The organism is Reinekea thalattae (assembly GCF_008041945.1).
Taxonomy (GTDB): Bacteria; Pseudomonadota; Gammaproteobacteria; order Pseudomonadales; family Natronospirillaceae; genus Reinekea; species Reinekea thalattae.
Window position 1 is genome coordinate 1,845,484 of the sequence record NZ_VKAD01000001.1, and the last position, 57,143, is coordinate 1,902,626.

At 46.4% G+C, this 57,143-nt stretch carries 62 protein-coding genes (3 of these 62 cut by a window edge); 36 read left to right on the forward strand and 26 right to left on the reverse strand.

What is annotated here, in order from left to right:
* Positions 1-37: the 3' end of a phosphonate metabolism protein/1,5-bisphosphokinase (PRPP-forming) PhnN gene (gene phnN / locus FME95_RS08370; protein ID WP_147713932.1), read on the forward strand. The gene continues 554 nt to the left of window position 1, outside the view; 37 of the gene's 591 nt are visible here — the last part of the coding sequence; its start codon lies beyond the left edge, outside the window; the stop codon is at positions 35-37.
* Here phnN and FME95_RS08375 read toward each other — a convergent pair.
* Positions 1-664: the 5' portion of a DUF1045 domain-containing protein gene (locus tag FME95_RS08375; protein WP_147713933.1), read on the reverse strand. The gene continues 38 nt to the left of window position 1, outside the view; the window shows 664 of its 702 coding nt (coding positions 1-664); it begins with the start codon at positions 662-664; its stop codon lies beyond the left edge, outside the window. The genes phnN and FME95_RS08375 overlap by 75 nt on opposite strands.
* 29 nt (positions 665-693) lie before the next feature.
* Between FME95_RS08375 and FME95_RS08380 the strand changes: the two genes are divergently transcribed.
* Positions 694-1,833, forward strand: coding sequence for an alpha-D-ribose 1-methylphosphonate 5-triphosphate diphosphatase (locus FME95_RS08380; protein WP_147713934.1), 1,140 nt, complete (start codon positions 694-696; stop codon positions 1,831-1,833).
* A gap of 111 nt (positions 1,834-1,944) precedes the next feature.
* Positions 1,945-3,231: an MFS transporter gene (locus tag FME95_RS08385; RefSeq protein WP_147713935.1), complete on the forward strand. Its 1,287-nt coding sequence runs from the start codon at positions 1,945-1,947 to the stop codon at positions 3,229-3,231.
* Between the two features lie 343 nt (positions 3,232-3,574).
* Here the strand turns inward: FME95_RS08385 and FME95_RS08390 are convergent, their stop codons facing one another.
* From FME95_RS08390 to FME95_RS08425, 8 genes are all read right to left on the reverse strand, one after another.
* Complete coding sequence (locus FME95_RS08390) at positions 3,575-4,846, reverse strand: B12-binding domain-containing radical SAM protein (protein ID WP_147713936.1); 1,272 nt, start codon at positions 4,844-4,846, stop codon at positions 3,575-3,577.
* A gap of 465 nt (positions 4,847-5,311) precedes the next feature.
* Positions 5,312-8,044: an ankyrin repeat domain-containing protein gene (locus FME95_RS08395; protein WP_147713937.1), complete on the reverse strand. Its 2,733-nt coding sequence runs from the start codon at positions 8,042-8,044 to the stop codon at positions 5,312-5,314.
* Between the two features lie 144 nt (positions 8,045-8,188).
* Positions 8,189-8,548 carry a tetratricopeptide repeat protein gene (locus tag FME95_RS08400; RefSeq protein WP_147713938.1) on the reverse strand — a complete coding sequence of 120 codons (360 nt, stop codon included), beginning with the start codon at positions 8,546-8,548 and terminating at the stop codon, positions 8,189-8,191.
* A gap of 267 nt (positions 8,549-8,815) precedes the next feature.
* Positions 8,816-10,648 (reverse strand): glutamine--fructose-6-phosphate transaminase (isomerizing), encoded by a 1,833-nt coding sequence (glmS, locus tag FME95_RS08405; protein WP_147713939.1) that lies wholly within the window; start codon positions 10,646-10,648, stop codon positions 8,816-8,818.
* Positions 10,649-10,738: 90 nt separating this feature from the next.
* Positions 10,739-11,509 (reverse strand): DeoR/GlpR family DNA-binding transcription regulator, encoded by a 771-nt coding sequence (locus FME95_RS08410; protein ID WP_147713940.1) that lies wholly within the window; start codon positions 11,507-11,509, stop codon positions 10,739-10,741.
* Positions 11,510-11,798: 289 nt separating this feature from the next.
* The gene (gene glmU, locus FME95_RS08415) at positions 11,799-13,163 is read right to left on the reverse strand and encodes a bifunctional UDP-N-acetylglucosamine diphosphorylase/glucosamine-1-phosphate N-acetyltransferase GlmU (protein WP_147713941.1); all 1,365 of its coding nucleotides are present in this window, start codon (positions 13,161-13,163) and stop codon (positions 11,799-11,801) included.
* 185 nt (positions 13,164-13,348) lie between these two features.
* The gene (locus FME95_RS08420; RefSeq protein ID WP_147713942.1) at positions 13,349-14,299 is read right to left on the reverse strand and encodes an AEC family transporter; all 951 of its coding nucleotides are present in this window, start codon (positions 14,297-14,299) and stop codon (positions 13,349-13,351) included.
* Positions 14,300-14,623: 324 nt separating this feature from the next.
* On the reverse strand, positions 14,624-15,001 hold the full coding sequence (locus FME95_RS08425; protein WP_147713943.1) for a DUF3461 family protein: 378 nt from the start codon (positions 14,999-15,001) through the stop codon (positions 14,624-14,626).
* Positions 15,002-15,289: 288 nt separating this feature from the next.
* On the opposite strand from FME95_RS08425, the gene FME95_RS08430 reads away from it, so the two are divergent.
* The 8 genes from FME95_RS08430 to FME95_RS08465 all read left to right on the forward strand — a co-directional run bounded on the left by FME95_RS08430 (position 15,290) and on the right by FME95_RS08465 (position 22,130).
* The gene (locus tag FME95_RS08430) at positions 15,290-15,574 is read left to right on the forward strand and encodes a hypothetical protein (RefSeq protein ID WP_147713944.1); all 285 of its coding nucleotides are present in this window, start codon (positions 15,290-15,292) and stop codon (positions 15,572-15,574) included.
* A 174-nt stretch (positions 15,575-15,748) separates the two neighbouring features.
* Positions 15,749-18,544 carry a monovalent cation/H+ antiporter subunit A gene (locus FME95_RS08435; RefSeq protein ID WP_147713945.1) on the forward strand — a complete coding sequence of 932 codons (2,796 nt, stop codon included), beginning with the start codon at positions 15,749-15,751 and terminating at the stop codon, positions 18,542-18,544.
* A complete protein-coding gene (locus tag FME95_RS08440) occupies positions 18,544-18,906 on the forward strand; it encodes a Na+/H+ antiporter subunit C (protein WP_147713946.1) in 363 nt (120 codons plus the stop codon). The genes FME95_RS08435 and FME95_RS08440 overlap by 1 nt, the downstream gene beginning before the upstream one ends.
* Positions 18,903-20,432: a monovalent cation/H+ antiporter subunit D gene (locus FME95_RS08445; protein ID WP_147713947.1), complete on the forward strand. Its 1,530-nt coding sequence runs from the start codon at positions 18,903-18,905 to the stop codon at positions 20,430-20,432. The genes FME95_RS08440 and FME95_RS08445 overlap by 4 nt, the downstream gene beginning before the upstream one ends.
* A complete protein-coding gene (locus FME95_RS08450) occupies positions 20,419-20,922 on the forward strand; it encodes a Na+/H+ antiporter subunit E (RefSeq protein WP_147713948.1) in 504 nt (167 codons plus the stop codon). The genes FME95_RS08445 and FME95_RS08450 overlap by 14 nt, the downstream gene beginning before the upstream one ends.
* Positions 20,916-21,185, forward strand: a complete 270-nt coding sequence (locus tag FME95_RS08455) for a K+/H+ antiporter subunit F (RefSeq protein WP_147713949.1) — start codon at positions 20,916-20,918, stop codon at positions 21,183-21,185. Before FME95_RS08450 ends, FME95_RS08455 begins: the two co-directional genes overlap by 7 nt.
* Before the next feature lie 27 nt (positions 21,186-21,212).
* Positions 21,213-21,566: a Na+/H+ antiporter subunit G gene (locus FME95_RS08460; RefSeq protein ID WP_147713950.1), complete on the forward strand. Its 354-nt coding sequence runs from the start codon at positions 21,213-21,215 to the stop codon at positions 21,564-21,566.
* Positions 21,567-21,572: 6 nt separating this feature from the next.
* A complete protein-coding gene (locus FME95_RS08465) occupies positions 21,573-22,130 on the forward strand; it encodes an AAA family ATPase (protein ID WP_187265480.1) in 558 nt (185 codons plus the stop codon).
* Between the two features lie 14 nt (positions 22,131-22,144).
* On the opposite strand, the gene trpA is transcribed toward FME95_RS08465, so the two are convergent.
* Positions 22,145-22,912, reverse strand: coding sequence for a tryptophan synthase subunit alpha (gene trpA / locus FME95_RS08470; protein ID WP_147713952.1), 768 nt, complete (start codon positions 22,910-22,912; stop codon positions 22,145-22,147).
* Positions 22,909-24,174, reverse strand: a complete 1,266-nt coding sequence (gene trpB / locus FME95_RS08475) for a tryptophan synthase subunit beta (protein WP_147713953.1) — start codon at positions 24,172-24,174, stop codon at positions 22,909-22,911. The genes trpA and trpB overlap by 4 nt, the downstream gene beginning before the upstream one ends.
* Positions 24,175-24,281: 107 nt before the next feature.
* Between trpB and FME95_RS08480 the strand changes: the two genes are divergently transcribed.
* From FME95_RS08480 to zntR, 4 genes are read left to right on the forward strand one after another with little or no spacing between them, the layout of a single operon-like run.
* Entirely contained in the window at positions 24,282-24,749 is a 468-nt protein-coding gene (locus FME95_RS08480; protein WP_147713954.1) for a TetR/AcrR family transcriptional regulator, read from the forward strand.
* Positions 24,750-24,788: 39 nt separating this feature from the next.
* A complete protein-coding gene (locus FME95_RS08485; RefSeq protein ID WP_147713955.1) occupies positions 24,789-25,553 on the forward strand; it encodes a hypothetical protein in 765 nt (254 codons plus the stop codon).
* 47 nt (positions 25,554-25,600) lie between these two features.
* Positions 25,601-26,335, forward strand: coding sequence for an NUDIX hydrolase (locus tag FME95_RS08490; RefSeq protein ID WP_147713956.1), 735 nt, complete (start codon positions 25,601-25,603; stop codon positions 26,333-26,335).
* Positions 26,336-26,367: 32 nt separating this feature from the next.
* Positions 26,368-26,775 carry a Zn(2+)-responsive transcriptional regulator gene (gene zntR, locus FME95_RS08495; RefSeq protein ID WP_147713957.1) on the forward strand — a complete coding sequence of 136 codons (408 nt, stop codon included), beginning with the start codon at positions 26,368-26,370 and terminating at the stop codon, positions 26,773-26,775.
* Positions 26,776-26,839: 64 nt separating this feature from the next.
* Here zntR and FME95_RS08500 read toward each other — a convergent pair whose 3' ends face one another.
* Positions 26,840-28,120, reverse strand: a complete 1,281-nt coding sequence (locus FME95_RS08500; RefSeq protein WP_147713958.1) for a ribonuclease J — start codon at positions 28,118-28,120, stop codon at positions 26,840-26,842.
* 270 nt (positions 28,121-28,390) lie between these two features.
* Between FME95_RS08500 and FME95_RS08505 the strand changes: the two genes are divergently transcribed.
* From FME95_RS08505 to FME95_RS08540, 8 genes are all read left to right on the forward strand, one after another.
* The gene (locus FME95_RS08505) at positions 28,391-29,779 is read left to right on the forward strand and encodes an AlkA N-terminal domain-containing protein (protein WP_147713959.1); all 1,389 of its coding nucleotides are present in this window, start codon (positions 28,391-28,393) and stop codon (positions 29,777-29,779) included.
* A 23-nt stretch (positions 29,780-29,802) separates the two neighbouring features.
* Entirely contained in the window at positions 29,803-30,279 is a 477-nt protein-coding gene (locus tag FME95_RS08510) for a methylated-DNA--[protein]-cysteine S-methyltransferase (RefSeq protein WP_147713960.1), read from the forward strand.
* A 43-nt stretch (positions 30,280-30,322) separates the two neighbouring features.
* On the forward strand, positions 30,323-30,715 hold the full coding sequence (locus tag FME95_RS08515) for a hypothetical protein (protein ID WP_147713961.1): 393 nt from the start codon (positions 30,323-30,325) through the stop codon (positions 30,713-30,715).
* A gap of 194 nt (positions 30,716-30,909) precedes the next feature.
* Complete coding sequence (locus FME95_RS08520) at positions 30,910-32,145, forward strand: MDR family MFS transporter (protein WP_222709927.1); 1,236 nt, start codon at positions 30,910-30,912, stop codon at positions 32,143-32,145.
* 107 nt (positions 32,146-32,252) lie between these two features.
* Positions 32,253-32,471 (forward strand): DUF6500 family protein, encoded by a 219-nt coding sequence (locus FME95_RS08525; RefSeq protein WP_147713963.1) that lies wholly within the window; start codon positions 32,253-32,255, stop codon positions 32,469-32,471.
* Positions 32,472-32,583: 112 nt separating this feature from the next.
* A complete protein-coding gene (locus FME95_RS08530) occupies positions 32,584-32,826 on the forward strand; it encodes a YecH family metal-binding protein (protein ID WP_147713964.1) in 243 nt (80 codons plus the stop codon).
* Positions 32,827-32,920: 94 nt separating this feature from the next.
* Positions 32,921-33,742, forward strand: coding sequence for a ferritin-like domain-containing protein (locus FME95_RS08535; RefSeq protein ID WP_147713965.1), 822 nt, complete (start codon positions 32,921-32,923; stop codon positions 33,740-33,742).
* A 238-nt stretch (positions 33,743-33,980) separates the two neighbouring features.
* The gene (locus FME95_RS08540; protein ID WP_147713966.1) at positions 33,981-34,568 is read left to right on the forward strand and encodes a hypothetical protein; all 588 of its coding nucleotides are present in this window, start codon (positions 33,981-33,983) and stop codon (positions 34,566-34,568) included.
* A 93-nt stretch (positions 34,569-34,661) separates the two neighbouring features.
* On the opposite strand, the gene FME95_RS08545 is transcribed toward FME95_RS08540, so the two are convergent.
* The 3 genes from FME95_RS08545 to FME95_RS08555 all read right to left on the reverse strand — a co-directional run bounded on the left by FME95_RS08545 (position 34,662) and on the right by FME95_RS08555 (position 37,128).
* Positions 34,662-35,300, reverse strand: a complete 639-nt coding sequence (locus FME95_RS08545) for a LysE family translocator (RefSeq protein WP_147713967.1) — start codon at positions 35,298-35,300, stop codon at positions 34,662-34,664.
* A gap of 135 nt (positions 35,301-35,435) precedes the next feature.
* Positions 35,436-35,846 carry a VOC family protein gene (locus FME95_RS08550; protein ID WP_342783519.1) on the reverse strand — a complete coding sequence of 137 codons (411 nt, stop codon included), beginning with the start codon at positions 35,844-35,846 and terminating at the stop codon, positions 35,436-35,438.
* Positions 35,847-35,901: 55 nt separating this feature from the next.
* Complete coding sequence (locus tag FME95_RS08555) at positions 35,902-37,128, reverse strand: multidrug effflux MFS transporter (protein WP_147713968.1); 1,227 nt, start codon at positions 37,126-37,128, stop codon at positions 35,902-35,904.
* Positions 37,129-37,305: 177 nt separating this feature from the next.
* On the opposite strand from FME95_RS08555, the gene FME95_RS08560 reads away from it, so the two are divergent.
* Positions 37,306-37,908, forward strand: coding sequence for a MarC family protein (locus tag FME95_RS08560; RefSeq protein ID WP_147713969.1), 603 nt, complete (start codon positions 37,306-37,308; stop codon positions 37,906-37,908).
* A gap of 47 nt (positions 37,909-37,955) precedes the next feature.
* Here FME95_RS08560 and FME95_RS08565 read toward each other — a convergent pair whose 3' ends face one another.
* The 7 genes from FME95_RS08565 to pyrE all read right to left on the reverse strand — a co-directional run bounded on the left by FME95_RS08565 (position 37,956) and on the right by pyrE (position 43,326).
* On the reverse strand, positions 37,956-38,468 hold the full coding sequence (locus FME95_RS08565) for a dihydrofolate reductase (protein WP_147713970.1): 513 nt from the start codon (positions 38,466-38,468) through the stop codon (positions 37,956-37,958).
* Between the two features lie 54 nt (positions 38,469-38,522).
* On the reverse strand, positions 38,523-39,194 hold the full coding sequence (locus FME95_RS08570; RefSeq protein WP_147713971.1) for a DUF484 family protein: 672 nt from the start codon (positions 39,192-39,194) through the stop codon (positions 38,523-38,525).
* Positions 39,191-40,060 carry a diaminopimelate epimerase gene (gene dapF / locus FME95_RS08575; protein ID WP_147713972.1) on the reverse strand — a complete coding sequence of 290 codons (870 nt, stop codon included), beginning with the start codon at positions 40,058-40,060 and terminating at the stop codon, positions 39,191-39,193. The genes FME95_RS08570 and dapF overlap by 4 nt, the downstream gene beginning before the upstream one ends.
* Positions 40,061-40,067: 7 nt before the next feature.
* The gene (gene lysA, locus FME95_RS08580) at positions 40,068-41,318 is read right to left on the reverse strand and encodes a diaminopimelate decarboxylase (RefSeq protein ID WP_147713973.1); all 1,251 of its coding nucleotides are present in this window, start codon (positions 41,316-41,318) and stop codon (positions 40,068-40,070) included.
* Positions 41,319-41,409: 91 nt separating this feature from the next.
* Positions 41,410-41,550, reverse strand: a complete 141-nt coding sequence (locus tag FME95_RS13635) for a hypothetical protein (RefSeq protein WP_187265481.1) — start codon at positions 41,548-41,550, stop codon at positions 41,410-41,412.
* A 208-nt stretch (positions 41,551-41,758) separates the two neighbouring features.
* The gene (locus FME95_RS08585; protein ID WP_147713974.1) at positions 41,759-42,448 is read right to left on the reverse strand and encodes a TVP38/TMEM64 family protein; all 690 of its coding nucleotides are present in this window, start codon (positions 42,446-42,448) and stop codon (positions 41,759-41,761) included.
* Between the two features lie 191 nt (positions 42,449-42,639).
* Positions 42,640-43,326 (reverse strand): orotate phosphoribosyltransferase, encoded by a 687-nt coding sequence (pyrE, locus tag FME95_RS08590; protein ID WP_147713975.1) that lies wholly within the window; start codon positions 43,324-43,326, stop codon positions 42,640-42,642.
* Between the two features lie 235 nt (positions 43,327-43,561).
* Between pyrE and FME95_RS08595 the strand changes: the two genes are divergently transcribed.
* A complete protein-coding gene (locus FME95_RS08595) occupies positions 43,562-44,323 on the forward strand; it encodes an exodeoxyribonuclease III (protein ID WP_147713976.1) in 762 nt (253 codons plus the stop codon).
* 125 nt (positions 44,324-44,448) lie between these two features.
* A complete protein-coding gene (locus tag FME95_RS08600; RefSeq protein ID WP_147713977.1) occupies positions 44,449-44,949 on the forward strand; it encodes a hypothetical protein in 501 nt (166 codons plus the stop codon).
* 54 nt (positions 44,950-45,003) lie between these two features.
* Here the strand turns inward: FME95_RS08600 and FME95_RS08605 are convergent, their stop codons facing one another.
* Positions 45,004-46,503: a YifB family Mg chelatase-like AAA ATPase gene (locus FME95_RS08605; protein ID WP_147713978.1), complete on the reverse strand. Its 1,500-nt coding sequence runs from the start codon at positions 46,501-46,503 to the stop codon at positions 45,004-45,006.
* Between the two features lie 78 nt (positions 46,504-46,581).
* Between FME95_RS08605 and FME95_RS08610 the strand changes: the two genes are divergently transcribed.
* The 9 genes from FME95_RS08610 to FME95_RS08650 all read left to right on the forward strand — a co-directional run bounded on the left by FME95_RS08610 (position 46,582) and on the right by FME95_RS08650 (position 53,304).
* The gene (locus FME95_RS08610; protein ID WP_147713979.1) at positions 46,582-47,145 is read left to right on the forward strand and encodes a hypothetical protein; all 564 of its coding nucleotides are present in this window, start codon (positions 46,582-46,584) and stop codon (positions 47,143-47,145) included.
* A gap of 246 nt (positions 47,146-47,391) precedes the next feature.
* The gene (locus tag FME95_RS08615; protein ID WP_147713980.1) at positions 47,392-47,577 is read left to right on the forward strand and encodes a hypothetical protein; all 186 of its coding nucleotides are present in this window, start codon (positions 47,392-47,394) and stop codon (positions 47,575-47,577) included.
* Entirely contained in the window at positions 47,577-48,083 is a 507-nt protein-coding gene (sodN, locus tag FME95_RS08620) for a superoxide dismutase, Ni (RefSeq protein ID WP_246109341.1), read from the forward strand. The genes FME95_RS08615 and sodN overlap by 1 nt, the downstream gene beginning before the upstream one ends.
* Complete coding sequence (gene sodX, locus FME95_RS08625; RefSeq protein WP_281289405.1) at positions 48,076-48,375, forward strand: nickel-type superoxide dismutase maturation protease; 300 nt, start codon at positions 48,076-48,078, stop codon at positions 48,373-48,375. The genes sodN and sodX overlap by 8 nt, the downstream gene beginning before the upstream one ends.
* A gap of 106 nt (positions 48,376-48,481) precedes the next feature.
* Positions 48,482-48,772 carry a GIY-YIG nuclease family protein gene (locus FME95_RS08630; RefSeq protein ID WP_147713982.1) on the forward strand — a complete coding sequence of 97 codons (291 nt, stop codon included), beginning with the start codon at positions 48,482-48,484 and terminating at the stop codon, positions 48,770-48,772.
* On the forward strand, positions 48,744-48,926 hold the full coding sequence (locus tag FME95_RS08635) for a hypothetical protein (protein WP_147713983.1): 183 nt from the start codon (positions 48,744-48,746) through the stop codon (positions 48,924-48,926). Before FME95_RS08630 ends, FME95_RS08635 begins: the two co-directional genes overlap by 29 nt.
* Positions 48,927-49,076: 150 nt before the next feature.
* Positions 49,077-49,913, forward strand: coding sequence for a prolipoprotein diacylglyceryl transferase (lgt, locus tag FME95_RS08640; RefSeq protein WP_147713984.1), 837 nt, complete (start codon positions 49,077-49,079; stop codon positions 49,911-49,913).
* Positions 49,914-49,927: 14 nt separating this feature from the next.
* Positions 49,928-50,779 carry a thymidylate synthase gene (locus tag FME95_RS08645; protein WP_147713985.1) on the forward strand — a complete coding sequence of 284 codons (852 nt, stop codon included), beginning with the start codon at positions 49,928-49,930 and terminating at the stop codon, positions 50,777-50,779.
* A 134-nt stretch (positions 50,780-50,913) separates the two neighbouring features.
* A complete protein-coding gene (locus FME95_RS08650; protein WP_147713986.1) occupies positions 50,914-53,304 on the forward strand; it encodes a Lon protease family protein in 2,391 nt (796 codons plus the stop codon).
* Positions 53,305-53,416: 112 nt separating this feature from the next.
* On the opposite strand, the gene FME95_RS08655 is transcribed toward FME95_RS08650, so the two are convergent.
* The 3 genes from FME95_RS08655 to FME95_RS08665 are packed head-to-tail and all read right to left on the reverse strand — an operon-like array spanning position 53,417 to position 55,675.
* Complete coding sequence (locus FME95_RS08655; RefSeq protein ID WP_147713987.1) at positions 53,417-54,244, reverse strand: MetQ/NlpA family ABC transporter substrate-binding protein; 828 nt, start codon at positions 54,242-54,244, stop codon at positions 53,417-53,419.
* Positions 54,241-54,942, reverse strand: coding sequence for a methionine ABC transporter permease (locus FME95_RS08660; protein WP_147713988.1), 702 nt, complete (start codon positions 54,940-54,942; stop codon positions 54,241-54,243). The genes FME95_RS08655 and FME95_RS08660 overlap by 4 nt, the downstream gene beginning before the upstream one ends.
* A complete protein-coding gene (locus tag FME95_RS08665) occupies positions 54,935-55,675 on the reverse strand; it encodes an ATP-binding cassette domain-containing protein (protein WP_147713989.1) in 741 nt (246 codons plus the stop codon). Before FME95_RS08665 ends, FME95_RS08660 begins: the two co-directional genes overlap by 8 nt.
* A 361-nt stretch (positions 55,676-56,036) precedes the next feature.
* Here FME95_RS08665 and mnmG point away from each other — a divergent pair, with 361 nt between their 5' ends.
* A protein-coding gene (mnmG, locus tag FME95_RS08670; RefSeq protein ID WP_147713990.1) for a tRNA uridine-5-carboxymethylaminomethyl(34) synthesis enzyme MnmG crosses the window boundary here: on the forward strand, positions 56,037-57,143 show its 5' portion. It continues 780 nt past the right edge of the window; the window shows 1,107 of its 1,887 coding nt (coding positions 1-1,107); its start codon is at positions 56,037-56,039; its stop codon lies beyond the right edge, outside the window.

The window sequence follows — 57,143 nt, forward strand, 5'->3', positions numbered from 1 at the left end:
GGCCTTGCTCGCTTTCACCACAAAGGCAGAGGTCTAATATGGTTGTCGGTTGGGTAAGTAAGTCATGACTGTGCTGTTGCAACAACGCCAACTGCTCGGCTCGTTCGGCATCTGGCAATGCGCCGGTGAGCGTCAGGTGGAATTTAAATTGATCAAACACATAGGGATAACCCCATTGTGTCAGCAGTTCATCTTGTCGCGCGCTCAAACCTGCCGAGCGACGCCGTTGCAATTCTTGTTCACTGGCAGGCTTGCGCCAATCATCCAGTTGTCGCACGCAATCTTCCGCCAACTTTTGCAATTCGCTGCTCGACTGACTCAGGGTAAAACACAGAAAGCTAGCTGTACTGTTCAATTGAATAGCTCTCAGCTCAAAAGCCGGCAATTCAAAAGCACGATGCGACAAACAAAAGTCTCGCAAACGTTGTCGCAAACTTTCAAGACTCATGCCTTCGGCCAACTGCATTGGCGGTTTAACAGTGCCATGAAAACCATATTTTACCGGTGTCGCGACTCGCTCAGCGTGAGCTTCGCTGACCCAATTTGGGTAAGCCACTTCGCGCCCAGTTTCGACATCCCAACCCAACCAAGCGGCACCCAATTGTGCCAATGGCGATTCAGCCTGAGGCAAAAAGTACACAGCATAACGTTTAAATTCTTTCATTTTTCGACCCTTTCAGGAAACCTAAAACGATGACCATAACGACATTTACCAATGCCAAAATCATAACAGGTGATGAGGTTATCAACGGCACAATACAGTTTGATGATCACGGCATTAGCGACATTCAATCCGGCAACAGCCAAATTCCAGCCGCGATAGATTGCCAAGGCGATTACATCGCACCAGGTTTAGTAGAATTACACACCGACAACCTAGAACGCCACTTACAACCGCGCCCCAGCGTGCATTACCCTCACAATGCTGCGGTGATGGCACACGACCGAGAGCTAGCCAGCACTGGTATTACCACCGTTTTCGATGCGTTACGCATTGGCTCGATGACACCCAAAGAAAGCCAATACCAACGCTACGCACGTGAATGCGCGCACGAAATTTTGCACAACCAAGCGCAAGGTAATTTAAAAATTAGCCACTACTTACACATCCGTTCTGAGGTGTGCTCGGAAACGCTTTTGGATGAAATTGCCGAATTTAGTACCGAAGATCGCATCGGCATCGTCAGCCTTATGGACCACACGCCGGGCCAACGTCAGTTCCGCGACATCACACAAATGGAAGCTTACTTGCAAGGCAAATACGGCATGAACCGTGAGCAGATGGACGCCCATTTTGACAGCCTGTATGAACTGCAAAATCGGCTCGGCAAAACGCACGAACAAGCCACCATAGAATTCGCCCGCGCCATGAACGCAACACTGGCTAGCCACGACGATACCACAACAGAAGACGTGCTCAGCTCGAAAAAAAATCGAGTCTCACTGGCCGAATTTCCAACCACAGTAGAAGCCGCTGCTGCCTGTAGAGAACACAATATTCCGGTGATGATGGGCGCGCCCAATTTAGTACGCGGCAGCTCACACTCGGGCAATGTTTCGGCAATGGAATTGGTGCGCATGAACCTGATGGACATTATCAGCTCCGATTACATTCCCAGCGCCTTACTGTACAGCGCCGTCAAAGTCGGCATGGAACTAAACGACTTACCACAAGGCATCGCTACGGCCACACGGGCACCGGCACTCGCCGCAGGCCTTACCGACCGAGGCGAGCTTAAACCTGGTTTGCGCGCTGACTTAATCCGCTTTTCATTAGCCGCCGACACGCCGTTATTACAAAGTGTTTGGTGCAAAGGCCAGCGAGTGTCTTGAGAACCATCTTAATAGAAACGTCTTGATAAACATCTTAATAAAAACGAGCTGAATGCTAAATAAAGTTGACTTGAGTGTTCATCAAAAAACCACAGAGTGAAAGTTTGCGCTATGAAGTCATTGTTTAGCCAAGTCGCTTATTGCATCGATCGAGCATACTGCTCGGTCGGGTTAGATGTTCATCAATACGCGCAACGCAAACCTGAACGAGCACAAAAAATTGCCATCTGGCTGTTAGCGATTGGCCAAACGCTGGGTTATGCCGGGCTCTATTATATTTTTTCTGCTTTGTTGTTTAGCTGGGATGCCTCACTCGGCTGGGGCAAAGAAAAGCTAACTCTGGCGTTCATGGCTGCCGCCTTTGCCGGGGCTGCTGTGTCGCCATTTGCCGGACGCATTGTCGACATGGGCGGTAGCCGTTGGTTACTCAGCGGCGGCATGGCGTTAGGCGCGCTGGCACTGATTTTATTAAGCACAACTCAACACTACGCTGGCTTTATTGTCTGCTGGTTATTGCTTGGTGTTTCACACGAGTTGGCGCTTTACGGGCCTTGTTTTGCTTTTGTCACTCGCACCACAGGCTTACAGGCCAGTCGCAACATTACCCTCATTACACTGATGGCAGGCTTTGCATCGACACTCGCATTACCTGCCGGTGCCTTTTTAGCTGAAAGTATCGGTTGGCGCAGCACCTGTTTAGTATTCGCGGCAGTCGTTGCCTTCATCGGCGCACCTGCGCTCTACGCGGGAGCAACGATGATCGAATGCTGCCCGAGTAAAATAGATTTACCGGAAGCCAAGAAACAAAATAAACAAGCCTTTGCTTTAATCCGCAAACGGCCTGCTTTCTGGTTGCTTTGTCTCGCCTTTCCACTAATCGGCTTTACCACCAACCTGTTACTCATTCACATCATTCCTATCCTGATCGAATCTGGCATGGCGTTATCGCAAGCGGTGTTAGTCACGGTATTCTTTGGGCCGATGCAAGTCGTTGGCCGACTCACCATTATGCTGCTCGCCGGGCGATTAAATTCGCTCGCCCTGACTATTGTTTCTTGTGCAGGTATTTTTATTGCCGTGCTACTGCTAAAAACAGTCGGCACAATCGCCTTAGCAGGCTACGCCTTTGCCATTTTATTTGGTGCCTGTAACGGCATTCTGAGTATTTTAAAACCACTGGTCACCGCCAATGTACTCGGCAAAACCGCTATTGGGATGGTCACCGGCAGCATGGCCGTACCCTATTTAATTATGGTAGCACTATCACCACAGATCGGCTCTTTTCTATGGCGAATTGACGGCTACGACTTAGCCCTTAACGTCGCAGCTGGTGTTTCTGCCACCGCTCTGATCACACTCTTAAGTTTGGTGTTTTTGTTGAGAAGAAGTCGGGATTGATAAGGTTTAGTTTAATTAATTCTGCGATGTAACCTCATTTTTATCTATTCCAATATGTGCAAATAAATTAAATTGGTAGCTAACTCGACTAACCAACATGCAGCCGAACTCAAAATATCACAATAAGCTCGGCAACGACTTTCAATATGGATTCGCTAACATCGAATTTCTTGCCTTAAACCGGTCATTAGTCTCAGTTCCGTTTGCAATACTCAGCTTCAACTTGGATCCCTCTTTTATTAACTCGGCTACATTCTTCTCGATATTTAGCTGTTCTTCTATCTTACTATACGACAGGTTAGAGTATTCTTTACGATGCTTATCTAAACGGCGCAAATATAATTCATGCAATACCATCCATATCGCGATTTGAAAGAGAGAGAGATATATTCCGCATCTCATGGTACTCACGTTCATTAAAGGAACTCGACGATACAACATGTGGAATTAACGAATCATCGATAACCTTCTCAACCAGCAGCCACTTCTTAGATTCATTCTTTAGCTTTGTTCCCTCTAACAGCATCAGCGGGTATGCCACTACATCCTTCACACATTGATCTTTAAGGAAACGAATGCTCTCATTAAATGAATCAACTGTTTGCAAAGGCAATCCATAGATTAAGCTGACCAGAAATGGTATTTCATATGTTTTAAGCAATTCAATTTTCTGAGAAATGACTTTCAAATTATTAGGCCGGTCGATTACCTTAAATTCACTTGGAACAACAGTCTGCAATCCAAATTCAAGACTGACATTAAGCTGTCGACAAAGCTTTAGGAATTCCTCTGTTATAAACTCAAATCGAACCTGTAGATTCAGCTCTGAGCTCAGACGTATTCCGATGCAGTATTTAAGAATTTCTAAGTGGTTATCTGAGGGATTATTGAAGATCGGATCCAGGACATTAATTTTCTTAACATCTTTAGCTTTAAACTGATCCAATTCAGATTTGATCCTTTCCAAATCAAATGAGCGTACAGAGACACCTGAAAGATCTCGATGCTGACAAAAATTGCACTTAAAATTGCACCCTCGCTTGGTTTCCCAGTGAACCATCTGTTGACCTTGTTTAAGTGGGATGGCCGAGTATAGATTACCATTCGCTAAATATGGAGAAGGCAGTATCGCGAAATCTGAGGGGCGATCCTGGTCATGGTAGATTTTTCGGCCTGCTATGTTGGAGTCAAATATTGCTTCGAGGAGTGTAAACTCAGCATTTCCAACGATATAGGCGTCTCCGGTCGGGTATTTGTCGAAACAAGTACCCCCATGAACTTCATAGCCACCCAATATGAACTTTCCTTCAAAACCTTGAGTTCGAAATAATTGCATAAGCGGCTCAACTAGGTGGCTTGACCAAACATAGCAGGCCAGAGCAATATGACTCAACTGACAAACATCACATTGACCACGGATAAAACTGACGACATCTTTGGGTGTCAATTCTTTAGGCTGACTCATACTGATTGGAATATGGTCAATTAAAAATGTACTGCCGAATTCAGGGTGTGCATGGCAAGCAGCAAGCAGGCTACCAGCAGCTAGGCCAGTACCCGATTTTCCTCGTTGAGAGAAATCGAAGGTTATTAGAAGGACATTCTGCTCAATCATGCTGCATCTCCTTCCAAGCAATAAAGATTAGAGGCAACGAGATCACATACTCTATTCAGGTCCTTTCGCCAGAGTGCGATAACTATCATCGTTGACTTTTCGACACTGACTTTAATCAGGAGACGTTTTTTTCTAGAAAGCCGGACTAACCGCCAACCTGGTGCTGCTTTCAACTTTTTATATCGTGTATTTGGTAGTTGCTGACCAAACACTTGGATCTTATGAATCTCACTTGCATCGAAGGATGCCTTTCGATACGACCAGACCTGACAAGCAGTGGTACTCTCAATACTCTTAAACTTAAACATGTTAGACCTCTCGTTCTGTGTTTGAGTTAGCGCTGATTGGTTATAGCGCAAACAAATACTCACAAAACCGATGCCTATTTCTTAGGAAAAGTAGCTGTCACCCCCTAAATTAGAAGGTGTAGCTCGATATGAAGCCTTCAAGGGAAACATCACTTGATTAGTCAGGGGTGGCTTCTTTGACTAATTCTGGGAACCGATCCGTCAGGAGCCAGGTAATTTCTTGAAATTCCTTATAGTCCCCAATTTGTCGGCCATTTTTGGCCATAGCTTTTCTATGCTCTTTATGAGTAGACGAGTAAAAAATGGCCCAATCAATTGGTGTACCACCTCTGTCATCTTTCGCAGATACTAGCTCTGGATAGTTATTAGCTAGATATTCGACCGCTGGGTAATTTCCAGCTCGAACAGCAGTGTGTAATACATTGGCTTCATTCGAAGACAATAATTTAATTACTCGGGGGAATTGTTGATGTTTGGTGAGCTGTTCAAAGCAGGTTTGGGATCGACTTGCAACTGACGAGTGAAGCGCAGTACGTCCCTTAAAATCCTGATAGTCCAACTCAGCCCCAGCTAGAATTAGCTTTGCAACAATTTGATCAAATCCATTGTTAGCTGCAAGCATAAGTGGAGTTTGGCGTTTGAAGTCAGCTTTGTTACTCAAAGATGGTATGAGTTCAATGAGCAATTCCATTAGTAAATGGTAGTTTTTTTCTACTACATCAAAAGAGAAGCCTACTAAACTCGCGATTTCTTTCATTCTTGGCAGATCGGAAGCTATCTTAATTAACAAAACTAATATAGATTCGTTACGACCACCAGAAACAGACTTTACCGCGAGGTCTGAGAAATGCTTGTTGATCCATTCACATATTTCCTCACGTGCTAATTGCTTACTAGGCTCCATTACAAAGCGAATCACTTCTTTTGGTAACTCAGAAATAATCTCAGCTTTAGGATAACCTATGTAAGGTGTGTAAAGGGTCTTACCGAAGTACTCGAACAACCCTGGCACATAGTTTTCAATGACCGGAGATAGGTCGTTCGAATCTTCAAATACCAATCCACCAATAAATCTTGAAAATATAGACTCCAATGAATTCAAGTTAAATGTCTTCATCGGTACGGCTAATTCAAGTGAGAGAAGATCTCTTGCGATTCCTCCTTGATGTTCGCCAAAACAGTAATTTTCTGATACTTCAAGAGCCTTCCTGAATAACTTCCTGGCACCATCAAAGTCATTCCTATACAACTTATGCTTAGCAGAAAAATCTAGGTAAAATGGCTCAAAAACGTGTCGCTCGGGGTGCTTTTCGAAATGCTGTAAGAGCTCAGAAACTCTAGCCTCAGTATCCTTTTGATAAAAACTAAAACCGTCGTTATTGAGAATGGCAGAAAGCTCCAGTATAAATATCTCTAACTTATTCAGGGATGTCGTTTTTACCTCCTTCATTCGCCGAACTAATGCCATCCGATTTCTGTAGCTATCTCGTAGAAAAGCAGTTCGATATAGAACATCAAAATCGTTCACTTTCTTCAAATCTTTACCTCGAATGACATTTGGGCTAGATACTGAAATTTTTTCAGCTTGCGAAGTTATTGATATATCCCGTTTCTTGAGACTCACCTTTCTCTTCAAGTAGTACATTTGGTCTTGCGGTGAGATCGGAAACACATCATTGATGTCATTCGTCCCGATTAGCGATCTGAAAGTAATGTTTAAATGTTCTGCAAGGTGACCTTCAATATCAGAAATAACCTCACTTTGTACTCCTGAAAATACATCATCCTTCAGGAAAAAAGGCACGGAGTTCGCAAAAATTCGGGTTTCTTTTTCTGGTTCCGTCGTTCGCTTTAACGACTGAATAGTCAAATTGAAAGACAGTTCCAGGATCTTTATAAGTTGCAACGTCTTGTTTTTTGCAGGATCTGCCGATTTAAACGTGTAGGAATTACCTGAGATTAATTTGCACAGATTCTTATAGCCAGCCTCACAGGCCCTTGCGACCTTTAGCCTTTTTACAACAGTACTAATCGATGGCTGAGAATAGCGATTTATCATCAAAGCTACAAAGTGCAACATGAGGTCTTCATTCAAGTCAGATGGTGAAGCGTTAAGTAAGTTATCAATAACATCACGATCTAGCGGCACTTCATGTTTTAGGAGGCCTGGCGTCAGTCCTTTTTTGCTTATAAAACCCCTTGCTACTTCGAATTGAGCAACTGCAGGTAGGCTAGTATCAACACTAAACGTACCGTTAAATGTAAGCTCAAGATCTGTAAAATACTCGTCTATCTTCGATCTAAACGGTGTGGTTTTGCCATCCTTCCAGTTTCGAAGTGTCTTAACTAGAGACTCTTCGTCCTTGCCACGCTTTGTCAGCCCCATTTGTTGTGCTGTTTTATCTAGTGAGACGCCCATCAAATCGAGGAACCAGTCAACAACCATTTGCACTGGCATTTTAAGCTCATGACTCTCTCCGAGCTGCTCGGAGAAAGGTAGAAACCAGAAATATCCTCCTGGCATACCTTTGTCTATAGGTGAATCCGACTGCCAGAAGGCGAGATGTCGCCCCAGTTGAGGCATGATCAAACAGCTTGCGATGTGATAAACAACCTGGGCATCAGTGATGCCATAGGTCCATGTTTTTAAACGAATATTGTCAATAACGGAGCCCGACGACATCAGGTTTTGCATGATGTCGATAGCTTCGGTTTCTTCTATGGCCAGCTCTTCAAAGATCTCTTGAATCAAGTCGGCTACTTTCTGCTGGTGTTCCATAAACACACCAGTACGGGCTAACAGTGATTTCTTCTTCTTGGGACTGTATTGCAAACCCAAAGCAGAATGCACGCTGAGTATTATTTTTTCAAATGAGGGGAATGAAGCCATAAGTGATCCTTTTGCTAATTTAGAGGCTATTAGCTCATTCCTTGAGGCTAAATATCAGAGAAAAGTTGGTGCCACCTCTTATTTTTAAAATTAAGTTTGGCGTTTTTGTTGAGAAGATATCGGGGTTGATAAGATTTAGTTTAACTAATTTTGAGATGCAGACTCATTTAAGCTGCGAAGCGTTTTATCTGTCTGTAAAAGAGCTTTTGCTTTAAATGCGGCTTCCGTTTCTGGGTACTTATCAACAACGTAATTGAGCACACCTAAGGCATAAGCTGACTCTCCTAACTTCATATAATTATCAGCTTTTAACAACATTAAATTGGCAGTATCTTCATCGGAGTAATTATATTTAATTAAAGAATACTCAATTTTCCGTAATGACTCCTCATAGTTTCCTTCGTCATTGGCATTATAAGAATTGCTTGCAGAAGCCGGGGCTAAAGAGCACCCAGACATTATTAAAATTACTGCAGCCAATAATGCGATAGTATATTTATTCATAATTTCCTCTTTAGAAACGCCATAATCACCGACTAAAAGTGAGCAATGATTTATAGTCTGGTAATAACTAAACCTATTCTTTGTTAACGCTGTGTTAACCTGACTCCACCGTCAAGCTACACTATTTTTAATTAAGTTTCTAGAAAGCTAGCAGGCTTACGACGACGGCCTCAATTATCTTTTCATAATAAATTACCGCTACCGATTCTTAATCGGTAGCGGAAAACTAGCTTTAGCTATTTATTTAGCCCTGTCACTTAATCTTACTTACTCAACCGTAACAGCTTTTGCGAGGTTACGAGGCTGGTCGACGTCGGTGCCTTTAATCAGCGCGACGTGGTAAGCCAACAGTTGCATCGGCACGGTGTAGAAAATCGGTGCGGTGATTTCGTTAACGTGCGGCATGGAAATAATTTTCATATTTTCAGAGGCTTCGAAGCCTGCTTTTTCGTCGGCGAAGACATACAGTTGACCGCCGCGTGCGCGCACTTCTTCGACATTAGATTTTAGTTTTTCTAACAGGTCGTTGTTTGGTGCAATAACGACGACTGGCATTTCTGCGTCGATCAAGGCAAGCGGGCCGTGCTTTAATTCTCCGGCGGCATACGCTTCGGCGTGAATGTATGAAATTTCTTTCAGTTTTAGCGCCGCTTCCATGGCGATTGGGTAGTATTCGCCACGACCTAAAAACAGCGTGTGGTGTTTGTCGGCAAAGTCTTCGGCCAGTGTTTCAATTTCGTTGTCGTACGCGAGGGCACTTTCAATGTGTACTGGCAGTGCGTGTAACTCTTTAACGATTTCTGCTTCACGTTTGGCGTCGATACGGCCTTGGTGTTTACCGATTGCGGTAACCAGCATCAGCATGGCCGCCAATTGAGTAGTAAAGGCTTTGGTAGAAGCCACGCCAATTTCGGTGCCGGCGCGGGTCATAAAGGCGATGTCCGATTCGCGCACCAAAGAAGAACCGGATACGTTACAGATAGTCATTACTGCCATGTAACCTTTCTCTTTTGCGATGCGCAGTGCGGCTAAGGTGTCGGCAGTTTCACCCGACTGTGACAGCGTAATCAGTAAGCTGTTTGGGCGCGTAACAAATTCGCGGTAGCGGAATTCGGAAGCGATTTCGACATCGCAACTGACGCCAGCAATCGATTCAAACCAGTAACGTGCTGCCATGCCAGAATTATAAGAAGTACCGCAAGCAATAATTTGTACGTGCTCAACCTTGGTTAAAATTTCGACCGCGTTAACGCCAATGCTTTCGGTAATGACTGAGTCTTTTGTGACTCGACCTTCGATAACATTCTTCATTGACTCTGGCTGTTCAAAAATTTCTTTTTGCATAAAGTGACGATACTGGCCTTTGGTGCCTGCGTCTTGCTCAGCGGTTGACTCAACTACTTCACGCTCAACGGGCTTACCGTTTACGTCGATCACTTTAACATCGCGACGGGTAATTTCGGCAACGTCACCTTCTTCTAAATAACTAAAGCGACGAGTAACAGAAAGCAGCGCTAGTTGGTCGGACGCTAAAAAGTTTTCACCCACGCCGTAACCAATCACTATCGGGCTACCTGAACGGGCAACAACAATTCGCTCAGGGTCGTTGCGATCTAAAATTACCGTGCCGTATGCGCCTTCTAATTGCGCGGCAGTTTTGTGCAGTGCTTCGATAAGCGTTTCTGACGTTCGGTATTCCCACTCAACCAAATGCGCGATAACTTCAGTATCGGTTTCTGAGCTGAACACATAACCACGCTCTTTTAATATTTCGCGCAAGCTTTCGTAGTTTTCGATAATGCCGTTATGCACGACAGAAATATCGCCAGAAATATGTGGGTGAGCGTTTGCCTCAGAAGGTTCACCATGCGTAGCCCAACGAGTGTGCGCAATACCAGTGCCGCCAGTGACGCCTTGCTGCTCAACGGCGTCGGCCAATTCTTGCACCTTGCCTAAGCGGCGCACACGAGTCAGATTTTTTTCGCTGTCGACCACGGCAACACCAGCAGAGTCGTAACCGCGATATTCTAAACGGCGTAAACCTTCGACTAAAATTTCGGCGACATCACGTTGAGCTACGGCTCCAACTATTCCACACATAATTTGTTCCTCTTTTTAATATCGTTAAATTCTGTTTTTAATTTAATTGTTAAAATATTTTTTAAATTTTATTTCGCAAGTCGCTGCAATCTATTTGCTCTCAGCGAGAATAACCGTCACACCCTTGGCGCGAATCTGCTCGACAATCGCCGGATCTAATTGGCTGTCGGTCACTAAGGTCGATATCTGCTGCCAAGCCAATTCTAAGTTATGAATTTTTCGGCCAATCTTGTTTGATTCGGCAAGCACGATCACCTCACGTGCGACATCGGCCATGACACGACTTAAGCCCACCAACTCGTTAAAGGTGGTGGTGCCACGTTCAACATCGATGCCATCGGCACCAATAAAGAGTTGGTCGAAGTCGTATTGGCGCAACGCCTGTTCCGCGATTTGACCTTGGAAGGCTTCAGAGTGTGGGTCCCATGTGCCGCCGGGCATCAACAAGGTTGGCTCGTTTTCTAATTCACGCAGGCTTGCGGCTATGGCGAGAGAATTGGTCATCACCACCAGCCCCTGCTTTTTAGCAAATTCAGGCAGCATCGCCGCGGTAGTACTGCCGCTGTCGATAATAATTCGGTTGTGGTCACGAATAAGCTGAGCCGCGGCTACGGCGATCGATTTTTTACGAACCGAAAGTTCTTCATCTGCCGTTTCGTTGATTAATTCTTTAGGTAACGGTACCGCACCGCCATAACGGCGCAGCAAAAGGCCACTGGCTTCTAAACTGGCTAAGTCTTTACGCACGGTCACTTCAGAGGTTTGCAGCTGCTTAGCAAGCTCATCAACCTTAACCTCACCCTGTAAGGCAAGCTGGTCGAGAATTAGTCGTCGGCGCTGCTGAGTGTTTCGTTTGGACATTTTAAAACCAATTAACTTTCGAATCGAAACTTATTCTAGTTTTATCGTTCCGTTTGGCAAGTTATTTTTTAGCTTTTTGCACCTTTCTATACAAAAGTGCGTCCTTGTTGGCGCTTTTTAATTGCCGCTTACTTAATTACCATCCACCGCATTTAGCGCTAAAAACGCAAAAAGCCCCGTACGGCATAACCGACGGGGCTTTTAAACTGCTGAGCTGTTTCAGCTTCTAGTCTGTTTGAATTTCTAGTCTTCTAATGTTCTTCTAATAACCTTTTAAGAGCAAAGAGCACTAGGTGTCCTTCTTGGTTGGCCGCTGCCAATTTTCAATACTGGTTTGCTTAACACGGGTCACCGCCAACACGCCTTCAGGCACATCGCGAGTGATGGTTGCACCTGCGCCAACGGTGGCGTTTTTACCAACAGTGACTGGCGCGACTAACTGGCTATCGCTGCCAATAAAGGCGCCGTCTTCAATATGGGTGTGGTGTTTGTTGGCGCCATCGTAGTTACAAGTAATAGCACCGGCACCGATGTTCACCTTTTCACCAACGGTGGCATCACCAACGTAAGAAAGGTGATTCACTTTACTGCCTTTGCCAATAAAGGCTTTTTTGATTTCGACAAAGTTACCGATTTTAGAGTTGTCGGCAAGCTCGGCACCGGGACGTAAACGCGCAAATGGGCCAACCGTCACCTGTTCACCTAAGCTGGCATTTTCGATCACACTGTTAGCTTCAATCACACTGCCAGCACCAATGCTCGCATCACTGATAATGCAGTTGGCACCAATAGTAACGTTGTCGCCTAACTGCACATTGCCATTAAAAACACAGTTTATGTCGATGATGCAGTCTTGCCCTGCAGTTAAATTACCGCGCACATCCAAGCGAGCAGGGTCACGCAGAGTGACGCCATCGGTCATTAAACCATTAGCAATTTGCTGCTGGTGCCAACGCTCTAATTGCGCCAGCTGTAGGCGATTGTTAACGCCGAGGGTTTCGTGCTCTTGCATCGGGTGCACGGTATTAACCTTAACGTCGTTAGCAACCGCCATGGCGATTAAATCGGTTAGGTAATATTCACCCTGAGCGTTGTTGTTTTTCAGCTTTGGTAACCATTGATGTAATGCCTGGGCTGGCACCGCCATGATGCCGCTGTTGACTTCGGTAATGGCAAGCTCGGCTTCACTGGCGTCTTTCTGTTCGACGATAGCCTGCACTTCGCCTTGCTCGTTTCGCACGATGCGGCCATAGCCGGTTGGGTCTTCAGTAATGACCGTTAATAAACCCATACTACTTTCACCAACTTTCGCCACCAATGCTTTGAGGGTATCTGGTTGGGTTAAGGGTACATCGCCATACAAAATAAGCACCGCGCCATCTGCTGGCAAGTTTGGTAATGCTTGAGCCACGGCGTGGCCGGTACCGAGCTGCTCCGCTTGTAAACAAAATTTGATCGAGGCATCTGCAAAATAGGCTTTTACCTGTTCTGCACCGTGACCGACAACAAGGTTGATGTCATCACTAAAGTGGCGTGCAGTGTCGACTACATGAGCCGCCAGCGGTTTACCAGCCAAGGTGTGTAAGACTTTCGGTAAAGCCGATTTCATGCGTGAGCCTTGGCCTGCAGCCAACACAACGATGCTAACGTCCATAAGGTTCCTATTGCTTCAATTCTGTACTGGGGCGAACCCAATAGATAAAGGTGAATGTTATAAAAGTAGATATTATAAAGGCGAATGTTATAAAGACGAAGGTTATAAAGATAGTGCTGGCCGCCATTCTAGGCGGCCACGATGAAATGGCAAGTCAGTCAGTCGAGGCGCTTCTGAATTAGGTGTTAAATCCACTGCCATGCTTTCATTAATGAAAGTCCGATGCTGGTAGAGATCAGGCTGAAGACAGTAGTAATGGCGATAATATTGGCGGCTAAGCTGGCGTTGCCGCCCATCGCGCGCACCATCATATAGCTGGCAGCAGCGGTCGGTGTCGCCATCATTAAATACATCACGCCCAGTTCCATACCTCTAAAGCCAAACCAGTACGCTAAAGCCGCAGCGCCATAAGGCAATACCACTAACTTTAACAGTGTCGCCCAAGCGGAAACCTTGCCAGCCGAAACCAAACCGGCCCAAGAAAGCGTCGCGCCAATGCTCAGCAACGCAATCGGCAGTGTCATTTGCGCCATGTACTTGGCGGCACCTAAGGCAAATTGCGGTACTGGAATGCCAGACACACGCCAAACGCCAGCAAGAATAATGGCGATGATCAGTGGGTTTTTTACCAATGCCAGAGTAGAAGAAAGAATAGGGTTGCCACTTGATTGCTGGCCAGACCATTGATTCAGCGTGATCACCGCTAAAATGTTATACAGCAGAGACAACACCGCCAAATAGATAGCCGCCAAGGTAGCACCGTCGTCGCCAAAAGCACTGATGCAAAAGGCGATACCGACAATGCCCATATTGCCGCGAAACGCACCCTGCACAAAAACACCGCGCTCTTCTCGAAAATTAATAATCCAACGGCTAAACAGTGTCAGCAGAACAAACGAGGCCAACGTAAAGCCGACACCATAGACGATAATTGTCCAATCGATATGCTCGGTGGTATCGGCGCTCACTATATTGATAAATAACAGCGACGGCAGGCCAACGTTAAACACTAGCTTAGAAGCCGATTGGTTAAACGCTTCGTTGATCCAGCCTAAGCGTTTGAAGTAAACACCTAATACAACAACCAAAGCAATGGGTAGGGTGATTTGGAGCGAGAACAAAATATTGGCGAGCACTGACGACCTCTATAATAACGGCGGTTACCAATAACGAAATGACCAGTAACGGGATTACCGAATTCGATGAGCCTTTGGAACTGTTAGTTTCGTAATTTAATGTCGTAGTAACACGTCGATGCAAAGCACCGAAAATGGCCTAACGAACAGGAGCGCCAGCTTATCAGATATTCTGCAAATACGTGTGGCAGAAATATTGATCATAGACAAGCGAGTCAACTTTTACCAAATACATCAACCCGCTGCTGCACTACTTATTTAGCTATTTAGTTTTAGTGCAACAACAGATAGTACAACAGTAGGCGTTGCTCATTCTCAACTGGCTTAGAGCTTTTTAAGATCTTCTTCAATTTCGGCAATTTTATTGGCCACTACTTTTTCTAAGTGACGCAGCTCTGTGAGGATCTTTTTCTTCACATCGGCTTCGACGGCTTCTGCACCAACCACCTTATCGAGTTCTTCAACGATAAAACGAAGCGAGGGTGCAATCTCGGTGGTATTTGAATAGGTGTTCGTGCCGCCGTCGACAACAACGCGCTTCTTTTGTCGTGGGTATTTAAATTTTTCACTGCGGGCAAAGAGCTCTCCTTTACCGCGTGCGTAATAGACTTTTAAGACATCGGCATCACCTTCGGTGCGCACTGTGTATTTTTCTATCAAGTCTATGTTGTTAATACCGATAGCATTTAGGTGTGGGTACATGGGTGGTAATCCTTTTCAGCAGTGAGTCAATTCTTATTGAACACAGATTAACCAACCCAAGCTAGCTTGCAAAGAGCCAAGTCGCAGGGTTGAAAACCTGAGGGCTACAGGTGAAATAGGTAATTTTATACTTTAGGCCTATTTTCATTGGCATAATCCATGTAAGAATGAATATCAAAGGATGATGCATTGTGCAATCAAGTTAGGGCAGAAGATGCTGTGCTGAGCAATAAATGAGATCGTTCAGCCAGGCTCTGGAGTCACAATTGCCAATTAGGAGAAAATGCAGTGGGCGTCCACGTTCGATTAGTCCAGATAGAAATGTATTTGCCACAAGCAACATCAAGCTCAGAATTACAAAAAGCTTTGGGCGCGCTGAAGCGACACTGCAAAAGCCAGCATCAGTTAGCGTTAGCAATGGAGCCTTTTCGAGAACAAGAACGCGGCGGGTTTTCGCTGGTTGTTACCGGCATTGATAAACCAACTGTCGAACATGAAAGTGATCAGCTAATGAGCTGGTTAGAATCTAACATTGCAGGCCAAGTATTAGCCTCCAATGTCACTTGGTTGTGAAATCAATCAACCAATAACCTTTAAAATCTCATGGGTGAAAGTAGAAACATTCTTGTTTTATACTTTTTAGCCTAAGATTGAATGGGTGTTTACTGGCCAACTATTGCCAGTAACGTTCGCCAAATAGAATGAGCAACGAACACCAACAACGTTAACATAGGAGTATTACACCTCATGGCGCTTTTTTGGGTCCCTCTGCTAACTGCTCTAGGTAGTTTAGCAGCACCGTCGACACTGGCTTTAAACCGAAGCCTCCGCCTTGCCATCAGTGCTTTATTTCCTGCCGCAGCGCTTGCCATTATTTTATCTTACACCGAGCAAGTTTTTGCCCAGGAATCGATCCGTTTTGCAATGGACTGGATTCCTGCTCTGGGCTTAGAGCTTTCGTTCCGTCTTGATGGTTTAGCCTATTTATTCTCGTTACTGATTCTGGCGATCGGCCTGTTGGTGATGCTGTACGCTCGCTACTATTTATCTGAACACGAAGCCTTTGGCCGTTTTTACGCCTACCTAATGTTATTTATGACCGCCATGCTTGGCATTGTGCTTTCTAATAACGTATTGCAAATGTGGTTCTTCTGGGAACTCACCAGCCTAACTTCCTTTTTGTTGATCAGTTTTTGGGGCCACCGCTCCGATGCTCGCAAAGGCGCACGTATGGCATTGACCATTACCGGCGCTGGCGGCTTGGCGTTATTAGGTGGCTTAATGTTGATTGGTCAACTAGTTGGCTCGTTTGACTTAGATGTCATCCTTGCCAGCCGCGAATTGATCCAAGGTTCTGATCAATACTTAGTGATTTTAATCTTGGTGCTTATTGGTGCTTTTACCAAATCGGCCCAGTTCCCGTTTTTCTTTTGGTTGCCACACGCCATGGCTGCACCAACACCTGTCAGCGCTTACTTGCACTCAGCAACCATGGTCAAGGCGGGCATCTTTTTAATGGCGCGGATGTTCCCTGTTTTAGCCGGTACCGAAGCCTGGTTCCTCATTGTCAGCATTACCGGTTTACTAACGTTGTTGATCGGTGCTTACATGGCACTGTTTAAACACGACCTTAAGGGTTTACTGGCCTACTCAACGGTCAGCCATTTGGGTTTAATTACTTTATTGCTCGGCTTAGGTACCAAGCTGGGCGCGGTCGCGGCCATTTTCCACATCATTAACCATGCGACCTTTAAAGCATCGTTATTTATGGCGGCCGGTATTATCGACCATGAAACGGGCACTCGTGATATGCGCAAACTCAGCGGCCTGTGGAAGTACATGCCGCAAACCGCAGCGCTGGCAATGATCGCCTCTTCGGCGATGGCCGGTATTCCGTTATTTAACGGTTTCTTATCGAAAGAGATGTTCTTTGCTGAAACACTGAACCAAAGCACGCTCGGCTCGATCTCGTGGATGATTCCTGTTTTTGCCACCATTGGCGCAGCCTTCTCAGTGGCCTATTCATTGCGCTTTATTCACGATGTTTTCTTTAATGGCGACGCCTCCGACTTACCTAAAAAGCCGCATGAACCACCTCGTTACATGCGTGTGCCGGTCGAAATTTTAGCCGCGCTGTGTCTTATCATTGGTATCTTCCCTGCCGCTGTTGTCGGCGATTTACTGAAAGCCGCCTCCGCCTCGGTGCTCGGCGACAAGCTGCCGTACTATCACCTACACATTTGGCATGGCTTTAATCTGCCGCTAATGATGAGTGCAATCGCTTTAGTGGGCGGTGTCGCACTCTATATGAATCGCCAATTATTGTTCCGAGTACAGGCCAACTTTACCGAACGCAACGAAAGCATTGTGTTCGATAACGGCATTAAAAAAGTACGCAATGCCGCTCGTTGGTTTATGCAGCGCTTTGATAACGGTGCCACTCAACGCTCTGTATTCTGGCTGCTATTTTTTGCCTTAGTCGTCTCATTGCCACCGCTGATGCAGTTAAACTCAACCGCTGGTGCACGACCACAATTGCCGGTAGATACCGTGATGGTCGCTGGTGCTGTGTTGCTGTGTATCGCTTCAATCGCAACGGTGATTTGGCATTATTTACGGCTGCTATCGCTGTTGTTGTTATCGGTTGTTGGCATGATCGTATCGCTCGCCTTTGTTTTATTTTCAGCGCCAGACTTAGCACTGACTCAGCTTTCGGTCGAGGTTGTCACCATCGTTCTATTGCTGTTAGCGCTGTACTTTTTACCACAGCGCTCGCGCAACTATGCTCCGCCAAGCTTGATGGTGCGCGACCTATCCGTCGCGGTATTAATTGGCGGTGTGGTTGGCACACTCACCTACGCCATGCTGACTCGTCCGCTCGACACTATTTCAAGCTTTTATACCGAGAACGCCAAAGCCTTAGGCGGCGGTACTAACATCGTCAACGTGATCTTGGTCGACTTCCGTGGCTTTGATACCTTCGGTGAAATCACAGTATTGGCCATTGCAGCACTGGGTATTTATAAACTGATTGCTCGCATGCGCATATTTTTACCTTCTGCCAACCCAGAAGGTATTCCTTGGGCAAAAGACAAACATCCCTTTATGTTCGAGGTAATTTCACAAGCGCTGTTACCGCTGGCGTTATTGATTTCCTGTTATATTTTCTTACGCGGCCACAACTTACCTGGCGGCGGCTTTATTGCAGGCCTGATTACTTCTATTGCCATTATTCAGCAGTACATTGCGCACGGTAACGACTGGTTAGTACCACGCATTAAGCTGAATTACTTAACGCTAATAAGTAGCGGTTTATTGATTGCCTTTATCACCGGTGTTGGTGGTTTTATTTGGCAGCAACCTTTCTTGAAAAGCTGGCACGATTACATCGACTTCCCACTGGTTGGCAAACTCGAAATTGCCAGCGCCATGGGCTTTGATTTAGGCGTGTACCTGACCGTGATTGGTTCTTCTATGATGATTCTCGCTAACTTAGGCGGCTTAACAACGGTTGATCGTTTACGACCGAAGGAGCATAAATAATGGAACTGCTGTTCGCATTTTGCATTGGCACATTAACCAGCTGTGGCGTTTACCTAACGCTTCGCGCAACCACCTTTAGCTTTGTGCTTGGCTTAACGTTACTTTCTTATGCGGTGAATCTATTTTTATTCGCCAGTGGCGGCCTAATGATCAACGCTGCACCGATTTTAAAAACAGGTGAGCTAATTACCGATCCATTGCCGCAAGCCTTGGTGTTAACCGCCATTGTTATTGGCTTTGCGATGACCGCCTTTATTGTAATTTTAGCCATGCGCGCACGCGCCGACTTGGGTAATGATCATCTCGATGGCAACCCACCAGACCTACCAGAAGTAAAACGTGGAGGCGATAGCCGATCATGAACCACCTGCCCATCTTACCGATTTTAATACCGGCGCTTGCTGGCATATTAATGTTGTTCCCAACACCGGCGAGCAGCATAAAATATCAGCGTTGGCTCGCTTACCTAAGCTTTGCTGCTATGGCTTACGTGTGCTGGCAAATAGTGGTCAGCGCTCAGTACGAAACCACGCTTTATGTGCTCGGTGGCTGGCAGCCGCCTTTTGGTATTATGCTGCTGCTCGATCACCTTTCGGCGATCATGATTACACTCACCACCTTGCTGGCGTTTTGCGCCTGCTTGTACGGCACCGCAGAAGAGCAAACCACTGGCCGCTTCTTTTATCCGCTGTTTATGTTCCAGCTTATGGGTATAAACGGTGCTTTCTTAACCGGTGATATCTTCAACCTGTTTGTATTTTTTGAAATTTTATTAATCGCCTCCTATGCGCTGTTGGTGCACGGTGGCGGTAAAGAAAAAACCGGTGCTGCGGTACATTACATTGCGCTGAACCTATTAGGCTCCGCTTTTTTCCTTATCGCATTAGGCACACTTTACGGCACGCTCGGCACGCTCAACATGGCTGACATGGCCGAAAAAGTGGCCTTGCTATCGCCACAACAGCAGGCCATCGCTAAAGCGGGTGGCTTATTACTGTTAGTTGTCTTCGGTCTTAAATCGGCCATGCTGCCATTGCACTTTTGGTTGCCTAAAACCTATTCGGCCGCAGCCGCTCCAATTGCTGCGCTGTTTGCGATTATGACCAAGGTTGGCCTGTACTCTATTTTCCGAGTCTTCGGTGGTATCTTTGGTAACGATGCTGGCGCTCTTGCAAACATTGCTACGCCGTGGATTTGGCCTCTTGGTATTGCCACTATTATCATCGGCTCCATCGGAGTTTTAGCGGCACCGTCACTGCGCCTAATGATTGCGAATGTAATCATTGTTTCAGTCGGTACGCTGTTACTCAGCTTTGTTATCAACGATGGCAAAGGCTTGAGTGCAGGGCTGTACTACCTAATCCATTCCACTCTAGTTGGCGGCGCACTGTTCTTAATTGCTGACCTAATCCGCATACAGCGCGGCGGCGCACAAGATCGTTTTGTGATAGCTCGATCACTGGCGCAGCCGGGCTTAATTGGTAGCTTCTTCTTTATTGCTGCCATTGCCGCTGTTGGTTTACCGCCGCTGTCTGGCTTTGTCGGTAAAGCATTAATCTTAAAGTCGGTCATTGCAGCCAACCAACAGCTTTGGGTTTGGAGTGTCATTCTATTAGGCAGTCTGGTTGCTCTAATCGCTTTTTCGCGTGCAGGCACCATGCTGTTTTGGCATGTCTCCGGTGCCAAAGCAGACGACAGTAAAAAGGCAAAACCGGCACAGGTCATTGCTATCAGTCTGCTATTGCTCGCCACACCAATACTAACCATTTTTGCGCATCCGGTGACGCTGTATACCGAACAAGCCGCTGGCGATATTCATAACAGCATGTATCAAGTTCAGGATGTTATCCATAACTCAGAAAAGGTTTCTCACGATGGACACCACTAATCAACGTAAGCCTAAAATTCGGTTTTTTACCTTTACGCTGCTTTTTGTTGTGTGGATTCTGCTTACCAATTCCTTAACCATTGGCAACATTTTATTGGCGCTGTTTTTATCAGCGTCGATCGTTTGGTTGGTACGGGATATTCGTAGTAACACCATTCGCCTACACAAGCCGTTATCGATCCCTAAATACGTTTTAATACTTTTTTGGGACATCGTTAGCTCTAATTTTATTGTCGCCAAACAAGTCTTAGGGCCGATTAAAAAACTAAAGCCGGGCTTTGTTGCCGTGCCATTGGATATGCGCGAGCCTATTCCAATTACGCTGCTAGCCAGTACCGTTTCGCTAACACCCGGCACTGTCAGTACTGAAGTTTCGGAAGATTTTTCCATACTTTATGTTCATGCACTTAACGTCAGCGATGAACAGGCACTCATTAACGAGATTAAACAGCGTTACGAAAAACCGCTGAAGGAGATTTTTGGATGCTAAATATAGTTGGTATTTTTGTCAGCAGCCTGATCGGTATTTCTTTGTTACTTAACATGTGGCGCTTTATGAAAGGCCCTAACATGCTAGACCGAGTAATAGCGCTAGACACTATGTACATCAACGCCATTGCCTTGATTATTTTGCTCGGTATTTTTCTTGATACCACGCTCTACTACGAAGGCGCGTTGCTTATCGCGATGCTTGGCTTTGTCAGTACTTCGGCGATTTGTAAATTTGTTCTACGTGGCGACATCATCGAATAACCACGTACTCATTGATTAGGAGATGAGATGACTATTAACGAAATTATAACCGCCGTATTACTGCTCATTGGCGGTCTGTTTTTATTTATTGGCTCAATTGGTTTGGTTCGATTACCGGACTTTTTCACCCGTCTACACGCACCGACAAAAGCCTCAACATTAGGCATCGGCGCGGTACTCATTGCCTCATTGGTTTATTTTTCTAGCCAAGAAAGCGGCATTAATATTAAAGAATTGTTGATCACCTTATTTATTGTTTTGAGTGCGCCGATAACCGCTCACATGCTTTCTAAAGCTGCGCTGCATGTGCGCCTGCCAATGCAAGACAACACCTTAAATAAAGACATGGTCGAAAAAATTCGCAATAGAGAATCGTCTTAAACTATCGTGAACGCCTGCTTATTTTTTTACGGTAAATCCGGCTCGGGTAAATCCTTTGCCGGAGACCTTCTCGCCGAATTACTCGGTTGGCAGCTTTACCATGCCGACCAAGACATCACTCCAGAAATGCAAACCGCATTAGCAAACCAGCAACCCTTTACCAATGCGATGCGTGATCAGTTTTTTTATAATGTTGGCGAAAAAATCCAGCAGCTTAACAGCCAACATCATCGCCTCATCGTCACCCAAGGCGCTTACAAACAAAAGCACCGTGATTACCTTAAATCGAAACTGCCGCAACTATATTTAGTGCAAGTAAATTGCCCCGATGAACAAATTATGCAGCGGATAGAGCAACGAAAAAGCGGCATCAGCCTGGCTAGCGCAAAGGCGTTATTGGCTGACTTTGAAGCTTCAGTGCAAGGGGATTACGTACTGGAAAACGGTGGCTCACGCCAACAACTCATTGCGAGTATGGTGCACATGGCAGAACAAATGCCGGAGTTATTTTCAACAGAAGAACTGGCCACTCTTACTCAAGCAGCAAAAGTGGCACAAGGATAACTACGCGTTACCGCTTAGCCTGCTAGACCAGAATCTTGCAACAACTGGTGCATTTTTTCTGCGGCCTTATCACTGCCCTGATCGCGTTGCCATTCAATGTATTTTGAACAAAACGCAGCGATTTCTGCGGTACCAGTTAAGGCTTTTAAATCTTCTGCCGCACGTACGCCAAAACCAATCGCTAGTGGTAAGTCGGTGTGTGTACGAATACGGGCAACGTAATTCTCAAACTCTTCACCCCATTGCGTTTGCTTACCGGTGACACCCATACGAGAAACAACGTAAATAAAACCACGCGCATTAGCGGCTATTTTTGCCACACGCTCATCGCTGATATTAGGAGTCACCATTAAAATCGGCGCAATGCCTAAGGCATCAAGTTTCGGCAACCAAGGCTCAATTTGCTCAACGGGCATATCAGGAATAATCATGGCTTTAATGCCAGCAGCGGCGGCATCTTCAAATAATTTTTCCAAACCGTATCGATACAGCGGATTAAGATAGCTCATTAAAATAAAGCTAGCTTGCGGATGCGCTTTAGTCACCTTTGCTGCTAATTCTAATGTCGCTTTCACCGAGCCACCCATTTTGAGTGCATCGTAACAGGCATTCACCAGCGTATGACCATCGGCAACGGGGTCACTAAAGGGTACCTGCAATTCGATTAGATTAACGCCTGCTTCAACCAAGCCTGCAATGGCTTTTTCGTTTTCATCCAAGCTCGGAAAGCCAACCACGGCGTGCGACATAACCTGTAATTTTTGGTGCTGCTGCGGAATCATGATTTTTCTCCCTTGCTTGCGTTCTCTAACTCTTGTGCACGTGCGGCTTCTCGCTGTAAAAATTCAGTCCACTCAGGCTGCGGGAAGGCATGTGCAATGTTGAAAATATCTTTATCACCTCGACCACTCAGGTTAATCACCATGTGTTGGTCTGGGCTCATCTGCTTGGCTCGTTTAAAGCCACCTGCTAGGGCGTGTGACGACTCCAATGCTGGAATAATACCTTCGGTTTTCATCAGCAGCTTAAACGCATCAACCACTTCTTGGTCGTTTGCGCTGTCGGCAATAACACGTCCGGTTTGCGACAGGTGCGATAAAATTGGCGATACGCCGACGTAATCAAGACCAGCAGCAATCGAATGAGTATCACCTAACTGACCATCATCGTCCTGTAAGAAAAGTGTTTTATAGCCTTGGGCAATGCCGTCTTCGCCAGTATCAGGTAGCAAACGTACCGAATGCTCGCCCGGTAAGAAGCTACGACCACCGGCTTCAACACCAATTAACTTAACCGCATCGTCTTCTAAAAAGTTAGCAAAGGCGCCCATTGCGTTAGAACCACCGCCAACACAGGCGACGACTTCATCGGGTAAACGACCGATTTTTTCCAGTGCCTGCTGCTTCATTTCTTGTGAAATAACGCTTTGGAAGTAGGTGACTAATTCCGGGAAGGGCGCAGGACCACAGGCGGTACCCAATACATAGTGGGTGGTTTCAACCGTGGCAGCCCAATCGCGTAATGCTTCGTCTAAGGCTTCTTTAAGCGTCCGCGCGCCGGTTTCAACACCAACCACCTCGGCACCCAATTGACGCATCCAAAAAACATTCGAATATTGACGCTCGATATCGTCTGCACCCATATAGATAGTTGCCTGCAAACCTAATCGTGCCGCCATAATGGCCGTTGCTAAACCGTGCTGACCCGCGCCAGTTTCAGCAATAACACGCTTTTTGCCCATACGTTGAACCAACAGGCCCTGACCTAATACGTTGTTAACCTTGTGCGCGCCAGAATGGTTAAGGTCTTCACGCTTAAGCCAAATTTGTGCGCCACCCAGCTCTTTAGAAAGACGACGCAGCGGCGTTAATGGCGTCGGCCGACCACTGAATTCTTGGCATAAGGAGAGATATTCTTGCCAAAAGGAAGGATCGTCGCGCAGTTGATTAAACATGGTTTCCAGTTCTTGTAACGCGGGCAGTAGAATCTCCGGCACATAACGGCCGCCAAACTCACCAAAATAACCTTGATCGCTGCGTATCATCGTGTTTTCCCTTTAGGCAGTTAACTTTTTGACCGTAAGTTTTAACGTGACTTTAACTAAACGGTTTAGTAAAGTTTGAAGCAATAGCGCACGAGATTCAATAGCCAATGGCCCAAATTTCTAAAAAAATTCAAATTGCCGAAACTGCTTTACCTCTGTTTTTAAATGACGGTTTTAAAGCCACCTCGATCGATAAGGTGGTCAAAGCATCTAAGGTTTCTAAACCGACAATTTATAATCACTTTCCTGATAAAGAAGCATTACTCTATTTTGCTTTGCAGCACTGGCTCGAACAGCAAGAGACACCTCTCATTCAGGCAACAGGTGAGCTAGATTTACAACACCAAATTAGCCAGCACTGGCTGACGCAAGAAGCCATTCTGTTTTACGGGCTGTTTCTTGGCGAAGGCCACAATGCGCACGAGGCCAAAACACTATTTTTAACGCAGTTCGATGAACCATGGCGCCATGCGTTACGTACTTGGTCTATAAGCCATAAAAAAGACCCCGAACAATGGCAACACTATATCAGCCACAAAATTGTCGCTTCTAGATTCTATACTGCTATGGAATAAACTGTATTTAGACGCCAGTCGCCAAAGGTATTGCTTGTTATGATTAAAATTCGTCAGTTATTGCTACCCGTACTGATTTGGCCCTATTTAGTGTTTGCAGAAGATGGCTGGACTGTTGGTTTTGTATCGGTCAGCAGCGATAACTATGAAGCCGACGCAGAAAATCGGCTGTTCTTCCCTCCGGCCATTCATAGCAATAACAAAGACTTTTTGATTATTCCCAACGTGCAATACGACTGGCAGCAATGGTCTGCTGGTATCACCGGTATTGGCTGGCAAAACGAACCTCAAGAAGATGATGCGCAAAAAGTCGATATCAAAGTTGGCTTTCCTGCATCCTATGCGTCTATTAGAGGTGGGCAAGGCCCTTGGACCTATGGCGCTGAAGCCTCAGCAGACTATAGCGACGGCTATGCTACCGGCTTCAAATTAAACGCCAGCTTATTTGAATACAGTCAATTGCATGGTGTTGGTGATCGAGCTGGACAGTTCGGTCATTTTCTATCTATTGGTGCTCCAGTTTACATAAATAAGGATAAAGGGCGATTCCTCATTGCGAAGGCAAGATTGGTTAGAAACAATACTGACCTCGAATCCCATCATCTGGATAGCTCAACACAGCTTTCTGAATCCTATTATCAACACAGCGAGTTTTCATTAGTTGCGATTCTTAGACCTACAGAAAAAGTTTCAATTGTCCATGGAATAACATTATCTGTGCAAGATAACCAACTTATAGATGAAGTCAGTGAGCTAAATAGGTTAAGCTGGAACTATCTTTTAGTACTTAACTACAAACTTTAGTGCTTAACCAAAAACGTTAGTGGTTAACTACAAACTCGGAAAAAAACATGCCTCGCTTTAACATCCGTTACAATCCCTTTAACGGTGCAGAAATTAGCATTACGGATGAAACCATCGACGCCTCCGCGATTGACCAGCTGATACAGCAACTATCGCAGCAATCTATCGACCTTATTTGGTTTACGCTACCTATCCAGCACGCTTACGCCGTACCAATTTTAACTGACGCTGGTTTTGTTTTTCATCTTTGCCAAGAAGATAAAATCACCCTCATTCGGCGACTCAAAGCTAATAGTCTTGCTCCCTTTGCACCGACACATACGCTCGGCGTTGGCGGCGTTGTTCAACACCAAGACGGCCGTGTGCTACTGGTACGCGACCGCATGATGAATGGCAAGGGCTTTAAAATACCTGGAGGCTATGTCGATTTAGGCGAGAACATTGAAGCGGCTGTTAAGCGTGAAGTGTTTGAAGAAACAGGTATCGAGGCACAGTTTCACAGTGTGGTTGGGGTTGTCTCTAAACACCCACATCAGTTCAATAAATCGAACCAATATTTTGTCTGTTCTTTAACGGCCAATACCACCGAGATTAACGTCATCGATACGCATGAAATCGAACTCGCTGCTTGGCTTTCGCCGGAAGATTTTATCGCCGATGAAGACAGCAGCCGATTCCACCGGCACTTGGTGGCATCACTCATTGGCAAAAACGGCTTAAGTAAAAGTGACTTCAAATTTGATAGCCAATCTCCCGCGCAATGGGAAATGTTGCTAGCCTAAAATACCCACCACCCTGTTAGGAGTTGATGCTCATGAAAATTGGCGAGCTGGCAAAACAATCTGGATTATCGACTCACACACTGCGTTATTATGAAAAATCCGGTTTACTCAAAGCTTCACAACGCAGTGAAGGCAACTACCGACTTTATTCTTCTGAAGACTTATCGACCGCTCGTTTTATTAAACGCGCACGTGAGATAGGTTTTAGTTTGGAAGAGGTGGCTGAGTTTTTATCTATTCGTGCCGACTTGCCACATCATCAATGTGCCGACGCTAAAGCGTTGGCCGACCATAAGATTGAACAGGTACAAAATCAGATAAAAGAATTGCAGCAGATGGTGCGGGCGCTCACTAGACTCTCTACCGCCTGTTGCGGTGGTGCAGAAAGCGCCATCCATTGCTCAATTATGGAAGCGCTCGAAAGCGATCACGATCACTAGCGATGTAAACGGCAAAGCTCTAAACCATCAGAGCCCAAAGCAATCAAGACTCAAAAATCAGTCATCAGTCCTGAGTGATCGCAATACGGCCTGTTTTCACCTGATTAATACGTACAGCTGGGTCGTTCAACACAAACAGATCGCCATTTTTGCCCGTCAGCTGACGCGGCACGCCACTGCGCCGAGCAATCGATGCATTGGCTAACAGATGCTCACGCTCACCATGCACTGGTACGGCCAATGCTGGCTTCACCCAACGATAAAGCTCGGCCACTTCATCTGCACAGGGATGACCCGACGCATGAATAAGCTCGTCGACTTCGGCGGCTTCAATCACCTCAATTTTTTTGCGTTTCAGTTGGTCGACCATACGCTGCACCGCCAACTCGTTACCCGGAATCACCATCGAACTAAAGATCACGGTATCGCCTTCTTTGATATCAAAATCATAAAAGCGATCGTTCGCCAATCGGTTCAAGGCCGTTCGAGGCTCGCCTTGGCTACCGGTGGCGACAGCAAGCACTTCTTCTGGCGGCAAATAAGCCAGATGGTTGGTTTCGGTGAGTTTGACATCTTTTGGCCAAATACCGGCACGTTTGGCTGAACGTACCATGGTGTGCATCGAGCGCCCCATAACCGCCATATATCGGCCAGTTCGATTGGCAATACGCCCCAAGGTAATCAGCCGAGCAATGTTGCTACCAAAGCAGCTCACCACCACCTTACCCTTGGCTTGCTCGACGTATTTCAGCAAACCTTCGTAGCAATCCCCTTCGGACTCTGAATGACCTGGTCGCGTCGAATTGGTCGAATCACACACCATGGCGCTGATGTTTTCATTGCCCAGCTCTTTAAATTGGTCGGCATTAAAGGGCGCACCAATGACTGGGTCAGGATCTATTTTCCAATCGGCCGTATGTAATACCGTGCCTGCGTCGGTGCGTAATAAAATGGCATGAGACTCTGGTACCGAATGAGTTACCGGCAGCCATTCAACCTGAAAATTACCAATGCTGACCGGCTTATTCGATTCAATTTCCTGCAAGGGCACCTTGCCTTCGAGCTTGCCACGCAACTTGTTGCGCAACACTTCAAGGGTAAATTTAGAGCCGTAAACGGGGCATTGGAGTTTTGGCCACAGCGCTGCAACCGCGCCGATATGGTCTTCGTGTGCATGGGTAATAACTAGGCCAGCAAGTTGATCGTTGCGTTCTACGATAAATTCTGGATTGGCGGTTACCAACTCATGTAATTTGCTGTCTTCTGGGCTCAGTGGCTCGTTAAAGGTCATGCCACAATCAACCAGAAGCCACTGGCCGTTGTGGCCGTAAAGGTTCATGTTCATGCCAATTTCACCGGTCCCGCCCAGTGGAATGAGCCATAAATCATGCTCTGTTGGTGTTAACGTTTTAATACCCAGCTCCCTGCTAGCATTGAATTAGATTCATTCTAAGCCATAAGTTTCCGTTCCCCCTAGCGCTTTTACCGGGCTTAATCACATTTGTTTACAATCAACGGCTTTTATCGAGCTAGGCAATAACATTGAGTGCCGAAAATGGCTAATGTTGTGCGATAAATTGGGTACACTGCATGAACACCCTTTTGCTGACACACCATGAAGCCTGCACTTTCTAATGAACAATGCCACCAAGCCCGACTGGCGAAAGACAGCCGCTTCGACGGTGCCTTCTTTACCGCTGTAAAAAGCACCGGAATTTTCTGCCGACCAATTTGCCCAGCCCGCGCACCGAAAGAAGAAAATGTCGAATACTTTGCAACAGCCGCAGGCGCATTACATGCGGGCTATCGTCCCTGCCTGCGCTGCCGACCCGACAGCGCTCCGGGTTCTTCCGCTTGGCTTGGCACCCAAACCAGCGTTAAGCGAGCCATGCAGTTGATTGAAAGTGGCGCGTTGAATGAGCAATCGATCCCCGGGCTTGCCGAGCGACTCGGCATGGGTGAACGCCATTTACGCAATCTGTTTCAGCAGCATGTTGGACTTTCACCGAAAGCCTTTGCTACCTGTCATCAGCTGCTATTCGCCAAGCAACTATTACACAACAGTAATTTAGCCATAGCAGAAATTGCCTACGCATCTGGGTTTGGTTCTGTGCGTCGTTTTAATGATGCGTTTAAGCAACAGATTAAACTAACGCCGAGCCAATTAAGAGGCAATCAGCAGAACCAAGCCAGCACAGAACAGCAACTAAACCTGACGTTAAAAACGCCGTTCAACTGGCAGCAGTTGCTGGATTTTTATCGCTTACGCGCTGTCGACGGTATCGAACAGGTTACTGAACATAGCTATCGCCGCTCGGTTCGCGTAGCTGACTCGCACGGCTGGTTTGAAGCCAGCTACCAGCCAAAACAAAAAGACAATGTTTTGCAGGTGCGTTTTGAACTAAGCGATCTGGTACAGCTGCGGCCGTTGATCAGCCAAGTTAGGCGGCTGTTCGATTTAGACGCCGACACACAACGTATTGAGTCTGATTTAAAACAAACCCCGTTAGCACCATACCTGACTGAAGGCATTCGCATCCCCGGCGTTTGGTCAGCTTGGGAAGCAGGAGTGCGTGCCATTCTTGGTCAGCAAGTCTCGGTAAAAGCGGCCATTACCCAACTGAACCGGTTGGTCGCTTCACTAAATCAACATCGCGATGCTGACTGGTATTTTCCTACACCGGAAGAATTGATCAATGCCGACTTATCGGTATTAAAAATGCCAGCGGCGCGGCGCGAAACGTTAGCTCGCTTTGCTCACTTTATTGCCGAGCACGGTGATCAATCACCCAAGGATTGGCTAACGCTGAAAGGGATTGGCCCTTGGACAGTCAACTATGCGCGCTTGCGTGGTCTATCAGAACCCGACTGTTTTTTGGCTACCGACCTTATCGTTAAAAAGGTGTTGTCGTCGTTACCAGCAATCACTGCCGATGCCGTATCGCCTTGGGGAAGTTATGCCACATTTCATTGCTGGCACAGCTATTCAAGCGGTTTAAATTAAATTCATCATAGGAGCCCTAAGGTATGAATTACTACACTCAGGTTAATAGCCCGCTGGGCATCGTCTGCTTACAAGCCAACGATGAAGGCTTGCTTGGGCTTTGGTTTGAAACAAACACCACGAAGCCGAATGAATTGGGCAAAGAAGCGCCTGAACATCCCATTCTTATAATGGCGAAGCAAGAATTAGAGCTTTATTTTACTGGCAAGCTGAAAAGTTTTACCGTGCCTTGCGTCGCTCACGGCACGCCATTCCAACAACAGGTTTGGCAAGCTTTATGTCGAATTCCCTTTGGCGAAAGCTGGAGTTATGCTCAGCTGGCCGAGGCGATTGGCAACCCCAAAGCCGTACGCGCGGTTGGCCTTGCTAATGGTAAAAACCCAATCTCAGTGATTGTGCCGTGCCATCGCGTGATCGGTAAAAGCGGTAAACTCACCGGTTATGCTGGCGGCATAGAACGAAAATCTTGGTTGCTAAACCATGAGACTGGCAAACCCTAAAGAACCTAAACCAAAAACACACCATTCAATAGGGGCGAACAAGATGCTTAATTCAGTCAGCAAGCTCACTTTTCGATTGCTCGTCAGCCTAGTGCTTTCGATATTTACCAGCTCTACGCTACAGGCCGAACAACAGTTCCCAGATGTCGTTGCGGTTGCCGTTAGCTCGCAAGGCCAAACCTACCGCTTCGATGTCACGCTGTCGTCACCGTACGATTCAGCCAATCGCTACGCCGATGCGTTTCGAGTGATGTCGTTAGAAGGTGAGGTGTTTGGGGTTCGTCAACTGCTGCACGACCATGCCAATGAGCAACCCTTTACTCGTTCGCTCAGCAATGTGCTGATTCCGCAATCGATCACAACCGTCGTCATTCAAGGTCGAGATCAAAAATACGGCTGGGGCGGAAGCAGCAAAACCCTGATACTGACTAAATAGCGCTTTCAATGGGACAGTTATTGAGACGCTTGCTCCACAATTTGCTCTAGTACTTAAAATAGATAATCTATAAAATTGTATATACATACAGCTTCAATTAACAAGCCTTCTCAACTAACAAAGTATCTCTACAAGCATTCGGCTTCTAAGTGATTCTTTTTTGTCGGCAATCGACGCTTTATTAGGACGAAATGATGTTGGATCACTCAAATAAACTGCTGCAATGGCGACGCTTAAAATCCTTTAACACCCCGGTTTGGACTGTTCTCATTGGTTCTCTGCTGGCACGCACAAGCTATTTTATGGCGTGGCCCTATCTAATTACCATTCTGTATCGCAACCATGGCGCCAGTGAAGTTACCGTCGGTGCTATGTTGGCTGGCTCTGCATTTGTCGGCGCAACATCCGGACTTTATACCGGCTATCTGTCTGACAAATTAGGCCGTCGCCCAGTGATGGTTATCGGCGGATTAGTTGCAGCCTTTGCTTATGCTGGTATTGGCTTAGCGCAAGAAATTTGGCAGTTCGGATTATTTTTAATGTTCACTGGGTTAATGCGCCCAATGATCGAAACACCCGCCAAGGCGGTTATTGGTGATCACTTACCCGATAACAAAGATCGCGAATTAGGCTTAAACATTCGCTATTTCTTAATTAATTTAGGTGGCGCTATTGGCCCTGTGATTGGTATTACCTTAGCACTGAGTAATCCTCAGCTACTGTTTTTGATTTGCGCCCTAGTGTATTTGGGCTTTAGCGTATTTTTATTTTTTGGCATTCAGGATATTAAAAAATCCGCCAGCCAAACGCTGCTGCCAAACTTTCGTGAAACAGTCAGCATTCTAAAAAAAGACCGTATTTTTTTATACCTACTGGCGGCCAACTTCATCATGATGTTTGTCTATGCTCAGTATGAATCCTCGGTACCGCAAATTATTGTCCGCTCAAGCATTGATGATGCTGCAGCCCTGATAGCTTTGTTGGTGCTTACCAACACGCTCACCATCGTGCTATTCCAATTCCCTATGCTGCATTTACTAGAGCGATTTGCACTCAATGTTCGTACTCGATTAGGTATGACACTGATGGGCGTTTCTCAGCTTATCTTTTTAAGCAATATCGACGGCGCGGCCTGGTTGTGGATATTTGCAACCTTTGTCTTAAGCATGGGAGAAGTCATTGCCTTCCCAACGTTGAATGTTCAGATCGATGAAATAGCACCGAAACATTTGCGTGGCTCGTACTTTGGCGCCGCGACGTTATCATCGTTAGGCTTTTCGGCAGCGCCGTTAATCGGTGGCGCTATCCTGCATTACTTTAACGCTGACTGGCTATTCCTATTTTGCTTTGCTTTAAGTTTAGTAATGATCGGCCTGTACTACCGAGTACAAAAAATAGTGACGCTAAAAAACAACGCTCTCAGCTGCTAACAAAGGGTTAGCAGCAACTAACTCTTAATAACTAACTCTTAATAACTAACTCTTAATAACTAACTCTTAATAACTAAACAGCCTCTTTTAGGTTAGGGTCAACGACGATGCAAACCAAACTAAGACAGCATGCCATTGGCATCTGCAACAAGAAGATAGACCAAAAAGGCAGCGATGTTGGCATTTCGTTTTATGCCTTTTTTAAAAACAAAAACGACGACCCCGAGGCGTTGATGAGTGCAGCGACCTGGTGGATTACCAAACATAAACTCGACCACTTTGAAAAGGCAATTAAGATCAAACAGCTGCTTGAGCAGGGTTTGTAGCGGCCACGATCAATGAGCACTGATGTAACGCAAGTTACGCCAACCATTTGTTTGCTTCAATATTGCTTATACCAAAGCAATTAGATAACGGCTGAACACTGAAGGAGCAAACATGCAAAGTATCCACGGTCACGACGTCATGCAGATGATGATCAACAGTAATCAAAGCTACAGCAAAGCCTCTCTCATCGAGAAAATTAACCAACAATTTGGCGAGCAATGTCGCTTTCATACCTGCTCTGCAGAAGATATGGATGCCGCTCAGCTGGTCGACTTTTTAGCTCAGCAGGGTAAGTTTTTTGAGCAAGCAGACGGCTTTCGTACCGACGACAGTAAAATGTGCAACCACGAATAAACCAAAACATCAGCCCATGGCTGGCTGGGTTTGGCGTCGCTGAGAGCAACGAAATAGGGTAAACTGGCGCTTTTATCCTAAACGATTGCGCACTATGAAAAACCTGTACGATCTAGCCAAAGAGTGCTTTCTTACCGCCGACCCAGAACTCAAGATGGCTCTGACCGACGAGGCCGCAGGCCAATGGCAAAGCAACAGCCTGGAGTGGCAAGAGGGCGAAGCGCCATTATTACTCAACGAACCGGGCCGGCTAGAAAAGCCTGAGATCGTCATGCCGCGCGATCTTGGCAAACGCAAACTGACCAAAGAAGAAGGCCGCGCCGCGCTTATCCATTCGTTAGCGCATATTGAACTGACCGCTGTTAACCTCGCTTGGGATGCCGTCTATCGCTATCGCGACATGCCTGTAGAGTATTATCAGGATTGGGTGCAATGCGCTACCGAAGAAGCCGGTCACTTCCGTATGCTACGTCAGCGTTTACAGGGCATGGGCTACGATTACGGCAGCTTCCCAGCGCATAATGAACTGTGGAAAATGGCAGTGACGACTGGCGATGATCTAACCGCCCGCATGGGCATTGTGCATCGCGTGTTTGAGGCCAGAGCACTGGATGTGGTGCCGACCACATTAAAACGCTTTGAAAGCCAGAACGATAAAGACATGATCCGCGTGCTCACCATTATTTGTAACGACGAAGTCGGCCACGTTAGCTCTGCAACTCATTGGTTTCGTCACCGTTGTGAACAAGCCCAACAAGACCCTGATCAGACCTTTTTTTATATGATGAATAAATACCTAAGCAAACCGATTGCAGGGCCTTTTAACCGCTTAGCTCGATTACAAGCAGGCTTTAGTGAAGAGGAACTCGATTTTTTAGAGGCCAATGATCCTAGAGCGGAGCATAATAAAAAATAGCCGAAGCTCTATAACGAATACCAACTAAGCTGATTAAAGATAAGGCTCAAAGCCAAATAGAAGGGTTGTGCTGTTCAGGCTATAATAAGCCCGCTACTTTATTAGCACTAAGTTTCGCACAACCTAAACCTAAGTGATTAAAAAGCATCGCAGCCAAAAACGACAATAGAATAAATAAACGATTACGCAATGAAAAAACTAAAACAGAACACTCAATAAAAACAAAGAGAGCAGCACAGTGAAAAACCTAAACTTTATCTTATTGACACTACTGATTTGCGGTTCTACTTTCGCAGCAGATTATCACTACAGCAATTACCAATTTGTTGAAATTCAAAGCGCCAAAAGCTGTTATGAAACCACTCACTTCTACCTTAGTGACACTGAGCGCGAAGCCATGCTGGTCGAAAAATTCGCCGACTCGCGAATCGACTACGATGCCGAAAAATTAGCCGAAGACCTTGCTAATTATGAAGCCAGTGAGAAAAAGTCCACCTTTCTAATCAATAATTCAAAAGCGATAAAGGCCGCGCAAAAATGCATCAGCGACTTCAAAAAAGATCGTCCTGTAACTGATTTTGAACCAAACTACAGCGATGAACAGTTTACGCTTATCGTGGTCAACATGATTTGCGCCGCCGAAGAATTACAGGCAGCACCAAACCAAGAACAGCTGGAAATTTTAGTAACTGAAGAACTCAGCACCTTAGGCATCGATTTCTCGGCAACTAAGTTTGATCAGGACGATAAATACCGCCGCGCCTACACTCAATTTTATGAGCAAAACTCTAAATCATTTCGCCGCCGAAATATTGTTTGCAGCTAATAAAAATGCGACGCCTCTGATTAACCCGAGGTGTCGCGAGCTAGTTAGCTTTAAGACTACTGAATTTAAAGATGCCAGCATTTAAGAAAGGTATTAGCCAGGACTTTTGCTAAACGCAGAACGAATTAACCCGATGCTTGCAATCGAAAACAACCCAGCAACGGCACCACTGACCCAGCGTCGAAAACGCTGGTAAGCCTTCATCGCACCGTTAAAAGAAAAACAAATCGAATAAATATAGTTAGAAGCAAACGCAGCAAAAGTACACACCAACAACCCCGCTAGCAACTGGCTAAAACCTGCATCCGCCTGCACTCCAACAGACAAGGCCGCCATCCATGCCAGTACCGATTTTGGATTAGACATGTTCAACACAAAGCCTTTCATAAACCATGCGCGTAACGAGTTGTGGCTTTGCAGTTTTTCTAGCTTATCGTTAGAAGAGTTCATTGCTTCTTTAGCAGAAAAAAACGCTAATCTTAGCAAGTATAGGCCACCAAAAATTTTCAGTGCCATGAGCAAGTAAACAGAGGTTTGAAGTATCGCGCCCATGCCGCTCATCGCAATTACACCCCAAACAAATAGACTGGCCGACAAGCCTGTGGCATAAACAAAACTTGTTTTCTGGCCATGACTCATTGCAATAGTGGCGTTAGAAACCGTAGCAGGGCCGGGTGATATCGCCACAATAAAAAAAGCTAAGCCAGAACTAAGTAATGCAAATAGATCCATATGAAACCTCCTAAAAATAAGCAACCCCATACTTTATGTCTGAGGGTTGCTTTTATTTATTCTGGTTAATTAATGGCACCTTTTAATTTAAATGCAATATTTTTTATAAATGACGTCTAAATTCCAGGCTTAGTGTTAATTGTCTTCTGGCCCAATCCAAGTGAAGGGGTTATAAGCTACTTCCCATAGATGACCATCGGGGTCAGAAAAATAACCAGAGTAGCCACCCCAAAATGCTTTTTGCGCAGGCTTGACTAATTTGCCACCAATCGAGACGGCATGTTCGATAGCCTGCGCGACCTCTGCTTCAGACGGCACATTATGAGAAATGGTAAAGCTGTTATAGCCGCTGCCGTCAGCGCTGACTTCGGCATCCTCTGCTAATGCTTCACGGCCATATAAACCAAGCCAAGTGCCGTTGAGTTCAAAAAACGCAACGTCCTCATGATCACCGCGCCTTGGAAAACCCAACGCCTTATAAAACTCGATAGAGCGCTCTAAATTAGTCACACCCAAGGTGATCATGCTCATTCTAGGCTTCAACATAAATGGCTCCTTTATAGATGGCGGTTTTATCAATGATGGCATAGTTAGCAAAATATTATTCTGCAACAATCTCGTGGTTGCGAACGCTATACAAAATAACCAAACCTAAGCTAGCACAGCTGGCAACGCCTAATAAAAACGGCAGTAAAGTACCGTTAAATAGCCACGCAATAATACCGCCTAAAATAACGCCTACAGTATTGCTGACGCAGCCAATAATAGCCGAGCCGATACCAGCCATTTTACCCAATGGCACCATGGCCAGCGCGTTCAAATTACCAAACAATAGACCTAAACAGAAAAACATCGCAAAACCGAGCACCATAAATACCAACAGCGGAGGGCTACCGCCATTGAGTAACGCAAAGGGTAGCATCAACAATGGCGTCAGCAATAAGCCCATCAACGCAAGACTAGAAACTTTTCGCGCACCAATGCGCTCAACCACCATGCCATTAAAAAACGACGCACCACCAATGCCGAGCGAAAGCGCACCAAAGTAGTAAGGCATGAGATCGCCAAGCAAATAGATTTCTTGGAAGATACGCTGCGCCGATGAAATGTAGGCAATCACGACACTAAAAACACAACCAATGGCAAACGTATAGGCCAACACCACGCGCTTTTTAAGCACAACCAAACTGGTCTGCAGTACTGTAGAAAGTGACAACGGACGGCGATCTATTTTTTCTAACGTTTCCGGCTGGCGCAGTAAAAACCACAATGACGAGCCTAAACACAGCAGTATCAGCGCACCAAAAATCGCTCGCCAACCGAATGCATACATGATGATTTGACCGATCAGTGGTGCCAACATTGGCACTAAAATAAACACCAACATAACAAACGACATCACCTTCGCCATCTTATCTCCAACATACTGATCACGTACTGTGGCACGCGAAGAGATAATCGGCCCTGCGGCACCAATGCCTTGAATCAAACGTCCCAGTAACATCATCGGCAGAGAATGCGCCAACATCGCGATACTGCCACCGATAACAAAAATCACCGTACCGACGGCCAGAGAAAATTTACGCCCATAGGCATCCGATACCGGGCCAAAAATAAGTTGCCCAAACGACATGCCCAGAATAATCAGGCTAATAATCCATTGGGTGTTACGATAATCGACCACCTTTAGATCGGCCGCAATATCCGGTAATGCCGCTAACATGGAGTCAGTACTCAGTGCCATTAACGAGGTAATAAGCGCCGTAAGAACAATAAACTCAGGCAGTGATAGGGCTTTTTTTAACGAGCTTGAAGAAAGAGTTGTCATTCACTGTACTCTGCTTGAATTAAAGAAATAGAAAAGGCTGGCTAGGGTAACAGATAGAGCAAGACCAATTATGAGCCAAAGGTACTGGTTTTAGTAAAGATACCCAGCTGCCGATGTTTAATCTTTGCGATAAACCTTAGATAATGGCGCACTAATTCATTACTCGGATAAATTCATTTGGACGTTAACAACTCTATAATTTCTTCGGCTTTGCTGTTGCTGTTTGTTATCGACCCTTTCGGTAACGTGCCTATTCTATTGTCGGTATTAAAAGACGTACCCGCAAATAAGCGACGACGCATCATTATTCGCGAAACACTTATCGGCCTGTGCATCATGCTGATTTTTCTATTTTTTGGCCGATTTATTTTAGAGCTGTTTCATCTGCAAACGGAAGCAATCACCATTGCTGGCGGTATTATCCTGTTCATTGTTGGTATTCGGCTGATATTCCCCGATGAGAACGGCGCGGCTATTTATGGTGGCAGCGGTGAACCTTTAGTGGTTCCGATTGCATTGCCGATGATCGCCGGCCCTTCAACGCTGGCAACCCTAATGGTATTGCATCAACAACAGGCCGAGCGGTTATTCGAGTTAACCTTAGCGGTTTTATTAGCTTGGGGAATTATGGCGCTCGCGTTACTTAGCGCACCGATGTTATACAAAGTTCTAAAAGATAAAGGCTTGCAGGCAGTCGAACGACTGATGGGAATGTTGTTGTTAATTATGGCGGTACAGATGTTTATTAACGGCACCACCGGTTTAGTTCAGGCAATGTAAGCCTACCGAACAAATGAACGCACCAAGCAAGCAAAACCATAAAGCCGTTAGCTGGCGAGTCGTTTATCGTATACCACAAATGAATAGTCGTAAGGGTTAGGGCCGTCGGCACTAAAGTCTTCGCGTGCAATCTCGTTGTATTGGCTGAGATCAAACTCGGGGAAGTGCGCGTCGCCATCGACATCTGCATGCACAAAGGTAATGTAGAGCCGGTCGGCTTTAGGTAAGCAAAGCCGATAAATTTCTGCACCGCCCATGACGATCACTTCATCGTTTGCGTTCACCAAACTTGCAGCCTCGGCCAACTCAATAGCTTCATCTAAGCTGTGTGCAACCTGCACGCCTTCGGCATAAAACTGAGTATCGCGCGTAATAACAATATTGCTGCGATTAGGTAGCGGCTTGCCAATGCTGTCATAGGTTTTTCGCCCCATGATCACGGCTTTACCTGTGGTCAGCTGCTTAAAATATTTTAAATCATTCGGCAGATGCCACGGCAATTTATTATCGCGACCAATGGTTCGATTTTCGGCCATGGCCCAAATCATAGAGATGCGCATCGTTGATGTCCTTAGGTATATTTTTGCTGGCAGCTAGCGAACCCAGTGATTGAATTAGCAGCGGTCTAGAAGTTGGCTAACAACCTTCGCCAGATGGCCTAAAAAGAGCGTGTCGGTACTTGAACGGTAATGCTCTTTCGACTGACTGCCGAGTACCAGCACACCGATGGCGCGTTCGCCTCGACAAATAGCAGCCATTGCCAGCGACTTTATCTCACCACTAACAAAGACTCGATCACGTAACTCTTGATCAAATTCGCCACACTGATTTTTTAACTCACTAATAACACTGCCAAAGTGTGCCAGCAAATTGTCTTGCTCAAAATGTTGCCATAGGTCGCTGTCAGTATGATGCGGCTGATTAAGCACCAGCTGAACTTCATCAACATCGAACTGTTCTTTTAGCTCGGTATTGAGCACTCGACAAATCTGATTAGTGGTATGACACGGCAGCAGTTTAATAACCAAATCTTGCAGTTTAAAAAACAGCCGATCATTGCGCTGAGCAACATCGATAAACTGTTCTAAACGATCGACTAAGTCGATGTTTTGTTGCCGTAAAATATGGTTTTGGCGCTCAATAAGCGAGATCGCATCGCCACTGTCGTGTTTTAAGTGTAACTGGGTGAGCAGCTCAGAATGATCAATAAAAAAATCGGGGCGCTGAGTTAGGTATTGAACAACCTCTTGCTCTGTCACTTGTAACTTTTTTAATTCATTATTCATACAGATACGCCCTCGGAACGGCCAAGTGAGTAGGATTGATGCGTATCGATATAGCCTTCAAATACACTCGCTGCAGGACCTGTCATCATGACATTGCCATCGCCGGGCCATTCGATAACAACCGATCCGCCGGGCAATTCAACCGCAACCTTATGATCCAACCAACCATTTAAAATACCCGCCACAACCGCAGCACAGGCACCGGTACCACAGGCTAAGGTTTCGCCAACTCCGCGTTCAAAGACACGCAAACGAATATTATTGCGATCGACAATTTCCATGAAGCCAGCATTCACTCGCTGCGGGAAATCCGAGTGGCTTTCAATTAACGGGCCCAATGTTGCAACGGGCGCTTGCGCTACTGAGTCTACCTTTAAGACCGAATGCGGGTTGCCCATACTGACGGCGCTGATTTGCAGCGTCTGACCGTCAACAACAAGCGGATATAGGTTTGCGCGCTCGGTGGCATTAAAGGGGATTTTTTCAGGTCGCAGTCGCGGTCGACCCATGTTCACGGTAACCTGTCCGTCAGGCTGAACATTCAATTCGAGATCGCCACCGGCGGTTTCAACACGAATCAGTGGGCTGTCAATCAGCTTGTTATCGAGCACAAAACGCGCAAAACAGCGTGCGCCGTTACCGCAGTTTTCTACTTCGCTGCCATCGGCATTAAAAATGCGATAGCGGAAATCACGATCAGGGCGAGACGGTGGCTCAACTAATAGCAGCTGGTCGAAACCAATACCAAAATTACGATCCGCCCACTGTTCAATCAGCGACTCTTGCAACTCCACGTTTTGAGTAACGCCATCAACGACCATAAAGTCGTTACCCAGTCCGTGCATCTTTGTAAACTTAAGCCGCATTATTACCTCAATCTATAGTGGACTCGCCGGCCCACAAATCGGCCAGTGATTCGCGCTGGCGAACCACAGTGACTTTATCACCGTCGACCATCAGTTCAGCAGGGCGTGTGCGAGTATTATAGTTAGACGCCATCACAAAGCTATAGGCACCGGCCGACTTAACCGCAAGCAAGTCGCCTTGAGCAATGTTTAGGTTTCGACCTTTGCCTAAAAAGCAGGTTGACTCACACACCGGACCAACAATATCCCACTGGGCGTTTTTGCCTTGGCTAGCGGCATCAACCGGTACAATATCCATCCACGCCTGATACAGCGACGGACGGATTAAATCGTTCATGCCAGCATCGACAATGGCAAAATGATGCTCGCCATTATCTTTTAAATATTCCACTTCGGTTACCATGATACCCGCGTTGGCAACAATGCTGCGCCCCGGCTCAAGCACCAGCGACAAGCCTGTTCCCTCTAAGTGCGCGACCAAGTCGGCGATATAGCTGGCGACATCCGGTTCTTGATCGGCGGCTTCATATTTAACACCAATGCCACCGCCCATATCGATGTGTTGCAACACAATGCCTTCGGCTTTCAGTTCAGCGATAAGGCTGAGCAATCGCTCTAGAGCATCGGCAAAGGGTTGAGGTTCTAACAACTGAGAACCAATATGGCAATCCATACCGATAATTTTAACATTCCCCATCTGCGCCGCACGCTGATAGAACGCCTTCGCTAAACGGTAATCAACACCGAATTTATTTTCTTTTAGCCCAGTCGATATATAAGGATGGGTTTTGGCATCGACATCTGGATTCACTCGCAATGAAATCGGCGCAACCTTGCCCATTTCACCGGCAACGTCATTCAAACGTTCAAGTTCGGCGGCAGACTCAACATTAAAGCAGTGAATACCCACTTCTAAGGCACGACGCATCTCAAAGGCTTTTTTAGCAACACCAGAAAATACAACTTTGCTTGGCTCACCACCGGCAGCAATGACGCGCTCTAATTCACCAACAGAGACGATATCAAAACCGGCTCCCTGTTTTGCCAGACAACTCAATACACCGATATTCGAATTCGCTTTCACTGCAAAGCAGATCAACCCTGGGTGTTTTCCTAAACCATCTAAATAGGCTTGAAATTGGGTTTCAATCGCCTGACGAGAATAGATATACAGCGGCGTGCCGTAGCGTTGCGCCAGTTCACCAACGGGTAGATTCTCAGCATGCAGCTGCTGTTGAGTGTAAGAAAACGAATCCATGATTTAGAAAGCCCTTGTTAAAGCGAGATAGTAAGAGAGTGGTTAAAGTGGTTAAAGTGGTTAATTAAAGACATATGCAGGCGCATTAAAGCTATTCAGAAACCGAATGAGACTCTGCTTCTGGCAATGTCAGTTCAGCTGGCTTAGTGCCACAAGCAGACAATAACAATAACGAAGTTACAAGCATGAACGAAGTCAAAAACATGTGAAATAAGGAACGACTGTGAGTCATGTTAAGCGCCATAAAGATCTAAATTGAAGCGCCAGTATAGCAAGAGCATGGCAACAACGAACAGCTGATTCATCAGCGCAGTCTTTCAGTTAAAGAAACAAGCCTGACTTACGACAGCCTCGTTAACAAAAGACTATTTGGTCAGAAAATCAGAGTGAGTTACGACCAGAAGTGGCAATCAAACCACCTCTGATCCAAGCGTTTTCGGCTATTCGGCCGCCGAAGCATTGCGGCTTTTAACGAAGGCGACCAATTTTTTAGTGATCAGCGGGAACAGTCCTAACAGTACAAAGGAACCAATCAAGGCTGGCGACAAAATACCTGATAGGCTGTCGAGCTTAGCCAACTGTGTACCGGCATTGGCATAAACAGCCGTTCCGGCAAGCATGCCCACTAGCGAAACCCAGAAGAAAGTAAACACCGGCAATTTTGTCAGCCCCATAACGACATTGATGACAAAAAACGGCACTACTGGCACTAAACGCAAAGTGAATAGGTAGGTTGCACCATCCTGCTCAATACCCTGATTCACAGGTTCAATGCGATCGGCAAATTTCTTTTGTACCCATTCACCTAATACATAACGAGCAATCAAAAACGCCAAACTCGCGCCAATACTGGCCGACACAACCGCCAACAAAGTACCGACTAACACACCAAATACGGCGCCACCGGTTAATGTTAATAGCGCCGCTCCTGGCAGTGATAGCGCCGTTACAACTATATAAACAATCGCATAAGCGACAGCCATAAGTACTGGGTGGTCAGCACGATAAAGCTGTAATGCTGCCTGCTGGTTTTTTAACTGCTCAAGCGTCAAATAGCTTGCAACGTCGAAATATAAAAAAGCCGCAGCAGCAATTACTACAAGCGCCAACAAAATAATCTTTTTAATCATGGTTTGGTTTCCACTGAATTAGGTTAGTCATCGCATTCAGACAATCACAGCTGCCAAAGAGTTCAACCTTAAGCAGAAACCTTTTGTTATCAGACTGGGCAATGATTCATTCACTAGGACAAAACTGGCCAGCACCTTTAATTAACGGCACGCCAGCCTTCATCATAAAAAAGGCTAGACCGAGCCGCCGATTATGCAACACCGTACTGCTTACGATATTCCGCCATACGCTCAACGTGATGCCGCAACTGCTCGGAACCTTCAATATAAGCCATGATCTGCTCAAAGCGGATCGCCGCGATCATGTGAATACCGTAATCCTTTTCTAGCGCTTGCATAGCCGAAAGAGTTGAACCATCGAGTTTTTCTTGCCGATCAATCAACACCACCGCAGCCACCAATTTGGCTTCTGGATGCTGTTCGAGTAAGGCTAAGGTTTCTTTAATGGCCGTGCCTGCGGTGACGACATCGTCCACCAGCACAATATTGCCCTTTACCTGTGCACCGACAAGCTTGCCGCCCTCACCATGAGCCTTGGCTTCTTTGCGGTTGTAGGCATAGGGAACATTTCGGTCGTACTGGTCACTCAATGCGTAAGTGGTCGCAGTAGCAATGGTAATGCCCTTATAGGCAGGACCAAAGATCATATCGAACTCAATACCCGAGTCGATTAGGGTTTTGGCATAAATTTGGCCTAGCTTTTTTTGCGACAAGCCGTCATCAAAACGACCTGCATTGAAAAAATAAGGACTGTTTCGGCCAGACTTTAAGGTAAAGTCACCGAACTGTAAGACATTCTTTTCAATGGCATAATCGATAAAATCTTGCTGCCAAGGCTCTAAATTCGCTGTACTTAGTGTTGTATTTGTACTATCCATAAAGGGTGACTCTATTAAAAATAAAAAGAATTAATAAATCATGCGTTTAAGTCACATCATTGTATCGGAATTTCAGGTAACATACGCGGTTCGAACGGGCAGTCACCGCCAGCATCATACTGGCTCAGGCGACGCATTTACAGAGCTCAAGCTTCGAACAGCGCTTACCGCTGTGATCGGTAAGAGTATAATCGTTAAGTTGTTAGGTCGTTAGTGAAGGTATTGGTAGGAATAGATGAAGGTCGTCACATTAAATGTTAATGGCATTGTGAATGCTGCTGAGCGTGGGCTTTTAGAGTGGCTGGAACAGCTCGATGCAGATGTTGTCTGCTTACAAGACACCAAAGTTAAACACTACACCCTTCCTGACAAGTTCCTAGAAGTACCGGGCTATAATGCCTACTTTTTCGATGCTGAGCAGGACGATCACGCAGGCACCGCCATTTACTGTCGCGCTATGCCTAAAGCCATTATCTATGGTTTTGGTAATCCACAGTACGATCTAGAAGGCGGCTTTATTCAGGCCGATTTCGATAACGTCAGTGTTGCCTCCGTTTGGATCCCTAAAGCCCAATGGATCGAAGACGTCGATTACAAACTCGAATACCTAGAAGCCTTTCAGCAACACCTCAAACGCACTCGCCGCAAACGCCGCGACTTTATTTTTGCAGGCAGCTATCAGGTAGCGCACCGCTCGGTCGACTTAGGTAATTGGGAAGAACACCAACGTGAACCGGGCTTTTTACCCGAAGAGCGTGCGTGGATGGACCAAGTATTAGGGCCTATCGGCTTTGTCGATGCCTTCCGCCAAGTGAACCGCCAAGATCGTCAGCACACGTTCTGGCCATTTGACGAAGCCCAAGCCAATGGTTCACGTATTGACTATCAGTTAATTACACCAAACCTTGGTGACTTTGTGGTCGATTCAAAGATCATTCGCGAGCCACGCTTAAGCCCGCACTGCCCAGTGATGGTTGAATACGATTTAGATTTGTAATTCATCTGCTTTGCGCTGAGCAGCCTTTAACGCTAAATGATTGCCACCTCTGATACTTATCAAGCATCAATAATGGCGGCATGCTTTGTATCCGCCATATCGATAAAAGACAGGGTTATACCCCGATGAAGCGCAACCTATTCGTCACCCTTGCAATTGCCATCATCTCAATTTCACTCGTTGCCTTTTTTCAGATCAGCACACTGAGAAAAAACAACGACATCAAGCCAACAACAGAACCATTAGAGACTTGGTGGCAGACAACAAAGCCAGATTTAATCATCGAGCAAAAGGAATACTACTTTCGAGATTGCTCCATTAAAGAGGTCAACAGCCTAGAGGAACAGCCTTTAGCCAAAACTATTTTCAGGCCTCCTACTAAACTGATGACTTCCTGCGATAGCCTTATGAATCCGCTTGACTACAAAGAAGGCTACATCATTTTAACCATCTGTCGGCAAACATTTGGCGCAGGAAGCTGTACTCGAGAGCGCTACCGCAGCAATGATATGGCGCAGTGGCAAGAAGATATCGGCATTACTTGGGTAAAAGGTGAGCAGTACACCGCTTGGCGCAATATCGGTTCTACCTCTTCTAAAGCGGACGCTGTTACTCGAATTGAATAGTACGAGCTCTGGCTAATTTTCATATCAACGCCAGCACGTCTTGCAGCGCTCTACTTACCCAATCAATCGCTCTAACTGTCGGCAGTTCAACGCCTCGATTATGGCTGCTCTATCTATTTGTGGCTGTTGGTTTAAATCGGCAATGGTACGGGCGACTCTTAACAGGCGATGATAGGCGCGGGCGCTGAGGCCAAGTTTATCCATGGCTTTATCGAGCAGTTGCCGTTCGGCATCGCCCAGCACGCAATGTTGATCCAAGGCGTTACCCTTAAGTTCGCTGTTGGTACAACCTTGGCGGCTTATTTGTGCTTGCCACGCGGTAACCACTCGCTGTCTTACCTGCTCGGAATTTTCGGGTTGTTGGTCGGCCATGAGTACTTCTTTAGGTAGCGATGGCACCTCAATGTGTAAATCGATGCGATCTAAAAACGGGCCAGAAAGCCGCGACACATATTTTTGGATTTGAGCTTTGGTATAGCGGCTAGAGCGTGGATCATCTGCCGCGTAACCGCCGGGCGTTGGGTTCATTGCCGCCACCAGCTGAAAATTAGCAGGGAAAATACTCTGCCGCCGAGCTCGCGAAATGCAGACTTCATGGCTTTCTAATGGCTCTCTCAATACATCGAGAACCTGCCGCGGGAACTCCGAGATTTCATCTAAAAACAACACGCCTTTATGCGCCAACGTCACCTCGCCGGGCTTTGGGTTGCTACCTCCACCAATTAACGCAGCGGCCGAAGCGGTATGATGCGGTGCACGATAAGGTCGGCGGTGCCACTCTAGCGGCAGGTTTGCAACCGACTGCACGGCAGCGATTTCTATCGCCTCGGCTTCCGAAAGTGGCGGCAAGATGCTTGGCAACCGTGAAGCCAATAGGGTTTTTCCGGTCCCCGGTGGGCCAAACAACAGCAAGTTATGACGGCCTGCGGCGGCAATTTCCAATGCGCGCCGCGCCGCTTTTTGGCCTTTAACATCAGCAAGGTCTGGGTAACGCAGTAAAGGCTGATTGCTTTTGTTCGGCTCAGGTCGGCTCAATTGATATTCCGACTCACGCAACATACGAGTAACTTGCAAAAGATGCTGGGCAGCAAAGACATTGCCTTCTGTCACCAGCGCCGCTTCAACTGCATTATCTGGGCTACACACCAAAACTCGCCCAGCTTGTTGGCAGGCAATGGCGGCGGGTAATGCACCTGGGCCTTTACGCAAATCGCCACTGAGTGAAAGTTCGGCCAGCCATTCGTAATTTTTTAACGCTTTGGCATCTAGTTGATCGCTGGCGGCTAAAATGCCGAGCGCTATGGCTAAATCAAACTGGCCACCCTGTTTGGGTAGGTCGGCTGGCGCCATATTCACTGTTAAACGCCCGTTAGGGAAATCGTACTGGCTATTCAGAATGGCTGAGCGCACCCGTTCACGCGCTTCGCGCACCGCCGCTTCTGGCAAACCAACAATAGAAAAGGCCGGAAGGCCTGAGGAAAGATGTACTTCGATGGTAACGAGCGGCGCTTCCATACCGTTGTGCGCACGGCAGTAACTGATTGCGAGAGACATAAGCTTCCTTGCTTCGGTCATTAAAATTTGCCACTGTATTAGCAAAGCTTTTCAAAACGTTGTCATTCAGAACCCAATATGAACATTATGAATAAACTCAAGGTGACCTTGCCAATACTCCTGCGTAAGGCCAATATTGGGGCCATAACTCCAACACAACAGCCACTGCTAGGCATCGTATCCCTAGGCTTAGTCGCTGTACTGCTTGCCAGTAGCTACTATTTATATCTGCGCCAGATTGCAAAACCGAATCAGCTTTTCGAACGTATTGTACTGGCGGCTACGGCAACAACACCGCTGTTGATCGATGACGTCAATCAAGCAACCTTAGCAGCACAGCACACCGAAAAGATTCATCAGCAGTTGGTGAGTGAATTTAACAGTATTGATGGCATTGATGCTGCTATTCATAGCCAAGCCCTTCTGGCTTCGGCCAGTGACTTTTTATATAGCGAACAAGGCTTTACAGCTTGGATTAACGCTCAGCTGCAGCTATTACGGCAAGACAGCAGCGACTGGCTGATGAATAATGCTTCGTTTAATGAGCGCCACATTCAAGCAGGCGAGTCTTGTTTAGTCCTGACGCACCAAGCCACTGGCTGGCAGCTAAGCGCGATTGTTGATTGCGCTGAAGGTAACTAACCTAACTGCCGCCTAGCGGCAAAGATTGCAAAAGCGTGAAATTCGCGTAAAAGTAATGCCCTTAGGCTCACTTTTGTTAGACTGAGACAATTCGCTCACTAAAGCATTGAACATCAACCTATCGAGCGGTTTAATGGTGTTGATGTTAACCAAAAAGAGCAAAAGCGCAGTGGCTTGCTACATTTTTTATGCAGCTAAGCTCTGCCAAACATCGCATTGAATGCACCCTACTGGAGAGGACTCAATATGCAAACAATCACTAAGCTTTTCATCCTTTTAGCTACAACCATTGCAACGGTTCAGGCTCACCCAGGCCACGACCACGCAAGTGAGACCAGTGCTGTATTCCACCTGTTCTTCTATGGCGCGCTTGTTGTGCTTGCTTTAGCCGCGACTGTTGCTTTTCGCAGCAAAAAAAGCAAAGGAGAGTAATGACTATGTTACATAAATTACTGAGCAACCTAGACAAGCAATTCGGTTTCGACAGTGCCTCTGCACACTGTGATATTCCTTGCAAAATCTACGATCCTCAAGTTGCACAGATCGCTGCACTGAGTGTTATTCGTTTCGTTGATCTAATCAACGAGCTAGAAGCTAAAGACAGCCTAAGCATTGCAGACCAAGCGCAACTAGGCCGCCTAGTGCAGGAAAAAGAAGTACACGCTGGTAAAGTTAAAGACGAAATCCGCGTTATCTGGGGTGACTACTTCAAAGCACCACAGTTCGAAAAATTCCCGAACACTCATGAGTTGGTACACAACATCATGCTAACGGGCTCTGCTTGTAAGCAACACGTTTCTCGCGAGTCAGCTGAAAAACTACTGGCATTAGTAAACGAATTTGCAGCAAGCTTCTGGGCAACTAAAGGTGTTGAAACGTTCAACGCAACCTGCCCATACCCACCAGAAATGACCGTAACCTACCCAAAACTTGGTTAAGATCATTCGTATAACAGGGTACAGCATGTACCCTGTTTTTCAGCCGGACGACTATGTTGTCATTTGTCGTCGGCTGTTCACTCCCTATCAAACCGGCGATATCGTTGTTGTGCAGCACCCAAGCTTGGGGCTGATCATTAAACGGATTGTCAGCATTGATCCGCAGCAACAAATAAGCCTCGCAGGCGAAAACCCAGCCAGCACTTCCAGCCAAGCGATTGGGCTAATAAATAAAAAGCAGCTTGTCGGGCGGGTTATTTGGCGCATTGCGGCACGCCGCGCTAAGCACTGATTTCTGCCAGCACTTAAAATACTGGTGCTTATGTTAAGTACTTACGCTTATTTCAAACATCAACATTTGCCTTATTTCATGAGGCTTATCGGAAAAGAACATCAGTATGTGGTTTGTTTATTTAGTTCGCTGCAGCGACCAAAGCCTTTACACCGGCATCACCAATAATATTGAGCGACGGCTAAAACAACATAATGGTTTACTCGCAGGCGGCGCTCGCTATACTGCCGCACGTCGTCCAGTCACTCTGGTGTATCAAGAACAGGCTGCTGACCGATCACAGGCTTCAAAACGTGAATATCAATTGCGCAAACTAAGCCGCGACAAAAAAATACAGCTTATCGAAGACCATGCCAAAGGAGTCCATCATGGCAAAACAGAAACCCCTGAAGCGTAATCCATACGCTATCGACCCGCTGATGAAAAAGGGCGGGGTACACGAAAAAACCAACAAAACAAAACGCCAAAAAGAAAAAATGGCGTGGAGAAAGGAGGCTCGTAAATGCGAGCCTTTTTTTCGCCTAATGTTTATCAATCGCTTGGTTTACTGACGCTCGCAACACCACAACTCAGCTAATAACTCACCTAATAAGCAGGCAATAACTGCCGCCTTCCATCGAATCGCCACCACTTTGTAATCTTCACGGATTAGCCTGTATTTTCTGATATAGTCGCCCTGCACAATTTAGGAATCGGAAAATATGCTTCATCCTCAGTTTGACCCTGTATTTTTCAGTATCGGCCCGTTATCGATTCACTGGTATGGCGTTATGTATCTGGTTGGCTTTTTATTAGCCCAATACTTAGCGATATGGCGTGCCAAACGCGATAGCTGGCGCGGCTTTAATAGCGATCAAATTCAAGACTTACTGTTCTACTGTGTATTGGGCGTCATTATTGGCGGTCGAGTCGGTTATGTGTTCTTTTACCACTTCGATTACTTCCTACAAAACCCACTGTACCTATTCAAAATAAACGAAGGCGGCATGAGTTTTCATGGCGGCTTTTTAGGTGTTGTTGTTGCAGTCATGCTGTTTGCTCGACGTAACAACAAAACGCTTTTCCAAGTTGGCGACTTTGTCGCGCCAGTGGTGCCGCAAGGCTTGTTTTTTGGTCGCCTTGGCAACTTTATTAACGGTGAATTATGGGGCCGACCAACCGATGCACCTTGGGGCATGATCTTCCCTCAGGCGAACGATATGCTCACCCGTCACCCATCTCAGCTTTACCAAATGGCAGGCGAAGGCCTACTACTGTTTATAATTTTATGGTTTTACAGCAGCAAACAACGGCCCCGTATGGCGGTTTCTGCGGCCTTTATGTTGGGTTATGGTGTGCTAAGAACCGCTGCCGAATTTTTCCGCGAACCTGACGAACACATTGGCTATCTGTTGGGTGGCTATCTGACTCAAGGCATGCTGCTGAGCTTACCCATGATCATCATTGGCGGTCTATTATTAGTGCTGGCCTACCGCAAACCGGTATATGAGCAAGCCACCAAAAGCAGTAAACAGAAAAAAGCCAAAACTCAGAAATAGACAGGAAACTCACAGTGAACCAATATCTACAGCTGTGCCAACGCATTATTAACGAAGGCCACTGGATCGAAAACGAGCGCACTCAAAAACGCTGCCTGACGGTTATTAACGCCGATCTTGAATACAATGTGGGTGCCAATGAGTTTCCGTTGATCACCACCCGAAAGAGCTTTTATAAAGCCGCGATTGCCGAATTTCTCGGCTATATTCGAGGCTACGATAACGCTGCAGACTTCCGTAAATTAGGCGCTAAAACCTGGGACGCCAACGCTAACGAAAACACTGCTTGGCTGGCCAATCCTCACCGCAAAGGTGAGGATGATATGGGCCGAGTCTATGGCGTACAGGGGCGGAATTGGGCCAAGCCCGATGGCGGCTCAATCGACCAATTGAAAAAAATTGTCGATAACCTGTCTCGCGGCATTGATGATCGCGGCGAAATTTTAAGCTTTTACAACCCCGGTGAATTCCACATGGGTTGCTTACGCCCGTGCATGCACACGCACACCTTTTCGCTGCTCGGTGACACCCTCTATTTAACCAGCTACCAACGCTCCTGCGATGTGCCTTTGGGGTTAAACTTTAATCAGGTTCAGGTGTTTTTCTTTTTAGCCATTATCGCGCAGATTACCGGTTTAAAGGCGGGCAAGGCTTACCATAAGATCGTTAATGCACATATTTATGAAGACCAACTCGAGCTGATGCGCGATGTGCAATTAAAACGTGAACCGTTCCCTTCGCCACAGCTGATCATCAACCCAGACATCAAATCCCTCGAAGATTTAGAAACTTGGGTCACGGTTGACGACTTTAGCGTCGAAAACTACCAATGCCATGATCCAATCGCCTATCCGTTCTCGGTCTAATATTAGTCATACGCCGCCTGCAAACTATTAGTCAGCGCGGCAATAACTTGCACTGGGCTCTGCTATCTTTATTAGACCAGCACTGACATACTGCTTTATATCTCGTTATCGTTTCACCGCATTAGGAATCATTTATGGCAACAAAGGCTTTAGCACTTGAAGCAACGGCGTTACGCGCAAACATCGATTTAACCCACCTCGCAATAGAAACCACCGAAGACTTAGAAGGTATCTCTAGTTTTTTAGGCCAACCACGGGCTAAAAAATCACTTGAGTTCGGCATCGCCATGCATGGCGGCGGTTACAATTTATACGTTATGGGTGAAGCCGGAACTGGCCGCCAATCGTTAGTGTCTAAATACGTTCGTGAGCTAGCCGAAGCACAACAGGCTCCCAGCGAATGGGCCTACATTAATAACTTTGATAACTCACGCGAACCCTTCTCGCTAGAATTACCGGCGACTTGCGGCAAAGAACTTAAAGCACAGATTAATCAGCTGATTAGCGACCTAATGGACACCTTTCCTGCGGCGTTCGAGAACCCAACCTATCAACGCAAACGCTCCGCCATTGATCGTGATTTTAACCAATATTACGACGCTGCCATTAATGTCGTAGAACGCTTCGCCAATGAAAAGGGCGTCGCGGTTGTTGCCGACGGCGGTTCGGTTATGCTGCTGCCTGTTGTCGAGGGCAAAGCCTTAGATGACACCGAATTCGCTCAGTTACCAGAAGAGCTGCGCAGTGAATTTCAAAAACGCATCAACGAAATTGAAGCTTACCTCAACGAGCAAGTACTCGAACTGCCAACCTGGCGACGCAAAGCTTCCGAACAATTAAGGCTGCTAAACCTAGAAACGGTACAGCAGGCAATACGCCCGCTGTTAAAAGAACTGGAAGTAAAAAACCAAACTCAGCTATCGGTTTTACGTTATCTACGTTCGATTAAAAACCACCTGCCGCAACTGCTGGTTGATCTGTTCTCGGAAGAATCTCTGCTCGACACCAGTACCGATCAGGATCGCAAACAGGCACTGGAAAGCTGGCTAAAGCCAAATTTAGCCGTTACCCACGAGCTAAACTCCGGCGCACCGGTGGTTTATGAAATGCTGCCGACTTACCAAAACTTATTTGGCCGTATCGAGTACGCGACGCAACAAGGAATTCCAACAACAAACTACCAGCTGATTCGCCCTGGTAGTTTGCTGCGAGCAAACGGCGGCTATCTGATTTTAGATGCCGAAAAATTATTGCTTGAACCGTTCGCGTGGGATGCACTCAAGCTGGCACTGAAAACCCGTGAGCTTAAGATGGAATCTCCGTTTGTTGATGCCAGCCTAATGCATGCAGTAACGCTGTGCCCAGAATCGATCAAACTGAATGTCAAAGTCATCTTAATCGGCTCACGCGATATTTATTACCAGCTACAAGAATGGGATCCAGAATTTATGGAACTGTTCCGAGTGCCGGTCGACTTCGATAGTTTTATTCCAAGCTCACAAGACAATATCGACAACCTGATTTTGCGCATTAAAGATTACGGCGAAGAAAAGGGCTTAAAACCTTTGACCGTTGATGCTCTGGAAAAACTCATCGAATTCAGCTTGCGAGAAGCCGAACACCAAAACCGTTTGTCGGCGCAAGTGGTGCGAGTATTTAAAGTCTTTGCCGAAGCCGACTTTATCAGTCGTCATAAAGAAGCGCGTCACATCGATGCCAGCCATGTTTGTGCGGCATTAGAAGCCGCCGAATATCGCAACGGTCGCATTGCCGATCAGATGCTGATGGAGATCGAAGAGGGCACCATTCTAATCGACACCGAAGGTGAGCGCGTCGGTTGCGTCAACGGTTTAACCGTGATGGAAATTGGCGAAAGCCGTTTTGGTTCGCCAGCGCGTATCACCTCGACCGTTCATGTCGGTGGTAAAGGCGTTGTCGATATTGAACGCGAAGTTGAACTCGGTCAGTCGTTACACAGTAAGGGCGTGATGATCCTCAGCGGATTTTTAGGCCATGAGTTTGGCCGCACCTTCCCGCTAACGCTGTCGTCTCATATTGCGATGGAACAGAGTTACGGTTACATCGATGGCGACAGTGCCACCGTTGCCGAATACAGCTCGCTCATTTCTGCCATCACTCAAGTGCCAATCAAACAAGGTTTTGCCATTACCGGTTCGATGAATCAGCTTGGTGAAGTGCAGGCCATTGGTGGCGTAAATGAAAAAATTGAAGGCTTCTTTAAGCTCTGCCAACTGCGTGGATTGACTGGCCAGCAGGGTGTCATTGTGCCGCAAGATAACGTTAAACACCTGATGTTACATCAGGATGTTATCGATGCGGTTCAGGCTGGCAAGTTTCATATTTATGCGGTAAAACATGTTTACCAAGCACTGCATATTTTAACCGATTTAGAACCGGGCGATGCTGACGCAAAAGGCGAGTTCCCCAAAGAAACTCTGAACGGTAAAGCTCAGCAGGCGCTGAAAACCCTGTTTGAACTCTATCAAGAAACCGACGAAGAATAGTTTTTCGTAAGTCCAAAAAAAACCGCGACGACCTTTTGGTTCTCGCGGTTTTTTATTATTTGTAGATTCAATACTAACCAAAGCCTGCTAGGCGCAGGCATTAATATCGTTATTAAAACGCTGGCGTTGAAGCCCAAGAATAATTATTTGCCAAGTAATCTTTCACAGCATCGGAAGCCAGTGCTTCGGCTAATACCGCGATTTTTTTATCGTCGGCATTATCAGAACGAGCAGCCAAACTCACCGCATAAGCATTGCTGATAGCGTCGCGAGTCTCAAGGTATAAACGCTCAGCGTCGCCTTGCAGATTTAACGAACGCGCAAAGGTTGGATACATTACCGCCAATCGACGACCGGCTTCATCATAAGCACCCGCGGCTGCCGTTAGTGGCGCTTCCACAAACTTTAATTGTTTTGGGTTGCTGCTAACATCGGCTGTTGTCGCTTGGAAAGTGACACCCTCAGCCAATTCAATTAAGCCAGCATCAGCCAACAGCATGAGCGCACGCGCAGTGTTTACACCGTCGTTCGGGATATAAACTGTCTCGCCCTGCTCAATGTCATCGAGTGAATTATAAACCGAAGAATAAAGCGCAAAGGTTGCGTGATAAATCGGCTGTACAATTTCTAAATTCGAATTACTGCGTTGGTTAAAAATATTCATATAGAGTTCGTGCTGGATTAGGTTGGCATCGATTTCACTGTGAGCCAACGCTGGGTTTGCTTCTGCATAATTTAAGAAGACAATTTTTTCTAAGCTGTAACCCTGCTCTGCAACCTGCTGTTCGATGGTATCTAAAATATCCGGCTTAGAACTGTCAGCGCTGTAAAATGGGTAAAACGATACGCCAACTTTAATCACCTTATCATCTTGCGATGAGCAGGCAGTAAACGCTAAAGCCAATAACAAAACACTGGTGAGCATAACGAGTTTTTTCATGATGATTCTCTTTTCCTTTTTTTATCGAGAGAGTGCGCCAAGTAAGAACCCAGCACCTGTATAATCTGCACCAGTAAAATCATCACAACAATGATGACCCACATCAGTGGCTGGTTCCACATATAAAAACCTTCTTGCAGCGCCAAATAACCAATGCCGCCACCGGCAATCACACCAACAACCGTTGAGTAGGCGATCAGACTAATAATAGCCGAGGTATAACCCAGCACTAATGCAGCGCGCGCTTCTAGCAAAATAAAATTCACCACCAGCTGCCAACGAGTCGCGGCCATTGAGTGAGCGGCATCGTAAATATGAGGACTTAAATCGATAATTGCCTGCTCAACAAGACGCGACACAATGGCAATGCCAACAACCGAAAGCGAAATCATCGAAGCATAAATACCGTAGGCCGTACCAATAAAAAACCGCGCCACTGGAGCCATCACAATAAGTAACAAAATAAACGGTACCGAGCGAATCGTATTGACGAGCAAAGCCAACGGCACGGCAATTTTTTTGTTCTGATAAGGCCGATTATGTCCACACAAAGCCAATACCAAACCGATGCCAGTGCCAACAATAAAGGCAACCGAAAATGACACCGACACCATAAATAAAGTATCGATTAGATCCGCAAGAATACGATGACCAAACCGAGACAGGGTATCGTTAATGAGCGCAATAAAATCAAGCATCGGCGTCCACCCATAATTCATTAAGGTGATCAACCTGAAAGTGCGATAGTGCATTCACTGCGCCGATTTTTTTTAATCGACCCTGCTCAAGCAACACCGCACGATCACACATGTAACGGATAACATCGATTTGGTGGGAAACAATCACCATCGTTAACCGATAAGAACGGTGAACCTTTTTCAGCAAGTCTAAAATTTCTTGCATGGTTTTCGAGTCCAGCGCAGAAGTTGGTTCATCTAAGAAAATAATTTTTGGATCCGATATTAAAGCCCGAGCAATCGAGACGCGCTGTGCCTCGCCGCCGGAAAGCGTAATTGGGTAGCTGTCGGCCTTATCTTGCAGACCAACAAAACTTAACAGCTGCTTGGCTTTTTCTAGCCGAGTATCACGATCAACACCTCGTAATTTCAGCGGCAGGGCGACGTTGTCTATCACAGAGCAATTATAGAGCAGGCTAAAACCTTGAAACACAACGGCTGTTTGCTGAATCAGTTCACGGGCTTTGGCTTGACTCAGATTATTGTCGACCGATTCATCAAGCATTTGGATCGAGCCACTGTCAGGTCGTTCATGCAAGCTGAGTAAGCGCAGCAAGGTCGACTTACCAGCGCCGCTTTTTCCGACAATGCCTAACACTTCACCTTCGGCAACCCGAAAGCTAATGTCGTCTAATGCCTGAACGACGTTTTCTTTGGCGGTAAAACTCTTTCCCACCGATTGTAGCTCTAACACGCAACCTCCAAACCCAGCAACAACGGTTGCTCGCCAATAAGGGCGGCTAGCTTAAAGGCAAACGTCTTAATAAAAAAGACACAAAAACTAAGGGCAATAAAAAGGATCGGCGTTTGAATCGAGGCAGGGGTAAACGCAGTTCGAGGCAGAAACCTTGCACTGGTTAGGCTTTTTTCTGCTAAAAAAGCGCTTAAATACAATTAAAATCTGATCAATTTGCTACAGCTATAGGAATTTACCGAATTGATCGAAATTTGAGCTGTTAACTGCGGCGCTTTCTCCTATAATGCCGCCCCCATTTTATAAATAGCTATTTTTGAGACAAAAAGAGTCTTTCGAAGAAAGTCATTAGAGGTGTTACGTGAAGTTCCCTAAAAATTACGATGTTGTTGTGATCGGTGGTGGCCATGCAGGTACCGAGGCGGCGCTCGCAGCTGCGCGAACCGGCAGTAACACCCTATTACTTACTCATAATATCGACACCGTTGGCGTGATGTCCTGTAACCCAGCTATCGGCGGTATCGGTAAAAGCCATCTGGTCAAAGAGATCGATGCTCTCGGCGGTGCGATGGCCAAAGCCACCGACCTTGCTGGCATTCAGTGGCGTACGCTCAATAGTCGTAAAGGCCCAGCCGTGCGAGCCACTCGGGCGCAAGCAGACCGAGCGCTGTATCGCAGTGCCATTCGCAACATTGTAGAAAGCCAAGATAACCTCGACGTATTCGCGCAAGGCGCTGACGATCTAATCCTACAGGGTGAACGTGTCATTGGTGTCAAAACCGAGACAGGCATTGAAATTCACGCCAAATCAGTCGTATTGACCGCAGGAACCTTCTTAAACGGCAAAATTCACGTCGGCCAAGATAACTACGCTGGCGGCCGCATGGGAGATCAGCCGAGCGTCTCGCTAGCCGAGCGTTTGCGCGAATTACCGATTCGCACCGGTCGCTTAAAAACCGGCACACCGGCACGTATCGACGCGCGCTCAGTCGACTTTTCTAAAATGATTGAACAGCCTGGCGACACGCCATTGCCAGTGATGTCTTATATGGGTTCGGTTGCAGACCACCCGCAGCAAGTTAGCTGTTACATTACTCATACAACCGAACAGACTCACGACATTATCCGCGCTAACCTTGGCCGTTCCGCCATGTATTCGGGCAACATCGAAGGCACTGGTCCGCGCTATTGTCCGTCGATCGAAGATAAAATTACGCGCTTTGCCGACAAAGACAGCCACCAGATTTTTGTTGAGCCAGAAGGCTTAAACAGCTATGAGCTTTACCCGAATGGCATCTCCACTAGCTTACCATTTGATGTTCAGGTGGAATTTATTCACACCATGCAGGGCTTTGAAAACGCGCATCTAACACGCCCTGGCTACGCCATTGAGTACGACTTTTATAACCCGCAAGACCTCAAGCACTCGCTCGAAAGCAAGTACATTGAAAACCTATTTTTTGCCGGC

Bases quoted from the DNA above. Each gene is read 5' to 3' on its own strand.
- FME95_RS08380 (WP_147713934.1), top strand. From the start codon at position 694: ATGACCATAACGACATTTACCAATGCCAAAATCATAACAGGTGATGAG.
- FME95_RS08385 (WP_147713935.1), top strand. From the start codon at position 1,945: ATGAAGTCATTGTTTAGCCAAGTCGCTTATTGCATCGATCGAGCATAC.
- FME95_RS08390 (WP_147713936.1), bottom strand. From the start codon at position 4,846: ATGATTGAGCAGAATGTCCTTCTAATAACCTTCGATTTCTCTCAACGA.
- FME95_RS08395 (WP_147713937.1), bottom strand. From the start codon at position 8,044: ATGGCTTCATTCCCCTCATTTGAAAAAATAATACTCAGCGTGCATTCT.
- FME95_RS08400 (WP_147713938.1), bottom strand. From the start codon at position 8,548: ATGAATAAATATACTATCGCATTATTGGCTGCAGTAATTTTAATAATG.
- glmS (WP_147713939.1), bottom strand. From the start codon at position 10,648: ATGTGTGGAATAGTTGGAGCCGTAGCTCAACGTGATGTCGCCGAAATT.
- FME95_RS08410 (WP_147713940.1), bottom strand. From the start codon at position 11,509: ATGTCCAAACGAAACACTCAGCAGCGCCGACGACTAATTCTCGACCAG.
- glmU (WP_147713941.1), bottom strand. From the start codon at position 13,163: ATGGACGTTAGCATCGTTGTGTTGGCTGCAGGCCAAGGCTCACGCATG.
- FME95_RS08425 (WP_147713943.1), bottom strand. From the start codon at position 15,001: ATGTACCCACACCTAAATGCTATCGGTATTAACAACATAGACTTGATA.
- FME95_RS08435 (WP_147713945.1), top strand. From the start codon at position 15,749: ATGGCGCTTTTTTGGGTCCCTCTGCTAACTGCTCTAGGTAGTTTAGCA.
- FME95_RS08440 (WP_147713946.1), top strand. From the start codon at position 18,544: ATGGAACTGCTGTTCGCATTTTGCATTGGCACATTAACCAGCTGTGGC.
- FME95_RS08445 (WP_147713947.1), top strand. From the start codon at position 18,903: ATGAACCACCTGCCCATCTTACCGATTTTAATACCGGCGCTTGCTGGC.
- FME95_RS08450 (WP_147713948.1), top strand. From the start codon at position 20,419: ATGGACACCACTAATCAACGTAAGCCTAAAATTCGGTTTTTTACCTTT.
- FME95_RS08455 (WP_147713949.1), top strand. From the start codon at position 20,916: ATGCTAAATATAGTTGGTATTTTTGTCAGCAGCCTGATCGGTATTTCT.
- FME95_RS08460 (WP_147713950.1), top strand. From the start codon at position 21,213: ATGACTATTAACGAAATTATAACCGCCGTATTACTGCTCATTGGCGGT.
- trpA (WP_147713952.1), bottom strand. From the start codon at position 22,912: ATGATTCCGCAGCAGCACCAAAAATTACAGGTTATGTCGCACGCCGTG.
- trpB (WP_147713953.1), bottom strand. From the start codon at position 24,174: ATGATACGCAGCGATCAAGGTTATTTTGGTGAGTTTGGCGGCCGTTAT.
- FME95_RS08480 (WP_147713954.1), top strand. From the start codon at position 24,282: ATGGCCCAAATTTCTAAAAAAATTCAAATTGCCGAAACTGCTTTACCT.
- FME95_RS08485 (WP_147713955.1), top strand. From the start codon at position 24,789: ATGATTAAAATTCGTCAGTTATTGCTACCCGTACTGATTTGGCCCTAT.
- FME95_RS08490 (WP_147713956.1), top strand. From the start codon at position 25,601: ATGCCTCGCTTTAACATCCGTTACAATCCCTTTAACGGTGCAGAAATT.
- zntR (WP_147713957.1), top strand. From the start codon at position 26,368: ATGAAAATTGGCGAGCTGGCAAAACAATCTGGATTATCGACTCACACA.
- FME95_RS08500 (WP_147713958.1), bottom strand. From the start codon at position 28,120: ATGAACATGAACCTTTACGGCCACAACGGCCAGTGGCTTCTGGTTGAT.
- FME95_RS08505 (WP_147713959.1), top strand. From the start codon at position 28,391: ATGAAGCCTGCACTTTCTAATGAACAATGCCACCAAGCCCGACTGGCG.
- FME95_RS08510 (WP_147713960.1), top strand. From the start codon at position 29,803: ATGAATTACTACACTCAGGTTAATAGCCCGCTGGGCATCGTCTGCTTA.
- FME95_RS08515 (WP_147713961.1), top strand. From the start codon at position 30,323: ATGCTTAATTCAGTCAGCAAGCTCACTTTTCGATTGCTCGTCAGCCTA.
- FME95_RS08520 (WP_222709927.1), top strand. From the start codon at position 30,910: ATGTTGGATCACTCAAATAAACTGCTGCAATGGCGACGCTTAAAATCC.
- FME95_RS08525 (WP_147713963.1), top strand. From the start codon at position 32,253: ATGCAAACCAAACTAAGACAGCATGCCATTGGCATCTGCAACAAGAAG.
- FME95_RS08530 (WP_147713964.1), top strand. From the start codon at position 32,584: ATGCAAAGTATCCACGGTCACGACGTCATGCAGATGATGATCAACAGT.
- FME95_RS08535 (WP_147713965.1), top strand. From the start codon at position 32,921: ATGAAAAACCTGTACGATCTAGCCAAAGAGTGCTTTCTTACCGCCGAC.
- FME95_RS08545 (WP_147713967.1), bottom strand. From the start codon at position 35,300: ATGGATCTATTTGCATTACTTAGTTCTGGCTTAGCTTTTTTTATTGTG.
- FME95_RS08550 (WP_342783519.1), bottom strand. From the start codon at position 35,846: ATGTTGAAGCCTAGAATGAGCATGATCACCTTGGGTGTGACTAATTTA.
- FME95_RS08555 (WP_147713968.1), bottom strand. From the start codon at position 37,128: ATGACAACTCTTTCTTCAAGCTCGTTAAAAAAAGCCCTATCACTGCCT.
- FME95_RS08565 (WP_147713970.1), bottom strand. From the start codon at position 38,468: ATGCGCATCTCTATGATTTGGGCCATGGCCGAAAATCGAACCATTGGT.
- FME95_RS08570 (WP_147713971.1), bottom strand. From the start codon at position 39,194: ATGAATAATGAATTAAAAAAGTTACAAGTGACAGAGCAAGAGGTTGTT.
- dapF (WP_147713972.1), bottom strand. From the start codon at position 40,060: ATGCGGCTTAAGTTTACAAAGATGCACGGACTGGGTAACGACTTTATG.
- lysA (WP_147713973.1), bottom strand. From the start codon at position 41,318: ATGGATTCGTTTTCTTACACTCAACAGCAGCTGCATGCTGAGAATCTA.
- FME95_RS13635 (WP_187265481.1), bottom strand. From the start codon at position 41,550: ATGACTCACAGTCGTTCCTTATTTCACATGTTTTTGACTTCGTTCATG.
- FME95_RS08585 (WP_147713974.1), bottom strand. From the start codon at position 42,448: ATGATTAAAAAGATTATTTTGTTGGCGCTTGTAGTAATTGCTGCTGCG.
- pyrE (WP_147713975.1), bottom strand. From the start codon at position 43,326: ATGGATAGTACAAATACAACACTAAGTACAGCGAATTTAGAGCCTTGG.
- FME95_RS08595 (WP_147713976.1), top strand. From the start codon at position 43,562: ATGAAGGTCGTCACATTAAATGTTAATGGCATTGTGAATGCTGCTGAG.
- FME95_RS08600 (WP_147713977.1), top strand. From the start codon at position 44,449: ATGAAGCGCAACCTATTCGTCACCCTTGCAATTGCCATCATCTCAATT.
- FME95_RS08605 (WP_147713978.1), bottom strand. From the start codon at position 46,503: ATGTCTCTCGCAATCAGTTACTGCCGTGCGCACAACGGTATGGAAGCG.
- FME95_RS08610 (WP_147713979.1), top strand. From the start codon at position 46,582: ATGAACATTATGAATAAACTCAAGGTGACCTTGCCAATACTCCTGCGT.
- FME95_RS08615 (WP_147713980.1), top strand. From the start codon at position 47,392: ATGCAAACAATCACTAAGCTTTTCATCCTTTTAGCTACAACCATTGCA.
- sodN (WP_246109341.1), top strand. From the start codon at position 47,577: ATGACTATGTTACATAAATTACTGAGCAACCTAGACAAGCAATTCGGT.
- FME95_RS08630 (WP_147713982.1), top strand. From the start codon at position 48,482: ATGTGGTTTGTTTATTTAGTTCGCTGCAGCGACCAAAGCCTTTACACC.
- FME95_RS08635 (WP_147713983.1), top strand. From the start codon at position 48,744: ATGGCAAAACAGAAACCCCTGAAGCGTAATCCATACGCTATCGACCCG.
- lgt (WP_147713984.1), top strand. From the start codon at position 49,077: ATGCTTCATCCTCAGTTTGACCCTGTATTTTTCAGTATCGGCCCGTTA.
- FME95_RS08650 (WP_147713986.1), top strand. From the start codon at position 50,914: ATGGCAACAAAGGCTTTAGCACTTGAAGCAACGGCGTTACGCGCAAAC.
- FME95_RS08655 (WP_147713987.1), bottom strand. From the start codon at position 54,244: ATGAAAAAACTCGTTATGCTCACCAGTGTTTTGTTATTGGCTTTAGCG.
- FME95_RS08660 (WP_147713988.1), bottom strand. From the start codon at position 54,942: ATGCTTGATTTTATTGCGCTCATTAACGATACCCTGTCTCGGTTTGGT.